Below are 57671 nucleotides of genomic sequence, written 5' to 3'. Positions count from 1 at the left end.
ATCATCTTTGGCCCGACCGCTTACGTGCTGGGTGCTTTCTTTACTAATGTGGGTGATTACCTTTTCCACGCGGTTGAACTAGGTTTATGGGTAGATCCTGATCCAGAAGGTCAATGGCAAGGTTGGTGGACTATCTTCTATTGGGGATGGTGGATTGCTTGGGCGCCTTTCTGTGGTGTCTTCATCGCACGTATCTCTAAAGGCCGTACTATTCGTGAATTCGTACTCGGTGTTCTGGTTGCACCAACTGCACTGGCTGCATTTTGGATCACCATCTTTGGTAATACCGCTATGTTCATCGAGTTGTTTGGCGCAGGTGGTATCACAGAAGCGGTAAACGCAGATACGACTATGGCGTTGTTTACGACGATTGAAGCTATGGGAGCAGGCAGTTTTGTCACCCTAGCGATCTCAGCAATTTGTACCTTGATGCTAATTACTTACTTTGTGACCTCAGCTGACTCTGCCACCTTGGTTATTTGTACTTTGATTTCTATGGGTGATGAACAACCACCGGCTAAATATCGTGTTTTCTGGGGCTTTGCTATCGGTGCAGTTGCAGCCGTTCTACTTTATGCAGGAGGTCTAAAAGCCTTACAAACTGCTTCTATCGTCGCGGCTTTGCCTTTCTCCTTTATTGTGATCTTGGCAACCTATGGCCTGATTAAGTCATTGAGAGCAGAAGCATTACCGGCGAAAGAGCTGAAATATGCGCCTCGTGCTGAAGGTGCTGAATAACTCTGTTTAGCGATACTTAGTGACTTTTAGGTAGCCTGATTTTGATAAAGCGTCAGGTTACCTAACCCTTTAAAAATAAGTTAATCACATTAGTTTTCTATAAGATTTAAATTGTTAAGGAGACGATATGTCTACTCAAATTATTCTTCCGCGCATGTTACAAGTTGGTGAAAATGCTAGTCATGCTACGCCAAATATTTTGGCGAGTTTAGGCTGTCGTCATCCTTTAATCATCACAGATAAGATGATGGTGCAATTAGGCTATGCTGAAAAAATTCAAGCAGTGCTTGCTGAGCAAGATATGCAAGCTGACATCTTCGATGACACTGTACCTGAGCCAACCGTTGCTTCTATTCAAGCTGGGGTAAAGCGCATTCAAGAAGGCGACTACGACAGTATTATTGCGCTAGGTGGCGGTAGTCCAATTGATAGTGCCAAAGCCATGAGCATCTTGGGTAAGTTTGGTGGTGAAATGCGTGACTATAAGTTTCCGCGTGTTGTGACTGAGTCTGGATTACCTATCATAGCGATCCCAACCACAGCCGGTACGGGTTCTGAGGTGACGAAAGTTACCATCATCACAGATGAGAAAACAGACGAAAAAATGCTCTGCATGGGCATAGGTTTTATGCCAATTGCAGCCTTGGTTGATTACACATTAACTTTGTCTCTACCTGCTCGTATCACAGCGGATACAGGCATTGATGCACTGACTCACGCGATGGAAGCTTATGTGAGTAAAAAAGCCAGCTTGTACAGTGATTCGCAAGCACTTGAAGCGATGCGTTTAATCGCACCTAATTTACGTCGCGTTTATCATGACGGTAGTGATCAAAAAGCCCGTGAAGAAATAATGTTAGGTTCAACACTTGCTGGCATTGCTTTCTCTAATGCGTCGGTTGCCCTTGTTCATGGTATGAGCCGTCCTATTGGCGCTGCTTTTCATGTTCCTCATGGTTTATCTAATGCCATGTTACTACCGACTGTGACTGAATATTCTATTCCCGCTGCTGGCGAGCGTTATGCAGATTGTGCCCGTGCTATGGGTGTTGCGACTGAGCAAGATGATGATGTAACCGCAAACAAAAAGCTGCTAGCGGAACTAAGAGCGTTAAATGATGAGCTTAAAGTACCAACACCAGAGCAGTTTGGTATTGATAGAGAAGAGTTTATGGGTCTATTGGAGACTATGGCAGAACAAGCACTTGCTTCTGGCTCACCGAACAATAATCCAAGAGTACCAAGTGCGGATGAAGTGGTTGAGCTTTATAAGCAACTTTGGTGGTAAGCGCTTCTATACATTTTAAAAGTTAATGCTATTGGCCCTATGCCATGCCCTCGGCATAGGGCGTTTTTTATTCTAACAAGGTGTGAAAACAAAAATCACACCGACATTTTGGTTTGAGGAAAAAGCAATGAACACAGTTGGACAATTGATTAATGGTAACCTTTTTGTAGAAGGTACTCGCCAGCAAGCCGTATATAACCCATCTACTGGTGAAGTGAGCAAGCAAGTTGACCTTGCTTCTAAAGCAACAGTAGAAGAAGCAATTGCTACAGCAGAGGCTGCTTTTCCCGCTTGGCGTAATACGCCACCGATTAAACGTGCTCGCATCATGTTTAAATTCAAGGCATTACTAGAAGAGCATGCTGAGACTATCTGTAAAATGATTGGTGAAGAGCATGGCAAAATCAGTCATGACGCAGCGGGTGAATTACAACGTGGTATTGAAAATGTTGAATACGCTTGTGGCGCACCAGAATTATTAAAAGGTGAGCACAGCAAAAACGTTGGGCCTAACATTGATTCTTGGAGTGAATTTCAGCCGCTTGGTGTTGTTGCAGGTATCACCCCATTCAATTTCCCTGCCATGGTGCCATTATGGATGTTCCCTATGGCGCTTGTTTGCGGTAACTGCTTCATCCTTAAGCCTTCAGAACGTGATCCAAGTTCGACTCTATTCATTGCTCAACTGCTACAAGAAGCAGGCTTGCCAGATGGTGTTATGAATGTGATAAATGGTGATAAAGAGGCGGTTGATACTTTATTGCATGATGATCGTATTAAAGCGGTAAGTTTTGTTGGTTCTACCCCCATTGCTGAATACATTTATACGATTGCCAATGCTAATGGTAAGCGTTGCCAGGCCTTAGGCGGCGCTAAAAACCACGCTATCATTATGCCTGATGCAGACATGGATAATGCGGTTAACCAACTGGTTGGTGCTGCGTTTGGTTCTTCTGGCGAGCGTTGTATGGCGCTTTCTGTTGCGGTTGCCGTTGGTGATGCTGCTGCAGATGCCTTGGTTGAGAAGATGCAAGCAGCGATGAAAGGCCTAAAAGTGGGTGCTTTCTCTGATGCTAACAATGACTTTGGTCCTGTGATCACTCAAGCACATAAAGAGAAGGTTGTAGGTTATATCAATAGTGCGCAAGAGCAAGGCGCCAAGCTAGTGGTTGACGGTCGTGACCCTCAAGTATCTGGTTATGAAAATGGCTTCTTTGTGGGTGGTACTTTAATCGACAATGTGACACCTGAAATGCAAAGTTACCAAGAAGAGATTTTTGGACCTGTATTACAAGTTGTGCGTGTGGATAGCATGCAAGCGGCGATGGACTTAATTGATGCACATGAATACGGCAACGGTACTTGTATCTTTACCCGTGACGGTGAAGCGGCACGTTACTTCTCAGATAACATTCAAGTAGGCATGGTAGGTATTAACGTACCACTACCTGTACCTGTTGCTTACCATAGCTTTGGTGGTTGGAAGCGTTCTTTGTTTGGTGATTTACACGCTTATGGTCCAGATGCTGTCCGTTTTTACACTAAGCGTAAAACAGTGACACAGCGTTGGCCTTCAGCAGGTATTCGAGAAGGTGTTGAGTTCTCTATGCCAACAATGAAATAGGCTTTTAGCTAAGTATTGAAGCTAATTTTGATAATTAGCTTCCAAAGCCATGACTCTTAAAACAAGGGTTGTGGCTTTTGTTTTTATGACAAAATAATATCGACAATAAAAATTAAAATATACTAGTATCAATATGATAGGGAGATTTTGACAGACGGACTTGAGACATAAAAGGATGTTTGTCGGATTTTACAATGTGTTACTGGTAACTATGTTGAGTTTAAAAACATGAAAAAGAGATTACCGCCACTTAACTGGCTACGTTCATTCGAAGCATCCGCACGACATCTAAATTTTACTCAGGCTGCCCATGAGTTAAACCTGACCCAAGCTGCCATTAGTCAGCAAGTGAAAGGGCTAGAATCTCAGCTTGGTACCAGTTTATTTAAACGCTTGCCTAGAGGGCTAGCTTTGACTGACGCTGGTCTTGCTTATATGCCAGCGGTACATGAAGCCATTGGCCGTTTAGCTGCCGCAACGGACGAGCTGTTTGGTAAAGGACAGAGTCGACAGCTTAGTGTGCGAGTGAATCTCGTCTTTTTTACAACCTGGTTAGCACCAAGGTTGTCTCGTTTTTATGAACAATACCCAGATATCAAAATTCGATTTACCAGTAATATTTGGCTTGATGAAAAGAATAAAGATACCGATCTAGATATACGTTATGGTCACGGTGTATGGCCTGGACTCAAGTCCGATCGATTGACTTGGGACGAACTATTTCCTGTATGTAGCCCTGAGTTATTAGAAGCAAGTGAAGAACCTATTTCAATCGACCTGTTAGCAGAGAATACCCTGTTGCATGTAATAGGCTATGAAGAAGGTTGGGGCTATTGGCTAAATCAAACCGGTGCTTATTATAGTGACCCTAGTGACGGCATTCAGTTTGATACCTTAATTTCTGCCTTAGAAATGGCGGTATTAGGCCAAGGTATTGCGCTAGGTAGAACCTCTCTCGTAGCGGACATGATTGCCAGTGGCAAATTGGTTGCCCCTTTTGAAGAGCGTATCGAAACGTCAGAAGCTTTCTTTCTGACATCTTCTACTCATCAGTATCTACATCCAAGTGCAGAAATTTTTAGTCAATGGATTTTGCAAGAGTCTCAAGCACAGTTTTATCCTGAACAGTAGAGACAAAGAAGCATAAAAAAACACCTCATGTGTTGCATAGGCACGTGAGGTGTTTTTTGTTGAGTCGCTGATTTTTTGTTAACAGCGTTTTTCAGGAGACGCTGTTAACAAAGCAACGCAAATGGCGATTAGCTAAGTGATGCAAATGCTTCACGACTCAGGTTGCGAGTCGTGGTTTTACCTATCACTAGGTTATCTTCTATGCGAATCCCACCAAAAGGTTTGAGGCTTTCAATTAGCTCAAGATCACAGCCATGTTCTTCGACTTCTGCGACCATTTTATCCAGCAGCATAGGAATGAAGTAGAGACCTGGCTCTATAGTAATCACCATATTTTCTTCGAGTACGCGTGTAAGGCGTAAGAAAGGCGCATGTTTGCTTGGTGATTGAATTTTGCCTGACTCATCAACTTGATGACCGCCTAAATCATGTACTTGTAAACCAAGTAAATGACCTAAACCATGGGGGAAGAAAACTTGCGGAATACGCTTTTCTAACTGTTCTTCCACACTTAGGTTACATAGTTTATGTTCACGTAAAATCTTGGCAACACCCGTGACACATTCTTGGTGTAGATCATTAAAGTCTACCCCAGCAATGGCGTGTTCACACAAGCTTAGTTGTAAGCTTTCCATGCTATCTAACATAGCTTTGAAAAGACCTGTGTCTTGGGTGAAAGTACGAGTGATATCACTGGCATAACCTGATTGGTTTGCGCCTGCATCAATCAATAAGGTGTTACTATTTTCAACGCTTTGATGAGATTTCACATCATAGTGCAGTATGGCTGCATTTTGATTTAGGGCGATAATCCCCGGATAAGGTTCGTTAACTGAGCCTTGCTGACTAGCATTTAAATAGTCGTGATAAATAGCCAGTTCACTTTTACCTTGGGTGAAAGCATTTTCAGCAGCCTTATGGCCTGCTGCTGCAGTTAAATTAGCCTGATAAATGGCCTCTATCTCATAGTCTGTTTTATAGGCTTTTTGATAGTTGATCGCTGCTTCAAGCTCGTTTTGTTGCTTGAAGTCTACCTTTATATGGTCTGGCTTAGGGCCAATCCAAGCGTGTTTTTTACCAAGATGCGCTAGAATGTCGTAATCCACTCTTGCTTCTATGGTTTGCCATAAATCGGACCAGTCACCCTCAGGTAAACTGTTATCAGAATGCCAAAAATCATCCCTTTTTGGCCAAAATAATAACGGCTTATCTTGTTTGTTTATAAGGATGTAAACATCACTACATAAACTAAAGGGTAACCATTGTTGTGCCCCTGAAAAGGCGTGGAAGGTATGACTATAGTCATCCTGGAAATAGTAGGTTTTGTGACCGCTACTGATAATAATGGAGTCAAGGTCGAAGGTTTGCATGACTTTACGATAACGAGTGACAAGTATCTCAAGGTGTTGAGAATAAAGCTTAGGCATGGAATTTCCCTACATAACTGATGTTAACAATAGTTTTGCTATTGCATTGAACAGACTCATTCGTCAATGAGCTGCCAATGTACCTTGTTTGCGGTCACAAACGAAGGGTTGGGAAAAAATTCTTTTGGTCCTTATCTATTCGCGACCTTATTTTTATTTTATCGGTAAGTAAAGCTCAGTAATAAAATGGCTTGGGTCATTATTATTATGTGGACCTGTTTGAAACACTTCAAAATGAGGTCGGCTTTTATCCCATTTATAGTGGTGAATGCGACTGTGTTTGATTGCAACATGCCAAGCATAAGAAAGCTGCTCATAAGAGCCTGTAAAGCGTAGCGAAAAGAAATCCCCATAGTTTCTTACTAATTCAGGGTGACACTCACAAATATCTAAGTTTTGAATAGGAATGCCAATCTTGCCACAAAAGAAATTGTGTTCTGGTTCTGCTTGATCATATTGAGCAAAAATAGCCCCATTAGGGCAGTTGTTAGGGCCGAGCTGAGAGTGAAGTTCGCTATAACCAATTTCCATTTGCTCAAAAATTTCTGGCGTTGAGCCGGAAAAAGGGCGAGTTACCGCTTCAATTGGAGGCAATGGTTGAATCCCTAAAAACTCAAATTTAGGCTCATTCATGTGGCTAAGTTGCCCTGCTAAACGGGCAAGGGCGATATCATAATCCTTGTTAAATTGTGTCTGCCTTTTACCTAAGAAGAAACTAAATAAATAGGGGAGTCTGGTGGTCATGGACCAATGTAATTGAGTGCCTGTTGCCGTTTCTTCTAATTGAAACTCGATACTGGTTAGAGTTGAAATGTAACGTTTTTGTTTGAGTTCAAATATGAGTGAATAAGGACTAACTTGAGAGACTAAGGTGAGGGTGCCATTACCAATATAAGGGCCATGCCATATGAGGCTCGAACCTACCTCTCCCAGCTTTCCTTGATATTTTAAGCTTGGATCTTGGTCGTGGTGTAACCAAGGACTCCATTGATGCCAACTTTTGACACTGCGAATACGATCGTACACTTTATTAATAGGGGCTTTAATAAGAATGGTGCGCTCTACTTGATAATGGCCTTTCACCGTAACCATGTAGATTAAAGTAAGCGCTAGAACAATACCTATTATCCAAATTAGTAACATGCCTGTTTCCTCTAATTGCTAAGGTAATACTTAACTTTCTTTGGTGTACAACTGTTATCTATAAACTTGTCTAAAGTTTAGTATATGACGCCTTATTCTAATGTTGTTTGATAGGGGCAAATTTGTGTCGAAGCGTTACCAGCTAAGGGGTTAACCTAAGTGTAAAACTGGTTTTGTGTGTTTTGAAGTACAGTTCACCTTTCCAAGTTACGCTATTCTGTGAAAAAAGGCGAACTTGATGGCAAGTGGGGAGGCGAGTAATACGCTTTCCCACGTCTGCATTCTGATAAGAAATGTATTTTTAAAGGAGGCTCTCTAGGGAGCCTACGATTAAGTCACCTCATCTCAGTCTTTTAGAAAAAGTGTCAAGCAAGGCGTTACTTTGACGTAATGTAGGTACCTTTCGAGAAGGGACAACGCAGGATGTTACTTTTTCTAAAAGACCCGAAGGGCATGGTATAAAAGCCCTATCTTTACGTTAAGGGCCTTATCAATAGAGTAACTATTAAGTTGCGACCCTCGCCATAAATCTAGGTACTTGTATCCACATGCTGAGGCGGGTGGACTTATTCGTAGGCTCCCTAGCCTAAGAGTGCGACTATGATGACGCTTAAAATAATTAGGCTGCCACCTACCCACTCTTGTTTTGATAAGGCTTCTTTAAAGCGGTATTTAGAATAATAAAGTGTGCCTATTACTTCTATTTGTCCCAAGGTTTTTACGAGGGCGGGATTAATTAAAGAAAATGCGGTAAACCAGCCAATAGAGCCCAGTGCGCTTAAGCACCCTACTTTATTACTGAGTAGAAAAGCTTTCTTAAAAGGCACTAAGATACTTTTAGTTTGATAGATTTGAATCCCCCAAAGCAATATAGACTGAAGAGCAAGCACATAGGCTAGGGTGAAAGCCGCTCGGGTAAATACGGGACCTTCTAATTGGCTACTGGCATAACCTGCACTGACCGAAGTAAGCGCAAAACAAAAACCAGACGCTAATCCTAATAAGCTGGCTTTATCCATAAGCTGCATTTTTTTGTGGGTATGTTTAAAACTTAAAACCCCTATTCCAAGAACCCCTATGGCGATGGCTAACCAAGCGCTCCAAGATAGTTTATCGCCCAAAAATGCTGCTGCGAGTAATGCGGCTAATAAAGCTTCTGTTTTGGCAAACAAGGTGCCACTGGTAAAGCTGGCCTGTTTGAATAGATAGAGCATTAAATAAGTGGCTAATACTTGGGCGATGGCTCCTAACCCTGCAATGATATAAAAGGCGAGATCAGCCTTGGCGGTTAAAGAACCAAAAACGAAATAGCACAAGCCTCCATAAACCAACACAAAAGGAAGTCCGAACAAAGATCGGGCTAAAGTCGCATGTAAGGTGCCTTCTTGTTTCGATAAGGAATTTTGATAGGCAGTTCGCATAGATTGAAACCAAGCAGCTAGCAGTGTGAAAGCGATCCACATAAAGGTGTTTTCCTTAATAGAATTGATTTGAAGCTTGAACTTAAATTGCAGGGCGTGCTCAAATACGCAGCGCCAATGCCTGCTAACTTAATGAGACAGGAAAGAAAAGTAAAAGGAATAAATAGAATAGTTCAGATTCCTTTGAGGAATGAGAAAGGAATAACAAAAAACTGAATTAGTTAATCAAGGTGAGACGATCATAAATTATGAAAGACGTTAAAGTTTGGGACCTTTATATTAGGGTGAATCACTGGCTCATGGTCTTACTGTTTTCCGGTTTGGTGCTGACAGGCAAAGCGGAAGAAGATTATATGCAATGGCATTTTTACATGGGGTATTTGCTTTCAGCGGCTTTAGTTACACGCCTTCTTTATGGTTTTTGGGGCGCAAAGCTGGCTCGATTTTCTGCGTTTATGTCGACGCCAAAGCATGTTTATCAATACGCTAGGTTGCTATTACAAGGTAAGGCGCCACACTATTTAGGCCATAACCCGCTAGGTGGCATTATGGTGCTGGTGCTACTTTTACTATTATTACTTCAACTCGCTTCAGGCTTGGTTAACTCAGATGACGTGTTTTGGTACGGACCCATGTATGAATGGGTAAGTGAAGACCTACAAGAGTGGTTAGCAGATTGGCATGCGGAGTTAGTGGATGTATTACTGGCTTTAGTTGCCTGTCATTTACTTGCAGTAATAGTGCATGAGCTAGCGTTAAAAGAACGTTTAGTGAAGGCCATGTTTAATGGTAAAAAGCCGATGTTATCTGAACCTTACGCTGACCAAGACAATTTTGAAAATGACACTAAAGAGGTTAAAAAAACCGTCAGGAAGCGCCTAGTTATCATGCTAAGCCTCAGCCTTATTTATTTATACTGGCTGTGGCAGCTGCCGATTTAGTTGTATTAAGACAAAGTCAGCCAATTAGGATTTGATTAATTGGCTGATATTTTTGATTGAGACTCTTTGTCTAGATGAGGTTCTTTTTTGTGTAAGCATGGGTTTAAGCGGCATCGATTAGATCTTCAATGCTGTCATCTTGATCCATATCTAGGACAAGTTCATCCACTTGATCGTCGTCTTTTTCAATCACAAGATCTTCTAAGTCTTGATGACTGGCGCTGGTATCAAGAGGGGTCTGATTTTCATTTGCGTGATTCGTTTTAGGGCTGGCTTTAACTTTACGCTTACTGCCAAGCGCCTGCAGTAACAGCTCTTTGTTTTGAGCAAGGTACATGGAAAGTGCATCAAGCTGGCTATCTTCCTCTATTAGGCGGCTGTCTGATAGAAGTTGAGAGATATCATCTGCTGTATCCAACAGTTTATCGTAAGCGTCCGCTTCGGCTTTGGATGCAAAAGTCATTTTTTCTATTCCATCACGTTCAACAACATATTTAATAATTACAGGCATGAGTCACCTCAGATAAATAATACTGTATAAATATACAGTATTATTTTTTGTTTTGTCTAGCTGAAATTGAAAATAAAACCTGTTGCTTCTGGTATTCGAATAAAAGAGAGTCTCTAATCATAGCTTCCCTAGGCAAAAGGAACGATAATAGTGCAACAGAACATAATTGAGGAAAAACAATGTCTATCAAGGATAATACAGTAGTTCAATTTCACTACACACTACGTGAAGGCGATGCGCTAATTGAAACATCTGCAGGTAATGACCCTCTGGCTTACTTGCATGGACAAAGCAACATCATTCCTGGCTTACAAGTCGCTATGGAAGGAAAGTCTGCTGGTGATGAGTTTGAAGTAACTGTTGCTGCTGCGGATGCTTATGGCGAACGTAAAGAAGACCATCAGCAACAAGTGCCAATCAAACACTTACAAGGTGCTAAGCGTTGGAAAGCAGGTATGACTGCGATTGTTCAAACAGATAAAGGTCAACGCCAAGTAACAGTGGTTAAAGCTGGCCTTAAGCACGCAACAGTTGATTTAAACCACCCATTAGCAGGTAAGGATCTAACTTTTTCTGTTGAAGTGGTTGATGTTCGCGATGCGACAGAAGACGAGATTGCCCATGGTCATGCACACGGTGTAGGCGGACATCATCACTAAGTTGATGGATATCCTGACCAAATAAGCCTCTTTTGAGGCTTTATTTATAAATCAAAAGGTGATGTTTTGCTCTTTAATAGTTATGAATTTATACTGTTTTTTTTACCAAGTACCTTTTTAATTTATTTTTATTTTAATAAAAAAGGATTTCATTTCTGCTCAAAAATATTTTTAATTTTTGCCTCACTATTTTTTTACTCATGGTGGAATGTTTTATATTTGCCTATAATTATTGCTTCAATTGTAATAAATTTTTTTACTGGAAGGCTTTTGTGTAAAAAAAAATATAGTAGAGTAAATAAGAAGAGAGTTTTGATTTTAGGGGTTTCTTTCAATATTCTTTTGTTATCATATTTTAAATATATGGATTTTTTTATTTATAATATTAATGTCTTAGCTGAAGCTGATATAGAAGTTTTAAATATAGTATTACCTTTAGCAATATCGTTTTTCACATTTCAACAGATAGCATATTTGGTTGACTCTTATAGAAATAAAGTGAAAAACCATAAGTTCTATGAGTATTTTTTATTTGTTGTCTTTTTTCCTCAGTTAATTGCTGGTCCAATTGTTCATCATAGTGAAATGTTAGAGCAATTCGGGAACGTCAAAAATAGAATTATTAATTATAGAAATGTTTTTTTAGGGTTAATTGTTTTTTCTGTAGGATTGTTTAAGAAAGTTGTTGTAGCTGATAGTTTTTCTGTATGGGCTAATTTAGGTTTTGATAGTAATGAACCTTTAAGTTTAATAGAAGCGTGGAGCACTTCTTTATCCTATACCTTTCAATTATATTTTGATTTTTCAGGGTACTGCGATATGGCAATTGGTTGCGCTTTGTTATTTAATATTAAGTTACCAATTAATTTTAATTCACCATATAAAGCAATTAGTATTCAGGAATTTTGGAGAAGGTGGCATATTACATTGTCAAGTTTTTTAAGAGAGTATGTATATATTCCTTTAGGTGGAAATAGAGGTTCAAGAAATAGAACCTACATTAATCTTATTATTACTTTTTTAATCGGTGGTTTATGGCACGGCGCTGGCTGGAATTTCATTGTATGGGGAGGGCTTCATGGAATAGCTCTTTCTATCAACAAAATGTGGAGTTATAGCGGTGTGAAAATATGGAAATGGCTTTCATGGATAATTACTTTCAACTTTGTAAATGCAGCTTGGGTTTTTTTTCGTGCTGACAGTATAGATGATGCCTTAAAAATTCTTAGCGCTATGATCGGTTTAACTTCCATTGTAAATGAAAGTTCTGGAAGTTATGAATTAAATTTTGAGGTATTGCTTTCAATAGTTTTTTCATTTTCTTTTGTTTTGTTGTTTAGTAATATCAATAGAAAAGCATATGTATTAAAAGATAATAAAATTCCAATTCCGTTTTTTAATTCTTTTCTCTATGGGGTGTTGTTTTTTTATTCTTTTTTAATGTTGTTGCTAACTGATTATACAGAGTTTATATATTTCAATTTTTAGGTTTTTTTATGAAAGAAATAAAGTTGATAAAATTATTTTTTTTAACAGTTTTTGTTTTGTTTTTTATGGTTTTTATGGTTTTTTATATAATTGATCCATTGAAGATTTATCATAAGCCCTTGTTTTATTCTAAATATCTTCATTCTAATATGAGACTTCAGTCTTTAGGTATTATTAATAATTTTAGTTATGATTCATTGATATTAGGCACTAGTATGTTAGAGAACACATCTTCAAATAAAGCTTCTAAAGTTTTGGGAGGAGATTTTGTTAATATTTCAATGTCAGGAAGTGATTTTTATGAAAGATCTATTATATTAAAATATATTTTAAATAAGAAAGAAGTAAAAAAAGTATTATATTCTCTTGATTACAAGGGATTGATTTTTTCTAATAAAGGACATGATAAGTATGGGTTGGAGACATTTGATTACTTATATGATGAAAATCGGCTAAACGATTTCAAAGTATACTTAAATAATAAAGATTTCAAATGTATTTTTTTTAATTTTGAATATGATAAATGTTTTGGTAGAAAGGTTGATTTAGATAGACCAAATTCATGGTTTCAATATAAAAGTAATGCATCAAGGTTTGGAGGCTTAGATTCATGGGTGAAAGCAAAAGATAACCCACAAATTAAAGCTAACTTTAAGACTATTTTTGATTATACTAATAAAATAAAAAATGGTGAAGTTCTTATCGAAGATAACTTTATAGAAAAAACAGAAGAGTCTATAAAATATTTAAATGAAACGTTAATTTATTTTGCTAAAAAAAATCCAAGTGTTGAATTTATATTAATTATTCCTCCTTATTCAAGAGTTCAAAATGCTATTGATGCACAATATAAAAAAACTGTTTTTCTAAGATTGAAAGAAAATATAAAATATTTAGTTTTTAAAAGTAATGAATATAAAAATATTTCTATTTATGCATGGGGAAATAAAGATTTTCCTGATGATATCTCTAATTATAAAGATCTCGGTCATTACTCTCCGGATATAAATTCCAATATGCTATATTGGATAAAAAACAAAGAAGGGTTGTTGACAATAAATAACGTCAATGAATACCTTAAAGATTTTGAAAGAAAATCTTTAGCTTTTGATATGAATGATTTTTCAAATAAAATCAAATTGAAATTAGAAATTCATAAATATAATTGATTTTATTTTCTGACTTATAATTTTTTTATCTCGTACTAATAGAAACAAATTAGAACTATCTTTAAGTTTTTTATTTTAGATTATAAAGGTGACTTATTATTAATAAAGTGAACTCCTTCGAAACAAAAAAAATATTAAGACGAGTCGATGAAATCGACTTCCTTAGAGCTATAGCCGTGATATCTGTTATTTCAAATCATGTTTTTGGATTAAAGGGAGGGTTTATAGGTGTTGATATTTTTTTTGTTATATCTGGATATGTGATATCAATGTTATTATTTAAAAAGCTCTCTACTGATAGCTTTAGTTTAATTGAATTCTACCATCATAGGGTAGTTAGAATAATTCCTCCGTTGTTTTTTGTTTCTATATTTATATATGTCTCAATGAAAACTTTGTTGTGGGATATTGATGATTATGACTTTCTTAAAGAATCTTTTTATTACCAAGCTTTTTTTATGCAAAATTTTTTCTTTTCAGAAAGCTCTGCAAACTACTTTCAAGGATTGATAAGTGCAAAGTTTAATTTGCACTTATGGTCTTTAGCTGTAGAGGAGCAGTTTTATATACTATATCCTTTGGTTTTTGTAATAAGCTATAAGTATTGGGGAACTATATTTGTAAAAATATTATTGTTAATGTTTTTGGTTTCGTCATTGATTTTTATGATAAGTAGCAATCTAGATGCTGTAATCTATGAAAAAATTCTATATAACACTCAAAGATTAGAAGTGATGAATTTTGACGCTATTAGATACTATATGTTACCAAGTAGAATTTTTGAACTTCTGTTAGGTGGCGGAGCGTTTTTGATTACATTGCGAATTAATCAACTTATTGATAATAAAGTACTATATATTAAGTATAATATTATACCTCTTCTATCTTCTTTGTGTTTAATAGCTATAATGGCTTCAGTTTTTAGTATTGATGAAACAATGAAATGGCCAAGTGTAGTTACATTAATACCCATTTTAGCAACATCTGTTTTATTGATATTAATACATTTATTTGGCGGGGATGCGTTACCAATTACATCAAAAAATTTAGTTCTAAGTTTAATTGGAAAAGCAAGTTACTCTCTATATCTATGGCACTGGCCTATTTTAAGTGTTTTGATTTATATTAATAGCGACTTTGGTGAAAGTAAAGAGGACTATCTAATCTATTTTGCTATTGTTGCTGTTTTTACATCTCTTACTTACCTAGTTGTTGAGAAAAATAGAAATTTTATAAATAAAAAATATTCATTTATAATACTTATGGTGTTTATGGTGTTTATGATTTTTATTTCAAATGAAAATAGAAAAGAAGAGGATTTTCCTCATCAAATTAAAACTATTTTAGAAACAGGAAAGTATGCTTCTCCATGCGATGTTTGCGCAAGAGATGACAATAGAAGTAAAAAGTTTTTTGTTCTGTGGGGAGATAGCCATTCACAATCGCTAATTAAAACACTTGAACAAGTTTCAAAAAATCAAAATGTTAATATAATTCAAATACGTGGATCATTAAATGACAATCATGAAAAATTATTTGAAATGTCACATGATAAGAACTATATAGGTGTGATTTTGGCTTCTCGGTGGTCAATGTATGCTGTTGGATTTCCAAATGATGAGCCTGAAGAAACAGGAGAAAGATTTTTGACTTTGAATGGATCTAAAGCCAAAGACACAGTAGAAGCTTTATATTATTATAAAAAACATATGAACAGATTAGTGATGGGGTTATCTCACGCCCCAATTTTAATATTTAAGCAAGTGCCTCGTTACTCGTTTATGCCTGTAAAAGAGACAATTATTGATTTCTTAGGTTATAGGTTACGAGATCTTCCTGTAAAAAATATATCTGATTACAGGAAGGATAATGAAGTTGTAAATTCAATATTTTCAAATATAAAAAATAAAAACGTAGAGTTTATTGATCCTGCTGAAACGTTATGTAATGCAACAGAGTGTTTTTGGAAAGAAGAGTTTGATTTACTATATAAAGATGATGACCACTTATCTGTACTTGGTGCTGAAAAATTTATGTACCAATTAGAAGAATCTATACTTAAATTTAAAAATAGAAATTAATGATTATATTTATTATTCAATGAAAGTACTTATTTTAAAGCGTTATTGATTATATATTTTAATTCGAAGTAACGGTTGCTGCTGCGGATGCGGATGCTTATGGCGAACGTAAAAAGACCATCAGCAACAAGTGCCAATCAAACACTTACAAGGTGCTAAGCGTTGGAAAGCAGGTATGACTGCGATTGTTCAAACAGATAAAGGTCAACGCCAAGTAACAGTGGTTAAAGCTGGCCTTAAGCACGCAACAGTTGATTTAAACCACCCATTAGCAGGTAAGGATCTAACTTTTTCTGTTGAAGTGGTTGATGTTCGCGATGCGACAGAAGACGAGATTGCCCATGGTCATGCACACGGTGTAGGCGGACATCATCATTAAGTTGATGCATATCCTGACCAAATAAGCCTCTTTTGAGGCTTTTTTTATGTCTAAGGAACCTATTAATAAACGCAAAGTGACGCCTAGATTGACGTCTTTCTCCCATATACTTTAAAAGAGCAGACTGAGAAGAGGTGACTTAATCTTAGCTCCTTAAAGCAAAAGGTATGATTAAAAGGCGTTTGTGGATAAAGTGTACACTTACTCACAACCCTTAAAAAAGGCGATATTTATGCAACATGATGAAAATAACCAATGTTTTCGAATCGAACAAGAGGGTGAAATAGCTGTGCTTGAATATGCGTTTTTAGATAATCCTGCAAACTTAAAGCAGGTTATTGATTTTAAAAGCACTTTTGTTCCTCCTGGATTAAGAGGTAAAGGCATTGCTGAACAATTGGTCAGGGCTGGTTTAAGCTGGGCTAAAGAACAAGATTATCAAATTGTGGCGAGCTGTTGGTATGTGGAGAAGTTTTTAAAAAAGAGATGAAATTTAAGGTTTGTTAACACTTACAGCTCAGGCTGCAATAAGTGTGACGACAAAGGATTCAAAGCCTTTAATTTCGATAAGATAATCTTTTTTCTTTTCCTTTTTAGTACGGTAAAAGCCATCAATTTTGGTAAAAGGTTTAGTGATGAGATTAGATTTTTTAAACACTAACGACTCTATGCTTTCATTCGGCATAATAAATTTATCTAACACACGGAAGAAGTGATCACAGAGTAGCGCTCTATCTTGCTGACTATTCAATGCCCCTGGATGAAGGCTGGAAAATACCGTGCTAATTTGTTTTATGGCAGTTTGCTTCAGTATACAAATCGCTTTGACTTGATCTTTACCCATAGGCGTCATCATGCCGAGGAGGTATGGGTACTGTTGAGATTCATATTTTTCAAAGTTCTTTGTGGTTACCCTCACATCCCTAAAAAAGATTTCTGCCAACGCATCTTCTAATTCGGCTTCCCCTGGTAGGTTTAACGTATTTTTAGCAAGATTAACGTTTGCTTTTTGTGGTGGCATTTCAGGGGTGGCAAGTAGCGGCTTATCTGTCGGTAAAAACAACTTAATTTTTTGAAGTAGTTCTGTGTCATTAAAGGGTTTATTGATAATAAACTTAACCCCGCATTGTTTTACCTTTCTTAAGCGTGAGTCATCTGTTTCTGTGGTAATTAAGCCGACATTTAATTTAAGCATTTGCCTATTAATTTCGGTTAATAATTCTATGCCTGACATTTTTGGCATATGTAAATCAGATAACACAAGGTCTGGGTGCCAGTTTTCTAAAATGGCTAATGCTTGGATGCCTGAACTGGCTAACTTAGTTTCTAGGTTTTCTATATCGCCCTTTTCAAGTGCTCTTCGAATGATGAGTTGAACGGCTCTGCTGTCATCAATGATTAGTACTTTCAATATAATTACCTAAGAAAATTAAGAAATTGAATGGCTATATATCTATCTGGAAATCTTATTATAACTTGGTTTTTTCTATCATAAAGTGCATTTCGGGTGGAGTTTAGGCGCTTTATGTCAGCTTAATTGTACTTTCTTCTGTATTTAAGTGTACTCTATTGCTTACATCATTTGGGCATTTTATCCTTATGTTTTCTTTTGTAATACCTTAGACCTTACCGAGGAGAGATTTTTGACAGACACAATTTTAATCTTAATCCTTGAGGCTGCTGTCATATTAAGCTGTGGTCTGGTTTTGTATTGTCTATATATTATTAATGGTTTGAAAAGCGCGAATAAGATATTAGACGTTAATATTGAAGATAATGATAAAGAGATACAGTACCTTCAAGATGCCGCTGATCTTGGTACTAAAAGTGGCGCTAGTTTAGTCGCGACAGAAGAGTCTTTCGCCAAGTATCGTGGCCAGACTAAAATAATGATGCAAAAAATGAAGTCGCAAGATCAAGAAATTACTCAGCTTCAAAACCGCTTGAGTAAAGCTAATACGCAAAATGCGAATATAGTGAAACAGCTTCAAGCTGTGATGAAACAATCCCCTGAACTGGCTAAAAGCATAACGACACCATTAAAAGAGGTGTCTCAACAGCCTAGCGGAGAACAAAAAGTCCTGTCTGAATTGAAAAACCATAAAGTACGCTTAGAAGCAAAAACTAAGGTATTAGAGCAAAGATTGAGACAAACCATAGTGGAGAAGGACTTTATCGAGCAAAGGTTTGTTGAGTTTGCTGAGTCAGAAGATTTACCCCAAACTGACAGCTTAGGGTCTATTGATAAAAACGTGGGTTATCATGGTCGTGCTAACACGATAATGCAGTGAGTTTACTCGCTATCAAAACTTATATTTAGCTGGTGGTTTCTTCTTAGGTGTTTTAGGACCTTCTCTAAGAGGCTCAACTAAAGACTCAAGACCGTTAACTTTTACTTCTAAGGCAAGTTCTAACCAATCACCTAGTTTGCCTTCAGGCCAACCTTTATTCTTAAGCCAAATCAAATACTCTTCTGGTACATCAATAATCAACTTACCTTGATACTTGCCAAAAGGCATGGTCTCGCGTGCGATACGTATCAAATCTGTTTCTGAAATCATTGTTTTTTCTACCTTACTTTATTCAGCACTGTCTAATGGGCTGGATTCTAGCAGATGAAGTAATCTCTCATCCATTTATTGTTATAGGCGATTCGTTAGGTCCTGTGCGAAAAGAATCAATTAAATGATCACATAGTAGCTTTAATTTAGGGGATTGTTGGCGAGCTTTTGGATAAACCAGCCATACTCCCGTGTAGGGGTATTGATACTGACCTAATATAGGGATGAGCTCTCCGCTGGCAATGTATGAAGCCACATAATAATCGGGCAATTGGGCGATACCTAGCCCTTTAAGGGTGGCATCTAGCAATGCTGGGCCTGAGTTGCTGCGCCAGTTAGCATTGATTTTAACTTCTCGTTTTTGTTTGTCTTGCATGAAAGTCCAGACATCTTTAGAGCCCTGTAGGCATTGGTGTTTACTCAGTTCAGATAAGGTGTGTGGCATGCCATAACGAGCGATGTAGTGAGCAGAAGCACATACATGCTCGACTCTGTCACATAAGCGTCTAGCTAATAAACTAGAACTTTTTAATGTGCCCAACCGAATCGCCAAATCGTACCCTTCATCTATGAGGTCGACTTCACGGTTAGTTAGGTGAAGGTCTAATTGAATTTTTGGGTGAGTGAGTAAAAAATCGTTTACTCGAGGAGCAATAAAGCGTTCGCCAAAAGTGGTCGCGCAACTAATACGTAAATGACCGACAGGAGACTGATTTAAGCTGGTCACCATCTCTTCAGCGCTATCAATAGAGTCGAGTAATTGACTGCATTGCTGATAATAAAGAGAGCCTGCTTCACTGAGTCGAATACTTCTTGTCGTACGAAATAAGAGCGTTGAATCAAGGCGCTTCTCTAGTTGAGAGACTAAGCGGCTAATGTGCGACGCAGAGACATGCAATTTTTCGGCGGCCGCTGAAAAGCTACCTTGGCGTACTACCTCGACAAAGGCTTCTATTCCATCCCAATGTTTCATGTTCGTCTCTTTTGATTGTTGCTATATGGCAATAATAACTTACTTCTTGTGTCATTATCTTATTAATTAAATAGGGCTACACTCTGTATTAAGAAGTGACAGAAGTGCTTAGTTTAAAAGCCGCTTTTAGTGACTAATTTATTTAAATAGATAACCTTTTGGAGTTTACATGAAATCTCGTGCTGCAATTGCATGGCAAGCAGGCCAACCACTTGTTATTGATGAAATCGATGTTCAGGGTCCTAAAGCAGGTGAAGTACTTGTTCGTATGGTCGCAACTGGTGTATGCCACACGGATGCTTTTACTCTGTCTGGTGCGGATCCAGAGGGTATTTTTCCAAGTGTTTTAGGTCATGAAGGTGCGGGTGTTGTAGAAGAAGTGGGCGCAGGTGTAACAACACTAAAGCCAGGCGATCATGTTATCCCTCTTTACACAGCCGAATGTGGGAAGTGTAAGTTCTGTTTATCTGGTAAAACTAACTTGTGTCAGGCTGTACGTGCGACTCAAGGTAAAGGTCTTATGCCTGATGGCACTAGCCGTTTCAGTATTGGTGGCAAAACACTTTACCATTACATGGGAACCTCGACTTTCTCTGAGTACAGTGTTGTACCAGAAATCTCTTTGGCAAAAATCCATGTCGATGCGCCACTTGAGAAAGTTTGCCTATTAGGTTGTGGTATCACTACGGGTATTGGTGCTGTGTTAAATACCGCAAAAGTAGAGCCAGGCTCAACTGTTGCTGTATTCGGTCTTGGCGGCATTGGCCTTTCTGTTATCCAAGGTGCGCGCATGGCAAATGCTGGTCGTATCATTGCGATTGACACCAATGAGTCAAAATTTGAAATGGCTAAGCAGTTCGGCGCAACTGATTTTGTTAATCCAAAAGATTCCTCTGATCCTATTCAACAAGTGATTGTTGATATGACTGATGGCGGCGTAGATTACTCTTTTGAGTGTATCGGTAATGTGCAGGTTATGCGTCAAGCACTAGAGTGTTGTCATAAAGGTTGGGGTGAGTCTATTGTTATTGGTGTCGCGGGTGCCGGTGAAGAGATTGCCACACGTCCATTCCAGTTGGTAACAGGGCGAGTTTGGAAAGGGTCTGCTTTTGGTGGCGTTAAAGGCCGTAGCCAATTACCAGGTTATGTTGAGCAATATATGAAAGGCGAGATAGAAATTGATCCTTTCATTACTCACACTATGGGTCTTGAAGACATCAATCATGCGTTTGATTTAATGCATGAAGGTAAGAGTATTCGTTCTGTTATTTTATTTGATAAATAATGTATCTGCCCTGCCAATTTAAAGCAGGGCTTTGCTTTTTGTGGACTATTTTTGCTAAAAGGAAAATAACATGAGTCAACCAGAATTACTCTCTAGTACTAAGTCCTATGGTGGTTGGATAAAACGTTATCGCCATCAAAGTGAGTCGGTAAAAGGGGAAATGATTTTTGCTATTTATTTACCGCCTCAAGCAGAAACAAGTAAGGTGCCAGTACTTTATTGGTTATCTGGCCTGACTTGTAATGATGAGAACTTCATGCAGAAGTCCGGTGCACAGCGACTTGCGGCTAAATTAGGTCTAGCCATAGTGTGTCCAGATACTAGCCCTAGGGGTAGTGATTACCCTGGTGAACACGAAAGTTATGATTTTGGTAGTGCAGCAGGTTTTTACCTTAATGCCACTCAAGCGCCTTACGATCAAACTTATCATATGTATGATTACGTGGTATCTGAGCTACCACAGGTGATTGAATCTAATTTTCCAGTGACGGATAAGAAATCTATCAGTGGTCATTCTATGGGTGGTCATGGTGCTTTGATATGTGCCTTGAAGAACCCAGGTGCTTATCAGTCTGTGTCTGCTTTCGCACCTATTAGCAATCCGACTCAATGTCCTTGGGGTAAAAAAGCCTTTGCTGGTTACCTAGGGCACGATGAGAAGACGTGGGAAGAGTGGGATGCTTGTCTATTGATTAGCCAAGCGGAAGAAAAATTAGCTATCTTGGTTGATCAAGGTGATGCTGATAACTTCCTAGCTGAACAATTAAAGCCAGACGCTTTAGAGTTAGCTTGCGATGTGAATAATCATCCTCTGATGATGCGACATCAAGTGGGTTATGATCACAGCTACTTCTTTATTGCGAGCTTTATTGATGATCACCTTGAGCATCATGCTAAAGCATTAAGCTAGTTTATTTATTTAAACTGGAGTGTATCTAAAAGCCCTATCAGAACCTGATAGGGCTTTTTTATTTTGGCTTTTAGATAAGCTATTCAGGTAAGCTAGGGCCAACTTTTTTACTAAGGCTGGTCATGCAAAAATCAATTTTAATTACGGGTTGCTCTACTGGCATTGGTTTGTGTGCCGCTCAAACTTTGCAAGATAGAGGCTGGTTGGTCATTGCTTCTTGCCGTCGAATAGAAGATATAAGCAAGCTAGAGTCATTAGGCCTGCAACATGTGATTAAGCTGGATTTGTCTGACGATGCTTCAATTGAGTCAGGTTTTGAAAAAGCACTTGAAATAGCGGCTGGTCGACTTGATGCCGTCTTTAATAATGGTGCTTATGGACAACCTGGTGCGGTCGAAGACTTAACAACTCAGGCACTGCGCTTGCAGTTTGAAACGAATGTTTTTGGTACTCATGCACTGACTCGATTGGCCGTAACCCATATGCTCGCGCAAGGGCAGGGTCGTATTGTGCAAAATAGCTCTGTATTAGGTTTGGTCGCTATGCCTTTTAGAGGTGCCTATAACGCTTCTAAATTTGCTTTAGAAGGGTTAACGGATACATTAAGGCTAGAGCTGAAGGACACCCCAGTAAGTATTTCATTAATTGAGCCTGGCCCAATTGAAACGGCTTTTCGAGCCAATGCTTTAATTGCACTTAAAGAGAATGTGAATATCAAGGCAAGTCGACATAAAGAAGGTTATGAAGCGGCTATCAGCCGATTAAGTGCCTCGACATCAAACTCTAGTTTTACTTTGCCATCTGATGCTGTGGTTAAGAAACTGATCCATGCGCTTGAATCTAACAAACCAAAAGCAAGATACTTTGTTACTTTTCCTACCTACTTGATGGCGTTTTTAAAGCGTATTTTCCCCATTGCTTGGTTAGACGCTGTGTTAATAAAGGGTGGCGCTTAACTTATATTAAGCGCGGATGGTCTGGCTGGCCAAGTAAAGAGGATAGAGGTGCCTCTTTCATTGCTTAAAATAATGGTGAGCTTACCTTCATAAAGACGGGTAATCTTTTTCGCCATATTTAAGCCTATGCCGATATTCAACAATTGCGGTGTGTCGTTAAGCATTTCATTTGATTGAATTGCGGCTTGTAATGGGGCTGATATCCCAGGGCCATTGTCTGAAATCTTGAAGTGATAATAGCCTTCTTGCTCTTCTACTTCGATACTTACCTGTGCTTTCGCTGACGGATTATGCTTAAGCGCATTATCAATCAGGTGTCTCATGACTTGCTCAAATGGCGTACGGTAGGTGGTGAAAATTGGGAAGTCACCATTTAATATTAAGTTGTTTTCTTGGTCATGTTGAGCATTAGAAAATATGCTCTGACAAAGCTTCTTACTATCAACGGGTGCTAACTCGTGACCTTTTTTACCCACTTTAGAATAGCCAAGCATGCGTTCTAAAATGGCTTCCATGCTATTTACTCTTTGACTTAATAGCTGGATTTTATCACTGGCCTCAGGACGTAGCTTGTTACCTAATTCATGACTCAGCCATTGTGTTAACAGGCTAATTCCTCTTAGGGGCGACTTTAAATCATGAGAGGCAATGTAGGTAATATTGTCTAGTTCTTTATTGGATTGCTCTAGTTCTTTTATGTTTTGTTTTAGTTGTTTATTTAGATGGTTAAGCTCTTGTTTTTGCGTGCTGGAAGATTCAATTAACTGACTTAATGTGCCGCCTAACTCATCATATTCTTTAATCACACTTGTCTGTGTTTGCATGGCTTCGTTTTTATCTATGGCTTGTCGAGCCGCAGTAATAATTTGCATTAAAGGTCTTATTGCTATGCCGATGACTATCAACGAGGCAAAGATAGCAAAGGTGAAGAGTGCGATTAATAGAAAGCTTGCTTGATACTTGTATTCGGTATTTAAGGTGTCAAAAGAAGAGCTTGATAGCAGGGTAATAAACTCTAATTCTGACTCTAGGTTAGCAATCACAATAGGATAACGGCCAACAAAGTGATTTTTATAGGTGCTAAGTTGTGGTTTTAATTGTGCTAGTTCTTCATCTGTCTGAACGTTAGGTGTTAATAGCGCATTAACATGGTCTCTTATGATCAAGCTTCCCTTGGTACTTTCTGCAAGGATTTCATTATTATACCTTAAAGCTACACTGTCGATATCCACGTAACTTCTGGCTTGGTTAAGCATGGCTATACGCCCACTTAATACAATACCACCTGCTAAATAGCCTAAGATTTTGCCACTTTTAGGAGAAATTAACGTTTCTTTTTTAAATAAAACAACTTGCTGTTTACTTGCCATGTTCATGGGTACGAGACGCCATTTATACATGTTTGTTGGTGTTTGGCTTAGCTCATTTAAACTTTGTTCATCACTAAAAAAAGGTGAACTAGCATCATAAATCACCTGATTAGTGGCGTTCATAATAAAGAGCAACTCCATGCCTAAGTTAGGCTCTGAGTTATAAAGAGAATTAAGGTTTTGCATGATAGCTAATGAATCATTGTCTTCTAATGATTTTAAAAGCTGAAAGTTGACGGCTGAACTTTGTAATAAGAGCTGATTACGCTGTAGAACATTGTCAAAAAAGAGTTGTAAACTGGTATGCGTTTGACGAGTGAAGCTTGATACTTCTTTATCGATTATCGTATCAGCAATACGGGAAACAGAACGGACTTGGATCGCAGCTGCCGCCATAAACAAAATCAACATGATAGTTGAAATGGCAACAAATAAAGGTACTTTATAGAGAGAACGAACCTTGTTCATTAGTTTCTTCCTAATTCGGCTTATTTGTCATTGATACCAGAATAGCGAAACGCTTGTTGCTTTAGTGAATGAATTTTAGCAGGACTAGATTCTTTTGTTACAACGACATAATCACCACTATAAATAACCGGTACTTTTTCTTCTTCACCACCTAAATCTAGCTTAATAGCTTCTGCCATGGCAACGCCGTTGTCGTCATTCATGCGCATGACTGTCACATCTAATTCGCCTTTTTCTATGGCCGCAAGCTCAGCGCTGCCACCACCCCAGCCATTAACCAAAACTTTATTTTGTAAGCCTTTGTCTGAAATAGCATCACTGACACCTAGTGCAATATCGGTAGAACTTGCATAAATGAAACCAAGGTTGTTGTGCTCTTCAAGCAAATTTATCGCATTAGAATAGGCGTTCTTTCTAGTGGAGTCTGTGTAATAGCTGTTGACCAATTTATAATCAGAGTTTGCGCCAGTATATTGTACAAAGCTGTCTCCTCTTACTTGGCTAATATAGCCTTTAGGGAAGTGTAGTAAGCCATATTCATTGCTATTTAATAATTGATCTTGATACCAGTTTGAGAGAAGTTGCGTTCCTTTTACATGATCAAAACCAACATATAAGAAGGGTTGCTGATTATCCCAGTCTTTAATCGGGGTGGTGATATTTTGTAAAATAACTTTTGTTTTTTTATCGGAGATAAGGCGTTCTATGATGGATTTATGTTGCTTATTATACAAAGTGAGTATGAGGTAATCTGCCCCTGAGTTAACCGCAGTTAGAATTTCTTTCGCTTGCTCGTTAAGGGAGTTGTTATTTGTTGTTTGAGTTAAGAATGACTGTATCTCATAAGGAATATCGAGCTCTTTTAGACGAGCTTCAAAAGAACGTATACTTCTTAACCAGTAGTCTGAAATCTGATTGGCAGGGTAAACCACTGCAATTTTTACTGGCTTTAGGGGAGGGACTTTTAAAGGGATTGCTGGTTGACGCACTTGCTTAGAAAAAGACTGGCTAATTGTCTCTTGTCCAGGGTTCATTTCGATAAATTCGTCGACTAGCCAAAAGTCTCGTTCACTTGCCATGCTAAGTTGGCTGACTAACATTAAGCTAGCTAGGGTAAAAAAATACTTAAAGCAGTGCATTATAGGGTCCCTGTAACAATAATGAGTGTTTAGTAACGGCTAGTGAGTAAAATGTAAAACTCATTATGCCTATAAATTTAATAATACAAAACAATCAGATAACGTTAGTTTAACTGGAAATAAATGTGCTTGCTTGAGTTTATTTATAACTAGGCTCATTTTTCAAAATTAATGAAATTGGAAGTTAACCAGTGTTTAATTTTGTCTAAATAGGTTAATCGAACCTCAAGCGGTGATAAGTAAATATCATGAAATCCTTTGTCTATAACGGCAATGTCTAATTCTGTAAAAATAAGTTTTGCCTTAGCTTCCATGTTTTCGACATCGAGTACACCATCACCTTGTCTAATTTCGGTCAAATTTTGGCTTTGATAAGTACTCTTTGAAGATCGGCATAATAAGGTGGGGATGTCACATTGGGTTTGTAAGCAACGTGCTTGTTCTTGAATGATGTTTTTAACCCAATTGAATGATAAAGGAGAACCCTGACTAGGCTTCCAATCTAATCGATAATGCCATTCACCTGCTAGACTTTTATGTAGTGTTTGGGCATAAAGGGTGGCAGTCTTTGCAGGCAAACTTATATGACTGAGCGTCTTACTGATCACTTTATATAAAGGTAAACGCCACTTTTCTTCGCTTAATGGCATAGGTAGGCTTAAAAAAGGGCTATTGAGTATTAAGCCGATAACTTCTACAGGTTGTGAGCCTGACGTGTATTGGCTTGATATATAGCGACTGACAATCAGACCGCCAGTCGAATGGCCAAGAATGATGCAGCGTTTCACGCCTTTAGTAGCCATTGTATTTAGGCAGGCATCTAGGTCGTGGTAATAATTTGAGAATTGATTTCTATTATGATCTGCCTGAAATGGGCGAATGGATCTGCCATAACCATGTAAATCCACAGCATAAAAATCACAGCCTAGTTCGGAGAAAAAACCAGCTAACTCTGCTTGGTAAAAATAATCTGTGTAACCGTGAACATAGAGAATCGCAATGGCTTCGGGCTGGGGTTTAGCCTTGGCTTGATAATGCACTAAGGTACAAATTTGCTGCCCGGTTGAATTAAGGGTGATTGCCTTAAATTCAGCGCCCAAAATATCATCTTTTTCACTGATAATGGGGTTAGCTTTTACTATATCGATATCCATAAATAGCTCACTTATAGACAGAATAATTTTTGTACCTTAGCTTTGTATATTTAGCTGAAAATACGCTCACCCTGTTGGTCTATCATCATTTTTGCCTTACGTAGAGTAATGCTAATGCACTCTTCTCTATTTGGAATCAGATCTGAACGAATGAAGTTGTGAGTTTTAACTTCATCTTCACTAACGGTTTGAGTAATAGTGGCAGCCACTCGAAATTGTCCACCTTCTGACATAGGGGCAGGGATGATGTTAAAGCCTTTATATTCAACCGCTTCTTCTGCTTTCACTTCAGCTGCGTTAGATGCACTAAATAAACTTTTGATGCCAGAAAAAATGCCCATGAGTCTCTCTTATTGATAAGGTAAAATAATGATGATTTAAGCCTAACATACTTTATTGTCATACAAGGAGTTTCCAAGAGGCAATAAAAAGTTAGTAGGATAAAATTTGCTTAATAAAAAAACCCAACCTGCAAAACAGATTGGGTTTTTTAATTCAGATCGAAAAATTAAGCGTTTTCTGCAATCACAGCAGCAACCGCTTTTTCGAATCTTGCTAGACCTTCTTTAATATCTTCTTCAGGGATAATTAGAGAAGGTGCAAAACGTACAACATTAGGGCCAGCTACAAGAATGAAAAGACCTTCTTTCGCTGCTGCCTTGATGAAAAGGGCTGCTTTGCCAGCAAAAGCGTCAACCACTTCAGCTCCAACTAAAAGGCCCATGCCACGTACTTCTTTGAAAAGGTTATACTTTTCGTTGATTGCACTAAGGCCTTCAACGAAAAGCTGACGACGTTTCTCAACACCTTCTAACACTTCAGGTGTATCTACAATATCGATAACCGCTTCTGCAATAGCGCAAGCCATAGGGTTACCGCCATAGGTACTACCGTGAGTACCAAAAGCCAGACTTTTAGCTGCTTTTTCAGTTGCTAGCATAGCGCCAACAGGGAAACCGTTGCCCAATGCTTTAGCTGATGTTAGAACATCTGGTTTAACACCTAGTTGCTCGTAAGCGAAGAAAGTACCTGTACGGCCAACACCTGATTGAACTTCATCAAATACAAGTAGTGCGTTGTGCTCATCACATAGTTCACGTACTTGTTTAGCAAATTCAACGTCAGCTGGGATGATACCGCCTTCACCTTGAATGGGTTCCATTACAACCGCACAAGTGCGATCAGAGATTAGCGCTTTTAGCTGATCAATGTTGTTGTAGTCACAGTGGCTAATGCCGCCTGGAGTAGGTTCGAAACCTTCTTTGTATTTCGCTTGGCCACCCACAGATACAGTGAAAAGGGTACGACCGTGGAAAGACTTGTTAAAAGCAATGATTTCGTGCTTTTGTTCACCATAGTGATCAAATGCATAACGACGTACTAGTTTGAAAGCCGCTTCATTTGCTTCACCGCCACTGTTGCAGAAGAAGACTCTGTCAGCGAAGGTTTTTTCAGTTAATTTTTTAGCTAAACGTAGTGCTGGTTCGTTAGTCATTACGTTTGCAAGGTGCCAAATTTGACCCGCTTGTTGGCGCATAACGTCAACAAGTTTCGGATGCGAATGGCCCAATGCTGTTACTGCAATGCCGCCTGCAAAATCAATGTATTCATTGTTTTCGGTATCCCACACTCGAGAGCCCTCACCACGCACAGGGATGACAGCGGAAGGTGCATAGTTTGGTACCATTACTTCGTCAAATGTTGCTCTCGTTACTTGTTCAGTCACTATATTTACCTCGTAAAATTGGCCACCGGAAGTCCGGTGGCCTAGTCAGTTTTAGATTAAGTTTCTTAACTCCCGGATTGCTACCGATACCATTGCTAGTGTCAGTTCAGTTTCCGCTTTAATTTCGTTAAAGGTTACCTGATAGTGTTTGATATTATCACCGTTCAGCTCATGCCAGTGTTCTAGACGAGCGCCAAGGTCATTGATATCTGTACTAGACTGGATAACTTCTTGAGTTAATGTTCTTAAACTATTATCGATTTCATCACCTAGGCCAGATTTAGCCTTACGTTGCCACACATCATCAGTATTCAGGTTGTGAACACTGTTACGTAGCCAATGTAGGTCTAAGTTCATTTCTAGGGCAAAATAAGTTTGTGCTACATCAATCACTTCTTTCTGCGTATTAGCAGCAACACGGATAATGTCTAGTCCGTAGAAATGGTATTGAAGTCCTGCAACCTGTTGTGCAATAACATCAGGGATGCCTTGCTCAGTTAAGCCGCTGACAACGCTTTGCAAATGATCTTGGCTTGTTTGAGTCAAGATAGAGTCGATTTGCTGGCGTATAATCTCAACACCTGGACGATAAGTATCGGTTAACTTCTGAATCGAAAGTTCTTCACGTGTGTTACGTAGTAACCAAAGCGTCGCTTTTTCAAGCAGAGCTTGAACACTGATTAGAAGCTTAGATTGCAATGCATTATCAATCTCAAAGTCCAGCTCATTGATTGCATCCCATAAAGCAGGGATAGAGAAGATATTCTCTGCTGCCATATAAGCACGAACTAGGTTTAGCGCAGAGGCACTGGTTTCTTCTTGTACATAAGTACTGAATGTTGGGCCCATACGGTTACCAATATTATTGGTAACATGACCCGCTACAATTTCTTGTGCTAGCGGGTGGCTTGCCATGTGCTCGCCAAAACGTTCTGTTAATGGTTTCGGGAAGTAAGCGTGAATTTCTTTTACCAAATCCGCATCTTCACCAATACCATCATCAACCAATTGCTCAGATAGTTTGATTTTTGAGTAAGCCAAAAGTACTGAAATCTCAGGGCGAGTTAAGCCTTGTCCTTGGTTCATACGTTTCTTGATTTTAGACACGCTTGGCAAGAATTCGATTTCACGGTTTAGGCGACCTTCACGGACTAATGACATCATTAGACGTTGATGATCAGCAACTCTTTCTACTGCTTGAGAGTTTGCAAGCGAAAGTACATGGCTTTGACCTTGGTTATGGTGCAGTACAAGTGCGCCAACTTCATCTGTCATTTCAGCCAGTAATTTATTACGTTGCTTCTCTGTCATATCGCCATCTTCGACAATACGGTTAAGTAGAATTTTAATATTTACTTCGTGGTCGGAGCTATCAACGCCTGCTGAGTTATCAATGGCGTCAGTGCTCATTAGTCCGCCACTTTGTGCGAACTCGATACGGCCAAGTTGAGTAAGTCCCAAGTTACCGCCTTCACCAACAACACGACAGCGTAGTTCGTTACCATTAACGCGTAATGCGTTGTTACCGCTATCACCTACTTCTGCATGTGTTTCGCTCTCAGACTTAACATAAGTACCGATACCACCGTTCCAAAGTAGATCTACTTTAGATTTCAAGATGGCAGAGATTAAGTCCATAGGCGCCATGGCTTTTACATTGCCTTCGATGCTTAGGGCTTTGCGAATGTCTGCATTCAATGGGATTGATTTAGCAGAACGGTTGAAGATGCCACCGCCTTTAGAGATCAATTCCTTATTGTAATCTTCCCAAGATGAACGAGGTAGATTAAACATACGCTCACGTTCAACAAAAGAGGTTGCAGAATCTGGTGTTGGGTCAATGAAGATATGCATATGGTTAAAGGCTGCCACTAGGCGAATATGCTTAGATAACAGCATGCCATTACCAAATACATCACCTGCCATGTCACCGATACCAACAACGGTAAAGTCAGTGTTTTGGCAATCTAGACCAGTCTCTTGGAACTGACGTTTAACAGATTCCCAAGCACCGCGAGCAGTGATACCCATTTTCTTATGGTCATAACCGTTAGAACCACCAGAAGCGAAAGCGTCGCCTAACCAGAAACCATATTTCTCAGAAATGCTGTTGGCTAAGTCAGAGAAGGTCGCCGTTCCTTTATCGGCTGCAACAACTAGGTATGGATCATCTTCATCAAAACGTTGTACAGATGTAGGTGGCACAACTTGGTTTTGAACTAGGTTATCTGTGATATCTAAAAGACCACTGATGAAAGTGGTGTAACAGCGAATGACTTCAGCTTGAACTTCATCACGAGAAGCAAACTTCTTAAGCTGTTTGGCAACAAAGCCCCCTTTTGCACCGGCAGGTACAATCACGGCGTTTTTAACCATTTGTGCTTTTACTAGACCGAGTACTTCGGTACGGAAATCTTCCATACGGTCAGACCAGCGTAGACCACCACGAGCGACTTTACCGCCACGCATGTGGACACCTTCAACCCAAGGTGCGTATACAAAGATCTCAAACTTAGGACGAGGTAGTGGAACCGCAGGAATTTGATTAGGATCCAGTTTGAAGGATACATAATCTTTGATCGCGCCATTTTCGTCAGCTTGGTAGAAGTTGGTACGTAACATAGCGTGAATAACAGACAAGAAGTGCTTCAAGATTCTGTCTTCGTCTAGGTTAGCAACCTGATCTAGTGCTTCTTCAATCTTCTCTTGAAGCTTCTCGCACTTAGCGTCGCGGTTAGCATCTAGCGCTGGGTTGAATTTCTGTTCGAACAGTTGAACCAGAAGACGAGCAATACTAGAGTTTTTCTCAAGCGTCTGTTGCATATAAGACAGTGAGAAAGGTACTTGTAATTGAATCAAGTACTTGGTGATTGCACGCAACATGGTGACCTGACGCCAAGTCAGAGAGGCTTCAAGTACCAGTGCGTTAAATCTATCGTTTTCAACACGACGTTTAATAATTTGGTTGAAAGCGTCTTGGAAAGCTTCGCGCTGTGCTTTCTGTTCTAGGTTGATGTTCTCATCAACTGAGATAGCAAACTCAACGACCCAAGTATTGGTTTCTTGTTGGTCAAGTTCGTATGGTCTTGCTTCTAGAACACGCAGACCCATGCATTCCAAGATAGGCAATACGTCAGAAAGAACCAGAGAAGTACCCGTACCGTATACTTTAAAGAAATGAGCGCCTTTTCTTTGACCAACCTGACGATACAGGTGAGTGGCAATTGCGCCTTCCTCTGTCAAAGTGTCTAAGCGTTCGATATCAAGTACCGCTGTGTTGTGAGAGAAATCTTCACGGTAAGCTGCTGGTAAGTGCGGCGCATACTTATGGAATAACTGGTTACCTGCTTCTTCACCATGGTAGGTATGAAGCGCATCAAGCAGTTTGTCATCCCATGAACTCATCGCGTCTTGCATCTTGCGTTGAATTTCATTTTCAATCACAAGGTCAAGGTCGTTATCTTTTGTGGTTTGGATTGTGAAGTTAACACGCGCCAAAACCATTTGAGAGAACTGAACATTGAACTCTGCGCTAGTACCGTCACAAGACTCCATTAGGATCTCTTGTAGTTTGTATCTTAGCTCAGTGTTGTATCTGTCACGAGGAACGTAAACAATGGCGTTGATAAAACGACCATATAAGTCTTTACGTAAGAATAGACGCAATTGACGGCGTTCTTGAATAGCCAAGATATCGATAATTGTTTCTTTTAGCTCTTCAGCAGATGCTTGTAGCATCTCATCACGCGGGTAGCTGTTAAGGATGTGCTTAAGGTTTTTACCCTTGTGGCTATCAGGGTGAAGCTCAGTGCTCTTAACAATTTTCTCTAACTTTTTGCTTAGTAGTGGAATGTCTTGTAAACGAGCAACATACGCAGCAGAGGAATAAAGACCAAAGAAGCGCCACTCACCAATGACTTCACCTTTAGCATTGAAACGTTTGATGCCTAGGTAATCTAAGTGAGCTGGACGGTGAACTGTCGAAAGAGCAGTCGACTTAGTTAGAACCAGAAGATTTGTGTTGTTTACGGCAAGCTTAGTAAGCTTCTCGTTAAGAACGATATGCTTTTTCGATTTTTCTTTTTTATTCTCGCGGAAAGTACCTAAACCTGAGTTAGGAACTAAGCTTAAATGCGCTGCATCACCTTTAACTTCAAGGTCGTATGAGCGAAAACCAATAAAAGTGAAGTGGTTATTGGCAATCCAGCGTAAGAAATCGATATTTTCTTTGTGCTCAGGGTCGTTTTTCAAATGTTTAACTTTTGCCGACTCTGCAATGATTTCTTTCATGCGATCTTGCATGGATGGCCAATCATCAACGGTATTTTTCACATCAGCCAAGGTGTTTAGTAAGGCAGAAGCCGTTGCTTCGAATGTGCTTGAGTCAGATTGACGATCAATTTCAAAACGCATCAAAGATTCGTTTTTAGCGTTTGCTGATTTTTCAAGTAGGCCTGTTACTTCACCGCTTTTGTTACGAGCTAGGTTTAACAAAGGATGTGAAGTTTTGTGAATAGTGTGGCCAAGACGAGCAATTGCCATATTCAAAGAAGAAACAAGGAATGGCATGTCATCAGTTAGAATTTCAATAACTGTATGGGTTGAGTGCCAGCTATGCTCTTCGTAATTTGGGTTGTAAACACGAATTGAAGGTGTGTTCGATTTACGTTGTTTTATAAAGTCCCAAAGGCAAAGAATGGTGCCATATAAATTTTCAATTGGCTCACTGACCATATCTTCAGTGAGTGAATCCTGAAAGTATAATTGAGCGAGATGAACAAGGTTCTCAGCTTCTTTGGCTGAATGATTTTCCTTTAGTTCTAGTTTGACTCGATTAATTAACTCTGTCTTTTGGTTATGCGTCATTTGGAACTCATCCTCGAGAGTGGTGTTCTTTTAATGCTAATTGTAGTTATAAGAATGAAAAAGCGTTGTTTCAGGACTATTATCGATTATTAATAAAACTTTCCTCCTTCGAAAGGTGTTAAATTTCAGATTAGCGACATTTTGTTCTTGAATTGGGACAAGGTTGGTAAATAAGGCTTGAACCCTATTCAAAAACCCTTTGTTATCCATTCTATCGGAAATAAAACACTAATAAACGCACTTATCACAGGATAATAATTTGTACGAGCGCGGTTTTGCATCAAGAGAACTCATGCAGGCAAGTGGCAAGCCTCAAAAGTATGGTTTTTTATTACTACCACACTTTTCAATGCTCGCCTTTTCGTCGGCTATTGAGACCCTTCATATGGCTAATTGGATTAGTGGTAAGGACCTTTATCGCTTCTGTACAATCAGTCCAGATCAAGGGCCATCTCGAGACAAAACGACAGGGCAAAACTTGCCTGACGCAAAATGCAAAGAAGTGGTTTCGAGTGTGGGGGCTGTCACTGTCGCTGATTATGTTTTGTCTGATGCACCATCGGATCTTGATGCGGTATTTATTTGTGGTGCATCACCTGCCATGCCAGAAGAAAATTTAATGCTAGAGGCTTGGCTAAAGCGTCTCTCCAAACGTAAAATAGCCCTAGGTGGTATTTGTACAGGAAGTTACTTACTTGCTCAGGCGGGTCTTTTAGACGGCTATCGAGCGACGATTCATTGGTGGAGTATCACTAATTTAAGAGAAACTTTTCCCAATACCATAGTCTCAAATCATCTTTTTGAAGTAGATAGGGACAGATTTACCTGTAGTGGTGGCACCGCCTCTATGGATATGATGTTATTCCTCATTGGTAAGCAACATGGAATGAAGCTAGCGGGTAGTATCTCTGAGCAGTTTGTGTGTGAACGCATACGTACCAATGAAGATCCTCAACGTATTCCATTACAAATTCGACTAGGTACAAGTCAACCAAAATTGGTTGAAGCTGTGCAATTGATGGAAGCAAATATTCAAGAGCCTTTGTCTCCAGATGATATTGCCTTTCATGTAGGTGTCTCAAGAAGGCATCTAGAGAGGCTCTTTAAAAACAACTTGAATAACGTGCCATCACGATATTATTTAGAATTAAGATTAAATCACGCTAAGCAATTACTCACTCAGACAGATAAGCCAATTGTGCAAGTGGGTACTGAATGTGGTTTTTCATCAGCCCCTCATTTTAGTACAACCTATAAAGGCTTTTTTGACTTAACACCAAGGGAAGAGCGTAAGCAATCTGTGCCGACAGAAAGGGTAAATGAGTCCGCTGACAGGAAAAAGCGCCAATTATGGCAAAAAAAGTTTTGAAATTTGGCCTGAATAGATGATCATGGCGCAATTATTTCAAATTAGAAAAAAGATATATAACTAATAACTATAAATACAAGAAACTTGATACGAGTCTCTTAAGAATAATAACTCATTCGAGAAAAGGGTATAACACATGTCAAAAGTCCCAGCGCTAGAGCTGAATGATATTCATAAAACCTTTGGCGATGCCGAAGTCTTAAAAGGTATTTCATTAAAGGCCTATGATGGCGACGTTATTTCGATTTTGGGCTCTAGTGGATCCGGCAAAAGTACCTTTTTGCGCTGTATCAACCTATTGGAAAACCCGACTAAGGGCGAGATTATTTTCAATGGTGAAAAGCTTGGTTTAGAAAACGGTAAGGGGCCAGATCTGTACCCAACAGATATGGGACAACTTACTCGTATGAGACAGCAAGTCGGCTTTGTTTTCCAAAGTTTTAACCTTTGGCCACACATGACAATTTTAGAAAATGTGATGGAAGGGCCGTTAAATGTCCTTAAACGACCTAAAAAGGAAGTAATGGAATATTGCGACCACTTACTAAATAAAGTGGGTATTGCCGATAAAAAACATATGTATCCAAGCCAATTGTCAGGTGGCCAGCAGCAACGTGTTGCGATTGCTCGTACCTTGGCAATGGACCCTCAGGTAATTCTGTTTGATGAACCAACATCAGCGCTTGATCCTGAGTTAGTGGGAGAGGTTTTGGGTGTTATGCGTGGACTGGCTGATGAAGGCCGTACCATGTTAATTGTGACGCACGAAATGAACTTTGCAAAAGAGGTATCTAGTGAAGTGGTGTTCTTACACCAAGGTCTAGTTGAAGAAAAAGGGACGCCACAAAAAGTATTTGAAGCGCCAGAATCAGAACGTTGTAAGGCGTTTATTTCAAGTACTTTTTAAATTTCAACAGACATACAAATTTGAAGAAGTTATTTCTTTAGAGTTTGATAAAATAAAATAATTACAATCATTAAAAGGGTTAAATCATGAAACTTAAAAAACTTGCTCTAGGCTCAGCACTAGTATTAGGTGCTGCTCTTACTTCTGTATCAAGTGTTGCTGCCGATAAAGTTCGCCTTGCGACAGAAGGTGCTTGGGCGCCATTTAACTTCATTGATTCAGCTGGTAAACCACAGGGTTTTGACGTTGATATTGCTTGGGCACTTTGTGCAAAAATGAAAGCAGATTGTGAAGTAGTTACTCAGGATTGGGATGGTCTTATTCCTGGTCTTAAAGTTCGTAAATTCGATGCTATCATCGCGTCTATGTCTATTACAGAAGAGCGTTTGAAAGTAGTTGATTTTACTAACAAATACTACTCTGGTGGCTTACGCTTCCTAGGCCTTAAAGGTGAAGCATTTAATGTTGCTGATCTTAAGGGCAAAGTAATTGGTGCACAGCGTGCTACTTTGGGTGCTCAGTATCTAGAAGACAACTTTGCTGATCTAGCAACATTGAAATTCTACGATAACCAAGACAATGTTTATCTTGATCTAGTTTCTGGTCGTCTAGATGTTGTTTTGTCTGACGAACTACCTACTTTTGACTGGTTGAAAACATCAGGAAATGGCGACAAGTTTGAATTTAAGGGTGATGCATTCTTGAAAGAAGACAACATTGCGATCGCTGTTCGTAAAGGCGATAAACTGAAAAACAAGCTGAACAAAGCTTTGGATGAAATTTTAGCTGATGGTACTTACCAGAAAATTAATGCTAAATACTTCCCGTTCTCTATCTATTAATTTATCCGTTTAACGTATAAATAAGATGGTGTCAGAAGGCTCAAACCTGCGAGTTTGAGTCTTCGTTTCCTTGTACATCTCGAACATTCAGAGATCGACCTGAGAACAAAATATGATTGATCTATCCGGATTCGGAAACCAGTTACTCATTGGTGCAGCTGTTACGATTGAATTGGCGTTAGCCTCTCTCGCAGTTGGGCTGGTATTGGGCTTACTTGGTGCATCTGCAAAGCTATCTTCGATTAAGACTTTGCAATGGATTGCTAATGGTTATACCACCATAATTCGTGGTATTCCTGAACTGTTAACCGTCCTTATTATTTATTTTGGTGCGACCACAGTACTTATGGCTGTAGCGGGTTTATTTGGCTACGACGAATACATTGAAATTGGTCCTTTTGCAGCAGGTGTTACCGCCTTAGGTTTAACATTTGGTGCTTATGCCACTGAAGTCTTTCGTGGTGCGCTACAGTCTATTCCTAAGGGGCAAAATGAAGCTGCTGTCGCTTTAGGAATGGGGCGAGTTCGTACCTTTTATCGTATTATTTTGCCGCAAGTATGGCGCATGGCGTTGCCTGGTCTTGGTAACCTATTTTTAGTATTGCTCAAAGATACTGCTTTGGTATCTGTGGTTGGACTAGACGATATTATGCGTAAGGCAAATATTGCGGTGAGCAGTACCAAAGAGCCATTTTTATTCTATTCAGCCGCAGCGGTTCTTTATTTGGGCCTAACCATAGTCTCTATGGCTGTTGTTTATTTCTTAGAAAAACGCGCAAACCGCGGTATTAAGAGGGCTTAAGATGGATTTCTCAGTAATTGTTGAGTACTTTCCAAGATTAATGCAGGGTACCTGGGTTAGCTTGCAATTAATTGCTTTGTCAGTGGTGTTAGGTGGAATATTTGCCTTACCGATTGCTTTGGCAAGGATCTCTAAAAACCCACTTATTAGTGGTTTACCGTTCGCCTATATTTTCTTCTTTAGAGGAACGCCGTTACTGGTGCAGATATTTCTGGTGTACTACGGTGCTTCACAGTTTGAAGTGGTGCGAGAGAGCTTTTTATGGCCGATTCTAAGAGAGCCTTTCTGGTGTGCCATTATCGCCTTTACCCTTAATACATCGGCTTATACCGCTGAAATATTCCGTGGTGCGATTCAAGCAATTCCAGTAGGTGAAGTTGAAGCCTGTAAAGTTGTTGGTATGACTAAGGTGCAAATGTACCGTCGTATTCTGTTACCAAGAGCTTTCGGTATTGTGTTACCTGCATACGGTAATGAAATCATTTTGATGCTTAAAGGGAGTGCGCTAGCGAGTACTATCACTATTCTTGATTTGACAGGAATGGCGCGTACTATCATAGCGAGAACCTATACGCCGATCGAAATATTCTTGGCGGCAGGTGTTATCTACTTGGTGATTAGTATGGTGGTGATTGCGATTTTCAAACAAGTTGAAAAACGTCAGAACCGCTATTTAGGGCCAAATCCAGTGAAGTTACCAGACGATGTCTGATAAAACACACTAATTGATAACAGACTGTTATTTAAATAAGGGCTTTAGAGTGATCTGAAGCCCTTTTTTTATGTTAAGAAAAGTGCACTTGGCTTGCTAAATAAGTAAAAGGGAACCAGTATTAATAAAGCAAAGACAATAACTTAGGAAGAGTAAGGAGGACGATCATGCAGTATGAAGATCGTGTTGATGCGCTAGTAGCACCTAAAGGCGCATTGGAAATGTTATCTCAAGATGAAATCGCTCGTATATCTGAAGACTCGAGCCAACTCCATGAGCTATTTCGTCGTTGTTCTTTAGCCATACTTAATTGTGGTAGTGATTCAGATGATCCTCAAGCCGTATTAGAGGAGTTTCATGACTTTCAAATATCAATTGTCCAACAAGAGCGTGGTGTAAAACTTCAGTTGGTCAATGCTCCAAGTAGTGCGTTTGTTGATGGAAAAATGATACAAAGCGTTCGTGAAATGCTTTTTTGTGTTTTAAGAGACATCATTTTCACCCATCATGAATATGACCTTGAGAGCTCGCTCGAGAATGCTTCTTCGGACAAAATTACCAACACAGTATTTAACCTATTACGTAATGCGAATGTGTTTAGACGTTCGCCAGAGCCAGACCTGATTGTTTGTTGGGGCGGTCACTCAATTGCGCGTCACGAATATGATTACACTAAAGTAGTTGGGCATGAGTTGGGTTTGAGAGAGCTTAATATTTGTACTGGTTGTGGACCCGGTGCTATGAAAGGGCCTATGAAGGGTGCGGCCATCGCTCATACTAAACAGCGTATAACGGATGGTGTTTATTTGGGCTTAACTGAGCCAGGTATTATTGCGGCTGAGTCACCTAACCCTATTGTTAACCAATTAGTTATTCTGCCTGATATCGAAAAACGTCTTGAAGCTTTTGTGCGCGCAGGACATGGCATTATCGTGTTTCCAGGTGGTGCGGGTACTGCAGAAGAAATTTTATATTTATTGGGTATTTTATTGCACCCAAATAATAAAGATGTGCCTTTCCCGTTAGTCTTTACTGGGCCAAAAGAAAGTGCGGCTTACTTCGAGCAGATAGATGAGTTTATCGGCACTGTTTTAGGTAAGGAAGCGCAGAATAAATATCAAATCATTATTGACGATCCTGTTGCTGTTGCACGAACGATGAAAGAGCAGATGGAGGATGTAAGGGGGTTCCGTAAGAAGCATCATGATGCGTTTTATTATAACTGGAAGTTGTTTATTCCTGAGGCATTCCAGCACCCATTTGAACCAACCCATGAAAAAGTCGCGGCTTTGAATTTGCACTTTGATCAAGAGTTACATGATCTGGCTTCAAACTTGCGCCGTGCTTTTTCTTCTATTGTGGCTGGTAATGTGAAGGCGCAGGGTGTGGCTTATATTAAAGCTCATGGGCCGTTTGAAATTCATGGCGATAAAGCCTTGTTAGCCAAGTTAGATGCTTTACTTAAAGCCTTTGTTGAGCAACAGCGTATGAAGTTGCCGGGTACTGAGTATATCCCATGTTATAAAGTCATTACTTAAAATGTAAAAAGAGATAAAGAAAGGGCCTCAAGCTTACGCTTGAGGCCCTTTTTAATTGGCGCTCGCTTTTGAAATATTGAGGCGATTAAAAAACAGACCAACCAATTTTTTGCGATAAGGTTTCTAGTGCTGCCATACCGGCTAATGAGTTTCCAGCTTTATTGAGCTCTGGTGACCAAACACAGACAGAGAATTGATCGGGGACAATGGCAACTATGCCACCTCCTACACCACTTTTTCCAGGTAAGCCTACTCTGTAAGCAAAGTTACCTGCTTCGTCATAGAGTCCGCTCGTTGCCATCAATGCATTGACTTGTTTAGTTTCTTGTTCAGTGAGAACTTGTTCGTCACTATGGCGACAATAGCCCTTGTTCGCTAAAAAGCTAAAGGCTTTGGCAAGGTCAACACAGCTCATGCGTATGGCACAGTTACTAAAATAACTCCTGAGTACTTCTTCTACATCATTATCAAAGTTATCGAACGATTTCATCAGATAAGCCATGGCAGCATTACGAGAACGAAACTCATATTCTGAATTCGCAACCTTGTGGTCAGATTGAACTTCTTGGTTACCAGATAAACGCCTTATAAAGGTTTTCATAGCATAATGAGGTGATACAAAGCGAGATTGGTTCATATCACTTACTACAAGTGCACCAGCATTGATAAAAGGGTTTCTTGGTACACCTGCTTCGTACTCAAGTTGGACCAAAGAGTTGAAGGGCTGGCCTGATGGTTCGCGGCCAACCTTGTCCCACATACCAGCACCAAAGTGTTTCATTGATAGCGTTAGGCTAAAAACCTTAGAAATACTTTGTATGGAAAAGTTTGTGGTCGCATCGCCTATGGTAAAAAGCTCACCTTTGTTGCTGTAGATAGCAATACCAAACTGCTTTGCTGAAACTTTAGCGAGAGCGGGAATATAGTCGGCTACTTTGCCTTGGCCAATAAGGGGAAGGGCAAGTGCTTGTATTTCTTTTAATATCTGGTCCATACCTTGTCTCTATAATGCTGTCGAAGTGCGCCAGCATTATAGATGAGCAAGAGTTGAGAATGAAATGCTTCTTTTAACGGTTAGTATTCGATTTCATCTGTTTGATATGATTGACAATGATTTGTCCGGAAATGGTGGCTGTCGGCGGGATCTGAGGCAGTTTATCGATATGAAACCAATCAGCTTCTTCTATCTCTCCAGGCGCTGGGGTGATTTCACCAGAATCATATTCTGCTAAGAACCCTGTCATGAGTTGATGAGGGAAAGACCAAGGCTGGCTTGAATGGTAGGTGACATTTTTCACCTTAATTCCGACTTCTTCTTCTACCTCACGGGCAACCGCCTGCTCTAATGTTTCGCCAGCTTCAACAAAGCCTGCAATGTTAGAGTAACGGCCTGGAGGAGATAGGGTGCCACGGGCTAACAGTATGCTGTCTCCTTTCCTAATTGAAACTATGATGCAGGGTGAAATACGTGGGTAGCTTCTATGATTGCATTTAGGGCAAATTTTGGTGTGCTCTCTATCGTGCTTGCTTTTCAGTGGTGTACTGCAGCGAGAGCAGTATTGGTGATCTTTGTCCCAAGTAGCGAGTTGTCTAGCGCGGCTAATGAGTAAGTAGCTGGCTTCATCTTGATTAAATAGCAACTCTCTCAAATCTATTTCTATAAACCCTTTAGGTACTTTAGTTAAAATACAAACAAACAGGTCTTGCTGCTGCCATTGGCCACAATATACGGCGTTAGTCCCGGCATCTGGTTGAAAGTCATAGAGGCTGTGTTGGTATTTTTCTTTACCTGGCGTTTGCTCTGCATGATGGATGAGAACGTTACCTTTGTGCAGTAATAAAAAGATGGCATCTTGGTGTGGGCTAGGGTGAGTCTGGGTACCAATCTCTAACATTAAATCTTCCTTAGCGTGCATTATCCGAAACAGTTGCTGTAAGGTTTACAGCAACTGTTTTTGGTTATAATTACTGCCAGTCTAAGATTATTTTTCCCGACTTACCAGATGCCATAGCATCAAAGCCAGCTTGGAAATCATTAATGCTATAGTGGTGAGTAATGATAGGGCTAATATCAAGACCTGATTGCAACATGGCAACCATTTTGTACCAGGTTTCAAACATTTCTCGGCCGTAAATGCCTTTAATGTTGAGGCCTTTAAATATCACTTGATTCCAATCTATCACCGTATCCTTACTCGGAATACCTAGCATAGCGATATTGCCGCCATGATTTAGTACTTCAAGCATGTTATTAAGTGCCTGACCATTGCCTGACATTTCTAAACCAACATCAAACCCTTCTGTCATACCTAAATCTAGCATGACATCGCTTAAGGCTTCTTTGCTGACATTAACTGTGCGAGTGGCGCCTAGCTCTTTAGCGAGGGAGAGTCTGTAGTCATTGATATCTGTGATCACAACATTGCGAGCACCTACATGACGGCAAATTGCCGCTGCCATAGCGCCAATTGGACCTGCACCTGTAATCAGAACATCTTCACCGACGAGATCAAAAGATAGGGCTGTGTGCACCGCATTACCAAAAGGGTCTAAAATGGAGGCCATATCATCAGATACGCCATCTGGAATTTTGAAAGCATTGCTAGCTGGAATGACTAGGTACTCAGCAAAGGCGCCAGTACGATTAACGCCAACGCCTACCGTCTCACGACATAGGTGGCGGCGGCCTGCTCGACAATTACGGCAATGTCCACAGGTAATATGGCCTTCGCCAGATACTCTATCGCCAATATTAAAGCCAGATACTTCAGGACCTATCTCTGCTATTTCACCAACAAACTCATGGCCAACTGTCATAGGCACTGGGATGGTGTTTTGAGCCCAGTCATCCCAGTGATAAATGTGCATATCTGTGCCACAAATCGCCGTTTTTTTGATTTTAATGAGAACATCATTGTGTCCACATTGAGGTCTTTCGGATTCAGTCATCCAAATACCTGGTTTGTTTTGTGTTTTGGCTAAGGTTTTCATCTTTATTTTTATCCTAAAATTTTGAGTTCTCGGCCAACTTGCTCAAAAGCATCTATGGCAATATCTAGCTCTGCTATTGTCATTTTAGCAGACATCTGAGTACGGATTCTGGCTTGTTCCATAGGAACAACTGGGTAAGAGAAGCCTGTAACATAGACGCCACGTTTAAACATTTCTGTGGCCATATCTTGGGCTAATTTAGCGTCACCAAGCATAATGGGAATAATAGGGTGGTCACCTGGTGTCAGTGTGAAGCCTATTTCAGTCATCCGTTGACGAAAGTGTTGGCTGTTTGCTGCGAGTTGTTGACGAGCTTGATCACTTTTCTCAATTGTTTCTAGAATGTGTAAGCTGGTGGAAACAATCACTGGCGCAAGCGAGTTGGAAAATAAATAAGGACGAGAGCGTTGACGCAACCAAGCGACAATATCTTTAGAGGCACTAGTGTAACCACCAGATGCGCCACCTAGGGCTTTACCTAGTGTGCCAGTTATAATGTCGACACGACCCATAACGTCACAATATTCGTGGCTACCTTTGCCGTTCTTTCCTAAGAAGCCAACGGCGTGGGAGTCATCGACCATCACTAAAGCGTCATACTTGTCTGCAAGGTCGCATACTGCTTTTAAGTTGGCAATTATGCCATCCATAGAAAATACGCCATCTGTGACGATGAGTTTGGTTTTAACCCCAGCCTGATCTGCACTAATGAGCTGCTGTTCTAAGTCTGCCATATCATTATTCTTATAACGATAGCGTTTGGCTTTACAAAGTCGAACGCCATCGATAATGCTTGCATGGTTGAGAGCGTCACTGATAACGGCATCTTCTGCTGACAGCAAAGTCTCAAATAAACCACCATTAGCATCAAAGCAGGATGAATAAAGTATGGTGTCTTCCATACCTAAAAAGTCACTTAGTTTATTCTCAAGTGTTTTGTGGATGTTTTGAGTGCCACAAATAAAACGAACAGACGCCATGCCGTAGCCATGCTCATCCAATGCTTTGTGTGCAGCTTCGACTACGCTGCTATCACTGGCAAGGCCGAGATAATTGTTGGCGCACAGGTTAATAAGTTGTTGCTTTTCTTGTCCTAAAATTTGGCTAGCCTGAGGTGACATTAACATTCGCTCTTCTTTATAGAGGCCTTGTTCTTTAAGTTGCTCTAATTGATCGGCTAAGTTTTTGAAAAAGTCCTGTTTTTTCATCTTGTGTCTCCTCATCTATTGAAAGTATTTAATTAGTGTAAGCTGCTTTATTCGGTTCAAACAGATGCAGTGGCATAGCAAAACGGGCATAACAGTTGTGGGCTAAATAGCAGAATTATTAGGTAAGCTCATTCTCAATAGCCTAAGTGGATAGATAGCAGGACTGGTGAAACTCTGCACAGTTACGTAGTATGTGGCCCAAGTTATATTAAGGTGTCTCTATTATGAAAAAATCTATTTCTCTCGCTTTATCCTCTTTAGCATTAGATTTGGGTTCTGGTGGGCTTGCAGCTCAAGATCATTTACCAATCTTGCAATATCATCATGTGGGAGAAAAGACACCGTTTTCTACTTCAGTGACACCGGCGCAGTTTCAAGAGCATATGGATTATCTTGATGATGCTGGTTTTCAGGTGGTCGATTTAGCTAAAGCTTTGTCAGATATTAAGCAGGGTATTGCTTTACCTGAAAAGTCAGTGGCTATTACTTTTGATGATGCCTATTTAAATATTTACCAGTCAGGTTTTCCTATCCTAAAAGAGAAGGGCTTCCCTTTTACTATCTTTATCAACACCCAGCCTGTAAGGCAGAAAAATAAAAACTTCTTAAGTTGGGATAATATGCGAGAAATGCAGCGCTCAGGTGCAAGTTTTGCTAACCATACTGACAGCCATCCATATATGTTGCGTCTTGTGAAAAAAGAAAACCCTGAGGCTTGGCAAAAAAGAATGCGCAAAGAAATTGATTATGTCGAAACCAGGTTAATTGCAGAACTGGGTGAAAGTCCAAATATGTTGGCTTATCCCTATGGTGAGTCTAATGCTTGGCTAAGGCAGTATTTAAAACAAATCGACATGATAGGATTTGGGCAGCAGTCTGGTGTAGTTAATGGTGATTCTGACTTTTCAAACTTGCCTAGATTTCCCGCTTCTGGCCCTTATGCCAAGCTAGGTGGACTAAAAACTAAACTAGCTTCCTTACCAATGCCGTTAGTCTCATTTCAAAATGGTGGTGATTTTGCAAATGAAGACGCTGTGTCATTGGATATGGAATTTAAAACGGGCAAATATCGTCTTAAAGAGTTGGCTTGCTATGTTTCTGGGCAAGGACAAGCAAAACTGCAATGGTCGTCGGCTACAAAAGTAAAGGTTGTTGCAGAACAAGCGTTTAAATATGGTCGAGGTCGTATAAATTGCACCATGCCGAGTACAAAAAGTGGTCAATATCACTGGTTTTCTAATGTTTGGATACGTGCAAAGGCAAAACAGGCCTATTTAAACTAAAAAAATCACTTTTTTTAAAAAAAACAGTTGCACGAGCGTTTGAAATCCGTAATATACACCTCGCTCCACAACGGAGGGGTGGCAGAGCGGTTTAATGCACCAGTCTTGAAAACTGGCGTAGGTTTATAGCCTACCGAGAGTTCGAATCTCTCCTCCTCCGCCATTTATCTCTTAGAGATAAAATGTTGTGAAGCAAGATAAATTATTAGTTCCTCGATAGCTCAGTTGGTAGAGCAAATGACTGTTAATCATTGGGTCACTGGTTCGAGTCCAGTTCGAGGAGCCATTCGGAGTATAGCGCAGTCTGGTAGCGCGCCTGCTTTGGGAGCAGGATGTCGGGGGTTCGAATCCCTCTACTCCGACCATTAATTTATCGTCATCACCTTGTAATGGTGGGCGTAGCTCAGTTGGTAGAGCTCCGGATTGTGATTCCGGCGGTCGTGGGTTCAAGCCCCATCGTCCACCCCATTACAGATGATAGTTGGGTCGTTAGCTCAGTTGGTAGAGCAGTTGACTTTTAATCAATTGGTCACTGGTTCGAATCCAGTACGACCCACCAACTATCTCATTTAGAAATGCGCAACAAAATCAGTTAGCTACATTTCATCCAGAATTCGGTAATTCCTCGATAGCTCAGTTGGTAGAGCAAATGACTGTTAATCATTGGGTCACTGGTTCGAGTCCAGTTCGAGGAGCCATTCGGAGTATAGCGCAGTCTGGTAGCGCGCCTGCTTTGGGAGCAGGATGTCGGGGGTTCGAATCCCTCTACTCCGACCATCGGATTCCAAAAAAGTAAGTTTGAGCGGGTCGTTAGCTCAGTTGGTAGAGCAGTTGACTTTTAATCAATTGGTCACTGGTTCGAATCCAGTACGACCCACCACTTTCTGACTTATTTCTAATTCTTTCCTAGATATTCTTTCTTCATATTGTATTTTAAAATTCCTAATTCCTAATTCCTAATTCCTAATTCCTAATTCCTAATTCCTAATTCCTAATTCCTAATTCCTAATTCCTAATTCCTAATTCCTAATTCCTAATTCCTAATTCCTAATTCCTAATTCCTAATTCCTAATTCCTAATTCCTAATTCCTAATTCCTAATTCCTAATTCCTAATTCCTAATTCCTAATTCCTAATTCCTAATTCCTAATTCCTAATTCCTAATTCCTAATTCCTAATTCCTAATTCCTAATTCCTAATTTGCTGAGTGCTGGGTTGTCTTGTGTTTTTGTGAGTTACCCTCGCTTTCTTAGGTGTACATTACTTTATCTATAAAGTGTATTTAAATAGGAGTGCAGTATGGCTGGCGAACGATGTAACGAAGAGTTTAAGATTGAATTTTGGTAGGGTATTTCTGGTATGGTTTGGGTGTGTTTACTTTGAGTGTTGGTGGTTTTTTTTGTTGGTTTTTTGGTGTGAGAGTGGTGTGGAGTTATTTAAAGAGAGAGTTTGTGTTTTACTTTTTTGTGTGTGTTCTGGAGGAATGTGTTTGCTAAGGAATTAGCTAAGATATTAAAGTAAGACTTTAAAAAGAAATGGTGGAGGGAGGTGGATTCGAACCACCGAAACTTTCGTGGCAGATTTACAGTCTGCTCCCTTTGGCCACTCGGGAACCCCTCCACAAGTGCGGAGTGAATAATATAGATCCACACCAGCCTTGTAAACAAAAAAAACAACTATTTTTAAAATTTATTGCCCATCAATTTTGCGAGCTTAAGCTTCATACGTTCTTCTGGGTTAAGGTCTTGATATTCATCACTATCATTGGTTGTTTGAGGTGATGTGTTGGTGATTTTTTTAGGTTTGTTTTGGTTGTTTTTCGCTTGTTTCTCATTGCTTTGTGTTGGGTTAATTGTTTCTCCGTCGAGATTGATGCGTTCTGAGGTCTTTTTCAGGCATTTCTTGTATCTGTTGGAGCGGGTGTAGGCAGCAAGGGCGCGTTTTAGTTTGCTCTTGGTTAGTTCATCATCCAAGGTGATATCTTGGTCTATGCCTATTTTTAAAGGCTTAGGGTTGCTCCAATTAAATGCTTTTGGATAGCGACTTTCTAATAGTTTGACTAGGCGTAAATTATTTTTTTGATTCTTGTTGCGTTGCTGATTATTCGTACCAGATGATCTGTCGGCATCGGCATCGGCATCGGCATCGGCATCGGCATCGGCATCGGCATCGGCATCGGCATCGGCATCGGCATCGGCATCGGCATCGGCATCGGCATCGGCATCGGCATCGGCATCGGCATCGGCATCGGCAAATAGATCGTGAATCAGGTTTTTGCTGCCTAAGTCGAAGTTGAGTTGCTCTTCATTGTCTAGTGTTGGTTTGCTTTGGCTTGGTTCAGAAAGGTCAAGTGAGTCTGCAATGTAAAGCTGAAGTTGGTCTGCTGCAGGAAGGCCTTCCATGCTTGTGATGAGAGGGTCTGCAGCGTGTATTGGCTGTGACTCTTGCGCTAATTGAGAGCGTAATTGACTAATCTCTTGTTTGGCTGAGTTTAGTTGATTAACAAGGGAGCTAATTTTTTGCTCTAGTTGCGTGATTAGTTGATCCATACATGAAAGCCTGATTATTGCAAAGGGGGCAAGGGAGTTGCCTTAACTCCCGTTAAACCATACATCTGTTTTAGTTGTTCTGGTGTTGGCTCGACTATTTCTATCGTCGGGTTGTTTTGTATCTGTATATAAAGATAAAAACCAAGACAGCTAAGGGTTAGAAATATTAGTTTTTTCATCTAAAAGCTAAGTGCTAAGCCAAATGTAACGTGATCGCCATAAGTGCCACCTGATCCTGTGTAGGCTCTAAGGTAAATGTCTAGACGAGTATTGTCTGAAGGTAGTAATCGAACGCCAACTTCAGGGTAAAGGCTAGTTTCACCTAGTAGCATTATGCCTGCACCGCCGTAAGCGTAAACAGGAGCGCCATCAAACATGACAATTGCGCCTTGGCTGTATGCGCGAGCACCCGCATTAAGGGATAAATCAAAGCTATCTCGCATAACAAGACTTAGGCCGCCATAAAAAGAGAAGTTGCTAGGAGTTACCATCTCTTGGCCGATATTGATGATGATGTTGGTTTGAGAGTTGCTGGGGCCTGTGATTCTAGATTCATAAGCCACAAGGCTAGACATGGTGCCAGCTTGATCTAATTCGCCTTCAGTTGCGCCAAACTGATTGGTTGCTTGGTCTTGTGTGTATATTGGCTGAGTGTAGGGTTGTGTTTGTAGTGGCTGCCCCTGAGTTGGCTGAGCTAAAGGCTGCATGACAGGAGGATTGGTATCTACAATAGGATTGTTGATACCTGGAATTTCTTCTGTGCTTTCTTCTTGAAGTACTTCATCACCGGTAAATACTATTCCTTCAGCTTGGGCTGATAAGGCTGCGAATACTAATGCGCTAGTAATTAGGTATTTAATCATTCTGTGCCGTCCAACTGATTGAGGTTATTGAGCATCTTGTTAATAGAGGTTTCCCAATTGTTCTGCTGTTCTTGGTTGCTATAGACCTTTTGTTCTAGCTCGTTGTTTTCTTCGCTTAGTTGGGTGTTTTGTGCTTCTAATTGAGTGATTTTTTGGCGCAATACGCTGATTTCATCTACCGCTTGGTTAATGCGTTGTTCAAGATGATGTAGTAGTTCGTTGTTCATGTGTTTTCCCTTGCGAATTTTTAATGGTTGTGAGTTTGATTGTATTGATTTACCAAGCAATAACAATGTCTTGCTGCTGAACATTTAAAATTCGAGCATCAATATTGAGTTCACCAATGGAAAAGTTCGGTTGAACTTGCTTGATGGTGATATTTATATTGGCGTTGTTAAGCTGGGTAAGAGGGTTTTGTAGTTGGTTGAATACTTCGTAGCGGCGATAAATGCCAAAAGTATCGTTCAACTTAACACCAGCAATTGAGCCGGCGTTTATATGGACCCGATTTCCTTCTGTGCGAAAAATGTTTGCCATAAATGGTTGGCAGCGTAAGCGGGAACTAGTATCTAAAGCGGCTTGCCACAATACTTGTTGTGCAATTTTACCAAAATTTGTGTTTTTAAACCTTGGGCTGCCATAACCTGTGCGAATCGATTTATCTAAATTCCATTCGCCTGTTTCAAAGTAGCTTTTTTCAAAAAGTAGGGCGCCGCTAAAGCCATCATAAAGATAAAGGTCGATAGCGAGATTGCGAGGGCCGCTGGTTTTGTTTTCTTCGTGTTTAAAGTTTTTAAACACATTAGCCTTATTCGGCTCCAGTTCATTTGCTGGCCCGATATCACGGATTACACCGGTCACAACATATTGAACGCCAAGATCTTCTCCAATACGTGCAACATCTGTTAAAGAGCCATCTGGATTGGTGGATGTGGGAGCATTAATAAGGTCAGGGTAAATTTGTATATTTGTTGCGGCTAACGCGTGCAAGAAGCCTTGTTTATTTATTTCATTAACTAGGTCTCTAGGCATGAGTCTAGGGACATTATGAATTGAGCCTAGATTGGCCTGTTGCGGAGTTTGTAGTGCAAAGCTGGTGATACCCACTGATTTTCTATAAAGATTGGTCGCGCCATTGCTGCAAATGTGTTCAGGGGTGACTTCGGCTGCAACAACGACAGTGAGTATGTCATTTTTGCGCTCTTCTTTAAGGATGTTTGTGCTTTGGGTTATCCCTGTTCCTCGTACTGAGCTTGCGGACTCAACTTCGCCGTTTGCGAAAGTGTCTTCACTAATAACACGGGCATTTGCTTGTAAAACCGCTTGTTTTAATGCCTGCTCTGTTGCTCTGTATCTGGCATCGGCTAAATCTTCGTTATATATAATTGCTTGTCCCGTTGCTTCAATCATTTGTGATGAAGCAAGCTGGGAGCAGAGTAAAAAGCTAGTCGCGATAATCTTTTTAAGCATGGAGTCGACTACTCAACAGAATAAAAATTAGTCGTCGTTGATCTCACTTGAGGGCTTGTTTGGCTTTGATATTGGCTAATGCCATTATTTAAGTTGCTATAGCCCATTTGACATGCGGGATTATTAGAGATTGTTGCTGGGTTTTGAACACACTGTTGAAAGTTTTCTTGCAAAGCCATTTCAACAATAGTTTCAAAGCTGCCGTCTTCTAGTTCTCTTTGAGAAACAACTTTAGCTCCCATCAAATAGGCATCAACAAATGTTTGTAGCTCATCGTGGGCTGTCATCATGCTTCTTAGGGAGCTCGAACCTCTTAATTTAAGGCCGTAAACACGTTCGGATAGGTTTCTGTAGGCGTCTAATTTTGAACCACGCAAAGTCAGTAATCTGATTTGTGGTCGAGATAGTTTCTTACTCACCATAGGGGCGGCGTAACCTGTTGCACTGATGACAATTGGTTGAGGTGCTTGTTGTACCACAAGTTGTTGCGCAGGAGCGGCTGCTAAGCCTTTAGTTGCATAAGTCGGTTGAGCGAAGCTATTTGTTGTTGGGGTTGGATTGCTGGCATTACATGGAGCTATGCCTGAACATGAGCCAGCGCTCGATACTCGACAGCCTGCCAAAATAACACAGGTACCGATTAATGCCGCATAGAGCAGACTAGATCTCATTCTCTTCTCCTAATTAGTGCTTTTGATCTGAGTGACTTTATTTTTCAGTCACAACACTGATGTTTGAATTTGCTATAACTCTAATGCATTAATTATGCCTAATTAATTTTGAATGGTGAACTCTTGATCCTATCTTGCTTATTCTAAGCTTCGCTTAATAGCGAGATGGTTGGGTGGTGATTGATTTTTTCGATGCTTGAGTTTTTGTTAATGCTCTTTCATAATGCTGTATAAATATACAGTTAAACGGTGTTTCTATGCGTAAAATTATACATATAGATGCAGATTGCTTCTTTGCAGCGGTAGAAATGCGTGATGACCCTGCATTGAGGGAAGTGCCTTTAGCCATAGGTGGGCAGGCAAATGCGAGAGGTGTCATTGCTACTGCAAATTATGCGGCAAGGGAATACGGGGTGCGTTCGGCTATGTCTTCCGCTAAGGCGGTAAGTTTATGTCCCAATTTAGTTTTAATAAGGGGCAATATGGAAAAATATCGCCTAGCGTCGCGGCAGATGCATGCCATCTTTCAAGATTATACTTTAAAAATTGAACCGCTATCTTTAGATGAAGCCTATTTGGATGTGACAGATTGCTCTCTATGTTATGGCAGTGCGACTTTAATTGCAGAAGAGATTCGCCAGCGAATATTTGAGGCGGTAGGAATAACTGTTTCTGCGGGTATTGCTGTGAATAAATTTCTAGCCAAAGTGGCCAGTGATTGGAATAAACCCAATGGTCAGTTCGTGGTAGATCCAAGTCAGCAGGAAGATTTTGTTCGGTCGATTCCAGTAAAGTGTATTCATGGGGTTGGGAGAGTGGCTCAAGAAAAGTTAGCCAAACTAAATGTAGAAACTTGTGAAGAGTTGCAAAAGGTAGATTATTTTTTATTGTCGCAGCAGTTTGGTAGTTGGGCGTATCGTTTGCAGCAGCTGTCTTATGGTGTTGATAATAGATCTGTTAAGAGTCACTCTGTGCGTAAAAGCATTTCTGTTGAGACGACTTTTGCTGAAGATCTAAAAGGGGTTGCGGCTTGTGAGGCAAAATTACCTGATTTGTTGCGAGAGTTGGGGCGACGGATTAAAAGCAAAAAAGGCTTGGCGCAACTGGGTAAATATTATTTGAAACTTAAGTTTTCTGATTTTCAACAAACCACGATTGAAACCGCTTATGTAGCAGGTGATGAACTTGCTTTTTTCACTGATTTGCTGAGAGAGGCTTATGCTAGGCGTCAGATGCCAGTTAGGCTAATTGGTGTTGGCTATAGGTTAAAAGCAGTGTCTGAAAAGCAGTTGACCTTGTTTTAGGTGGAAGCTTTAAGTGAAAAACTGAGTATTTAGCTTAAATGAGTAGGTCTCAAAAAAACTGGGAAAAAAGAGGAGAGCGACTATAGTTTATCAAGGATGATGCGAACATGCCTAGAAGCACAGCTGTCTTTATCATAAAATTTAATAGCGAGCCTTAGCGAAACCTAAAGAGTTAAGTTATTGACTGTGAATTACTTTTTAAATTTTAGTGTTTAGCTATCTACTGACAGTTCTCAAAGCTTGGTATTGGGTTAGTTGCACCATCCCTAATTTTTTGGAGGTGGTTAATGATGAATATACAGGCCTTAACCTGGAACCAGTTGCAGCAAAGTGTTTTTACCACTGATCAAGCTTCTCTCATTCCTAGATTACGCTTTGATGTTGAACAGACCTTAAAGTCTTTATATGCGGATGTCTCTCTAAGTGATCACTTAGAGGATCTTTATTTGCCTTTTGCCCATTGGATAGCGCAACTAGCGCAACCAAGGTCCCATCCTTTAGTTATAGGTATGGGTGGGGTACAAGGTTGCGGAAAAACTGTGTTTACCACAGTGTTAAGTCATGTTTTATACAAGGCATACGATAAAAAAACCATAGTATTAAGTATCGATGATTTCTACAAAACACGAGTTGAGCGAGAACATATGGCGCGAGATGTCCATCCTATGTTTATGACTCGTGGTGTACCTGGGACACACGATCTTGCCTTGATAAATAATATATTAGATAGGTTGGCAGATCTTAAGGCTGGAGAGGTGATGCGCTTGCCTTGCTTTGATAAGTCCACTGATGAAAGGCGGCATGTTAAAGATTGGCAAGAGGTTGAAGGGCCGATTGATGTCATATTATTTGAAGGCTGGTGTGTTGGTATGCCTGAACAAAAGCAATCTTTAGTTGATCCTATTAATCAGCTTGAAAAAGATTTGGATATAGAAGGTGTTTGGCGGCAGCAAGTTAACCAGTACTTAGAAGAAGATTATAAACAATTGTTTGCGCGTATTGAGTTGATGTTATGGATGCAGGCGCCAAATTATGATGTTGTTTATGACTGGCGTAATAAGCAAGAAAGGTTATTAGAGGAACATTTATTAGATATACATGGTGATGGTTTAAATAAAATAGATCTTACTGTTATGTCTGATGATGAGCTTAAGTCCTTTATGCAGTATTACGAACGACTTACTAAGCATATGATGTCTGTTATGCCGGATAAGGTAGATGTATTACTGAAGCTTGACGAACAACAAACTGTTACTAAGGTGCAGTTCCCAACACATCATTAAAACTTTTTATTGATTAGAGGGTTTTAAAGTAAATTATGCTAGGCTATCGAGCTTTGTTCGATAGCCTTTTTTATTGTTTTATGGAGATTTGCCTTGTCTAAAACGCTTGAATTTTTAACGTTAGAAACGACTCATCAAGTAGATGCTGCCGTGATCTGGTTACACGGGTTAGGGGCAGATGGTAATGATTTTAAAGCAATTGTACCTTCTTTAAATTTACCACAAAGTGCCGCTATTCGTTTTATCTTCCCGCATGCGCCAATGCGTCCTGTTACTATCAATGGTGGTATGCCGATGCGAGCTTGGTACGACATTCTAGAAATGTCACTAGAGCGTAAAGTTGATATGGCTAATATTGATGAGTCTGTGGATCAGATTACTCAATTGATAGAGTTTCAAATTGAAAAGGGTGTTCCTGCAGAGCGTATTTTGGTTGCTGGTTTTTCGCAGGGTGGCGTGATTGCCTACCAAGTAGGGTTGTTAGGTAAGTATAAATTAGCTGGTATCATGGCTTTGTCGACTTACTTGGCTGATGCTAATTTAATCCCGGAGGCGACAGATTCGGTGAATGGGCAAACCCCTTTACTTATTCATCATGGTACACAGGATCCGGTTGTACCTTATGAATTGGCGGTTCGCGCTCATGGTGAACTGGAGAATAAGGGTTACCAAATAGAGAAGGCCTCTTATTCAATGCCTCATTCTGTATGCCCTGAACAGGTTGTTGATATTTCTCGATGGATACAGAAGGTATTTTCAATAAATTAAGTTTGAATTTCACGTTAGGGGTTTTCTGATTTAAATCAAGAAAGTGCTCAGATGCTGGTCTGGTCAAAAAAACAATTGATTTATGTCATTAACTGTTTAGGGGATAGGCACATAATTGCTCTTAATTATAAAGGAGAGCAGTTATGTTTTTAGACTCTGTTGTTGTTTCAGGTTTGATTATTGTTGGGCTAATGGTGGCATTTTTTGTTGGTTTTGGTTATGTCGGTTATAGAAAGTATAAGAAAGAAGTTAAGTAATCAAATCTTAACGTCTTATTTCAAAAATTAGAATTCAATTGATGATTGAATGAGTTTTCTGTTGGCATAGTTGAATTCTAATTCCCTTCCTTCTGTTTTAATTCCGTTTTTATTGTTTGGCAGTTAATTCTTATCTTCTTGATTGTCGGATTCACTTGATTCCCTCATAATATCGCCTTTAAAAAGGTGCTTAGCGCCTGTATCCACGCTTTATCGAGGCTAATATGTCTACTACTAGTGTTATTCTTGCCATCATTTTTGGCGTTCTTGTTATTGCGGCTCTTGCTTGGGTCATTTCTCGTCAGCTTAAGCTAGATAATAAGCGGAAAGTAGAAATGAAAGAGGCTGAGAAAAACATACTAGAGGGTCGTAAAAAACGCATTGAAAGCATTCATGTACTGCTTAAAGTGGTTGGATCTGAAGACTTAGGTTGGATGGAAGCTAGTATAAGAGTGAAAACCTTGTTAGATCAGTTAAGCTTGGATTTGTCAGAGCATGAAACAATTGGTGTGTTTTATAAGGTATATGCTGAAACTGAGCATATCCCAACTCATGAAGGTTGGAATGATTTACCCAAAGATGCTCGTAGAAAATTCAGAATGGAAATGATGAAGTGTGAAGCACGATATCAAGATGACTTAGAGCAAGCTAAGGTCGCTCTGCTTGAGTATCCTTTGAAATAGTTTTTGGAGGTTGGGGAGTGTAAATGCTGGCCTTCGTTGGACTTGTTCTTATTGTCTTTAGTTTGTTTGCTTTGGTTTTTTACTTCTTTTATAAGTTTAGATCCAGTATGCCCTATTATCGGGTTGATCGCAGTTATTGTTGTTTTTTGCTTCAGCATGCCATTACTGGGGATCTTCCTTGCACTGATTGGTACTTGTTTATTGGTGCCGTTAACCTTACCTCAGAAGAGTTAGAGCTGCTTCGTTTAGCTTGCATTGAAATAGATGAGGATTACTCAAAGGAAAGTGTGATGGTGAATGGTAAGATGTGTATGAGGTTTAGTGCTGAGGGTAAACGTGAGTTAGGGGTTCTCTTGAAAGGGATCAGTGCCTAAAGCTTTTTGTTTAAGTTAGTGTTTACTTGAATTGATGTTTGTCTAAGTTTTGGAAGTTTTCATGTCTCGTTATCGTCCACCTATGCCGCCTAAATCCGCTTATATCACAAAAGAAGGGGCGCAAAAGCTGACTGCAGAATTAAAGTATCTGTGGAAGGAAAAGCGACCTCAAGTGACAGAAAGTGTTCGAGAAGCTGCTGCTCAAGGAGATAGGTCAGAAAATGCTGAATATATATATGGAAAAAAGCAGCTAAGAGAAATTGACCGAAGAGTGCGCTATTTAGAAAAACGTCTCGAAGCCTTTACTGTGGTTGATCGTTTGCCAGAGGATCAATCTAGTGTTTATTTTGGTGCCTGGGTGACTTTGGAGGATGATGAAGAAAATATCAAACATTTTCGAATCGTTGGTCCTGATGAGCTAGATCATGACGCCCGCTATATTAGTATCGACTCTCCTATGGCGAAGGTGCTACTTAAAAAGCATGAAGGGGATGAAATAGAGCTTAAACTTGCTTCAGGATTGATGAACTATACTGTTGAGGAAATTGAGTATAAGGCAATTCCATAATGCAATTACGCTTTGGTATGGCGCAATGGCAGCATCCTGCTTGGGTGGCTTGGCTGTACTCACATCAAGGTGCAAATAATCGGCGTTTGAGTGAATATGCAAAGTTCTTTGATACGGTTGAGGTCGGGAGTAGTTTTTATGCTGACTTAACGCAAGATCAACTGCAGGTGTGGTTTGAACAGGTGCCTGATGACTTTCGTTTTGCATTTAAATTACCTCAATCTATTACGCATCGACTTGGCGTTTCTGATGAGGGCCAAGTGGTTAATAGTCTCACTAACTTCTGTGAATTACTGAGGCCGTTTTCTACTAAGCTGGGTCCTTGTATGATGCAGTTTCCTGAGGATGTCTCTCCTTTGTATTTTTCTAAAATTGAAACTTTATGTCATGCTTGGGATTTGCCAACGTCTTTGTCGGTAGAAGTGCGCAATCAGGCTTTTTTTAACAAAGAGGAGGAAGAGTCTGAGTTTCTAAGGTTGTTAGCAGGTAATCGGCATAATCGTGTGATAATGGATTCTCGCCCTGTATTCTCGACAGAAGCTTATTGTGAGAGCCTGTTAGATGCTCAGAAGAAAAAGACAAGGGTGCCATGTCATCCAATTGCAACTGGCCATAGTCCAGTAGTGAGGTTTATTGGGCATCCGGATTTACCTTTAAATGATATCTATCTTGATCAATGGGCAAAAAAATTAGTGCAGTGGTTGCTTGAAGGGCGTGAGCCTTATGTATTTGTTCACTCGTCTGATAATGTTGCTGCGCCTTTGTTGGCGGTGACGCTTGAGCAAAAAATAGCGGCGTTATTGCCTGCTTATATCCCAATACTTAACTTACCTAGTAAACCTGAGCAGTCTTTATTGCTTTGATTTAATAAATGAATGACCCTGGGGAAATAACCTATGTACTCTCTTGTGTTTTATGTGCCTGAATCTCATCTTGAAGAAGTAAAAGAGGCTTTGTTTTATGTGGGGGCAGGGGCAATTGGTGATTATGAGGCTTGTTGTTGGCAGGTGAAAGGGCAGGGGCAGTTTCGTCCTAATGCAAGTGCAAACCCTTTTGTTGGAACAATAGGGGAGTTGGAGAGGTTAGTGGAGTATCGAGTAGAGATGATATTGAAATCATCTCTTAAAGAGGTTGTGATACAAGCATTAAAGGCTGCTCATCCTTTTGAGGAGGTGGCGTACCACCTAATCAAAGTTGAGTCTTAAAAGGTTTTGAGTGGCGGCAAGAAGTCTATCATGAGGGTTTCTTCATGAAAGCCGAAGCTCCCGTTTTTTACATCTTCAAGGTAGAGCTTTAAAGTACGAGTGATACTATTAAAGGCGAGTTCTGACCAGGGAATATCGTTAAGTTCGAATAGCTCGACTTCTGAGCTTTCTTCAGTGGTGTGAAAGTCTGCTTTTGGTAAATCAGCAAGATAGAAAAGATGTACCTGATCTATTTGAGGAATGCTTATCATGCTAAAGGCTTGTCTGCATATAGCATGAGAGCCACACTCTTCTAGCGTTTCTCTTAGTGCACCGCTACTAGTAGATTCTTGGTTTTCCATAAAGCCTGCTGGAAGGGTCCAGTAACCACGTCTCGGCTCTATGTTGCGACGGCAAAGTAGGATTTTTCCTTGGTAGATAGGGATGGTGCCGGTAATTAATCTCGGATTATCATAATCAATATGATGGCATGCAGGGCAAACTGCTCTTGGTCTATTGTCGCCAGCAGGGATAGAGAAGTTAACCTGGGTGCCACATTGAGGGCAAAAACGCTTTTTCTGTGTCATAGTATTAAACTTCTCTAGCTATATTTGTCTGCTATTTAAATGTGTTTGAGT

Annotated in this window: 54 protein-coding genes, 9 tRNA genes and 1 pseudogene (2 of these 64 cut by a window edge); 39 read left to right on the top strand and 25 right to left on the bottom strand. The window is 39.9% G+C overall.

All coding sequences use genetic code 11. The features are described 5' to 3' along the window. From Q0A08_RS13830 to Q0A08_RS13815, 4 genes are all read left to right on the top strand, one after another. Positions 1-738, top strand: the 3' portion of a protein-coding gene (locus Q0A08_RS13830; protein WP_438462107.1) for a BCCT family transporter. The gene continues 846 nt to the left of window position 1, outside the view; the window shows 738 of its 1584 coding nt (coding positions 847-1584); its start codon lies beyond the left edge, outside the window; it ends in the stop codon at positions 736-738. A 127-nt stretch (positions 739-865) separates the two neighbouring features. Further along, complete coding sequence (locus tag Q0A08_RS13825) at positions 866-2026, top strand: iron-containing alcohol dehydrogenase (protein ID WP_438462106.1); 1161 nt, start codon at positions 866-868, stop codon at positions 2024-2026. Between the two features lie 127 nt (positions 2027-2153). Next, positions 2154-3650 (top strand): CoA-acylating methylmalonate-semialdehyde dehydrogenase, encoded by a 1497-nt coding sequence (locus tag Q0A08_RS13820; protein ID WP_438462105.1) that lies wholly within the window; start codon positions 2154-2156, stop codon positions 3648-3650. Positions 3651-3878: 228 nt separating this feature from the next. Then, positions 3879-4781: a LysR substrate-binding domain-containing protein gene (locus Q0A08_RS13815; RefSeq protein WP_438462104.1), complete on the top strand. Its 903-nt coding sequence runs from the start codon at positions 3879-3881 to the stop codon at positions 4779-4781. Between the two features lie 128 nt (positions 4782-4909). On the opposite strand, the gene pepQ is transcribed toward Q0A08_RS13815, so the two are convergent. The 3 genes from pepQ to Q0A08_RS13800 all read right to left on the bottom strand — a co-directional run bounded on the left by pepQ (position 4910) and on the right by Q0A08_RS13800 (position 8814). Beyond that, positions 4910-6208: a Xaa-Pro dipeptidase gene (pepQ, locus tag Q0A08_RS13810; protein WP_438462103.1), complete on the bottom strand. Its 1299-nt coding sequence runs from the start codon at positions 6206-6208 to the stop codon at positions 4910-4912. A 153-nt stretch (positions 6209-6361) separates the two neighbouring features. Further along, positions 6362-7351, bottom strand: coding sequence for an SRPBCC family protein (locus Q0A08_RS13805; RefSeq protein WP_438462102.1), 990 nt, complete (start codon positions 7349-7351; stop codon positions 6362-6364). Between the two features lie 581 nt (positions 7352-7932). Then, the gene (locus tag Q0A08_RS13800; RefSeq protein WP_438462101.1) at positions 7933-8814 is read right to left on the bottom strand and encodes an EamA family transporter; all 882 of its coding nucleotides are present in this window, start codon (positions 8812-8814) and stop codon (positions 7933-7935) included. A gap of 206 nt (positions 8815-9020) precedes the next feature. On the opposite strand from Q0A08_RS13800, the gene Q0A08_RS13795 reads away from it, so the two are divergent. Then, positions 9021-9713 (top strand): cytochrome b/b6 domain-containing protein, encoded by a 693-nt coding sequence (locus Q0A08_RS13795; protein ID WP_438462100.1) that lies wholly within the window; start codon positions 9021-9023, stop codon positions 9711-9713. Between the two features lie 103 nt (positions 9714-9816). Here Q0A08_RS13795 and Q0A08_RS13790 read toward each other — a convergent pair whose 3' ends face one another. Further along, positions 9817-10224 (bottom strand): YebG family protein, encoded by a 408-nt coding sequence (locus tag Q0A08_RS13790; RefSeq protein ID WP_438462099.1) that lies wholly within the window; start codon positions 10222-10224, stop codon positions 9817-9819. A gap of 179 nt (positions 10225-10403) precedes the next feature. Between Q0A08_RS13790 and Q0A08_RS13785 the strand changes: the two genes are divergently transcribed. The 6 genes and pseudogenes from Q0A08_RS13785 (at position 10404) to Q0A08_RS13760 (ending at position 16490) form a co-directional block, all read left to right on the top strand. Further along, positions 10404-10883: an FKBP-type peptidyl-prolyl cis-trans isomerase gene (locus Q0A08_RS13785; RefSeq protein WP_438462098.1), complete on the top strand. Its 480-nt coding sequence runs from the start codon at positions 10404-10406 to the stop codon at positions 10881-10883. 66 nt (positions 10884-10949) lie between these two features. After that, positions 10950-12371: an MBOAT family O-acyltransferase gene (locus Q0A08_RS13780; protein WP_438462097.1), complete on the top strand. Its 1422-nt coding sequence runs from the start codon at positions 10950-10952 to the stop codon at positions 12369-12371. Between the two features lie 8 nt (positions 12372-12379). Beyond that, entirely contained in the window at positions 12380-13540 is a 1161-nt protein-coding gene (locus Q0A08_RS13775; RefSeq protein ID WP_438462096.1) for a hypothetical protein, read from the top strand. Between the two features lie 176 nt (positions 13541-13716). Next, on the top strand, positions 13717-15621 hold the full coding sequence (locus Q0A08_RS13770; protein ID WP_438462095.1) for an acyltransferase family protein: 1905 nt from the start codon (positions 13717-13719) through the stop codon (positions 15619-15621). 62 nt (positions 15622-15683) lie between these two features. After that, positions 15684-16000: pseudogene (locus tag Q0A08_RS13765) on the top strand (FKBP-type peptidyl-prolyl cis-trans isomerase); the annotation flags it as partial. 232 nt (positions 16001-16232) lie between these two features. Continuing rightward, positions 16233-16490 carry a GNAT family N-acetyltransferase gene (locus Q0A08_RS13760; RefSeq protein WP_438462094.1) on the top strand — a complete coding sequence of 86 codons (258 nt, stop codon included), beginning with the start codon at positions 16233-16235 and terminating at the stop codon, positions 16488-16490. Positions 16491-16517: 27 nt separating this feature from the next. Here Q0A08_RS13760 and Q0A08_RS13755 read toward each other — a convergent pair whose 3' ends face one another. After that, positions 16518-17411, bottom strand: a complete 894-nt coding sequence (locus Q0A08_RS13755) for a response regulator (RefSeq protein ID WP_438462093.1) — start codon at positions 17409-17411, stop codon at positions 16518-16520. Between the two features lie 232 nt (positions 17412-17643). Here Q0A08_RS13755 and Q0A08_RS13750 point away from each other — a divergent pair, with 232 nt between their 5' ends. After that, a complete protein-coding gene (locus tag Q0A08_RS13750) occupies positions 17644-18291 on the top strand; it encodes a hypothetical protein (RefSeq protein WP_438462092.1) in 648 nt (215 codons plus the stop codon). Positions 18292-18303: 12 nt separating this feature from the next. Here the strand turns inward: Q0A08_RS13750 and Q0A08_RS13745 are convergent, their stop codons facing one another. Further along, complete coding sequence (locus Q0A08_RS13745; RefSeq protein WP_438462091.1) at positions 18304-18561, bottom strand: DUF3820 family protein; 258 nt, start codon at positions 18559-18561, stop codon at positions 18304-18306. Positions 18562-18628: 67 nt separating this feature from the next. Continuing rightward, complete coding sequence (locus Q0A08_RS13740; protein WP_438462090.1) at positions 18629-19534, bottom strand: LysR family transcriptional regulator; 906 nt, start codon at positions 19532-19534, stop codon at positions 18629-18631. A gap of 169 nt (positions 19535-19703) precedes the next feature. On the opposite strand from Q0A08_RS13740, the gene Q0A08_RS13735 reads away from it, so the two are divergent. From Q0A08_RS13735 to Q0A08_RS13725, 3 genes are all read left to right on the top strand, one after another. After that, positions 19704-20819 carry an S-(hydroxymethyl)glutathione dehydrogenase/class III alcohol dehydrogenase gene (locus Q0A08_RS13735; RefSeq protein WP_438462089.1) on the top strand — a complete coding sequence of 372 codons (1116 nt, stop codon included), beginning with the start codon at positions 19704-19706 and terminating at the stop codon, positions 20817-20819. A 70-nt stretch (positions 20820-20889) separates the two neighbouring features. Beyond that, positions 20890-21729 carry an S-formylglutathione hydrolase gene (gene fghA, locus Q0A08_RS13730; protein ID WP_438462088.1) on the top strand — a complete coding sequence of 280 codons (840 nt, stop codon included), beginning with the start codon at positions 20890-20892 and terminating at the stop codon, positions 21727-21729. Between the two features lie 122 nt (positions 21730-21851). Beyond that, positions 21852-22685, top strand: coding sequence for an SDR family NAD(P)-dependent oxidoreductase (locus tag Q0A08_RS13725; protein WP_438462087.1), 834 nt, complete (start codon positions 21852-21854; stop codon positions 22683-22685). On the opposite strand, the gene Q0A08_RS13720 is transcribed toward Q0A08_RS13725, so the two are convergent. The 6 genes from Q0A08_RS13720 to Q0A08_RS13695 form a co-directional block, all read right to left on the bottom strand. Then, entirely contained in the window at positions 22682-24523 is a 1842-nt protein-coding gene (locus Q0A08_RS13720; RefSeq protein WP_438462086.1) for a LuxQ periplasmic sensor domain-containing protein, read from the bottom strand. The two genes, Q0A08_RS13725 and Q0A08_RS13720, sit on opposite strands and share 4 nt — an antisense overlap. Before the next feature lie 20 nt (positions 24524-24543). Beyond that, the gene (locus Q0A08_RS13715) at positions 24544-25662 is read right to left on the bottom strand and encodes a substrate-binding domain-containing protein (RefSeq protein ID WP_438462085.1); all 1119 of its coding nucleotides are present in this window, start codon (positions 25660-25662) and stop codon (positions 24544-24546) included. A gap of 155 nt (positions 25663-25817) precedes the next feature. Next, on the bottom strand, positions 25818-26816 hold the full coding sequence (locus Q0A08_RS13710) for an alpha/beta hydrolase (RefSeq protein WP_438462084.1): 999 nt from the start codon (positions 26814-26816) through the stop codon (positions 25818-25820). A gap of 50 nt (positions 26817-26866) precedes the next feature. Then, on the bottom strand, positions 26867-27157 hold the full coding sequence (locus Q0A08_RS13705) for an HlyU family transcriptional regulator (RefSeq protein WP_438462083.1): 291 nt from the start codon (positions 27155-27157) through the stop codon (positions 26867-26869). A gap of 167 nt (positions 27158-27324) precedes the next feature. Beyond that, a complete protein-coding gene (locus Q0A08_RS13700) occupies positions 27325-28542 on the bottom strand; it encodes an aspartate aminotransferase family protein (RefSeq protein WP_438462082.1) in 1218 nt (405 codons plus the stop codon). 51 nt (positions 28543-28593) lie between these two features. Next, complete coding sequence (locus Q0A08_RS13695) at positions 28594-33408, bottom strand: NAD-glutamate dehydrogenase (protein WP_438462081.1); 4815 nt, start codon at positions 33406-33408, stop codon at positions 28594-28596. A gap of 292 nt (positions 33409-33700) precedes the next feature. Here Q0A08_RS13695 and Q0A08_RS13690 point away from each other — a divergent pair, with 292 nt between their 5' ends. From Q0A08_RS13690 to ppnN, 6 genes are all read left to right on the top strand, one after another. Next, the gene (locus tag Q0A08_RS13690) at positions 33701-34777 is read left to right on the top strand and encodes a GlxA family transcriptional regulator (protein WP_438467643.1); all 1077 of its coding nucleotides are present in this window, start codon (positions 33701-33703) and stop codon (positions 34775-34777) included. A 136-nt stretch (positions 34778-34913) separates the two neighbouring features. After that, positions 34914-35684 carry an ABC transporter ATP-binding protein gene (locus tag Q0A08_RS13685; RefSeq protein WP_438462080.1) on the top strand — a complete coding sequence of 257 codons (771 nt, stop codon included), beginning with the start codon at positions 34914-34916 and terminating at the stop codon, positions 35682-35684. An 86-nt stretch (positions 35685-35770) separates the two neighbouring features. Continuing rightward, a complete protein-coding gene (locus tag Q0A08_RS13680; protein ID WP_438462079.1) occupies positions 35771-36526 on the top strand; it encodes a transporter substrate-binding domain-containing protein in 756 nt (251 codons plus the stop codon). 112 nt (positions 36527-36638) lie between these two features. Further along, positions 36639-37328: an ABC transporter permease gene (locus Q0A08_RS13675; protein WP_438462078.1), complete on the top strand. Its 690-nt coding sequence runs from the start codon at positions 36639-36641 to the stop codon at positions 37326-37328. Position 37329: 1 nt separating this feature from the next. Beyond that, entirely contained in the window at positions 37330-38040 is a 711-nt protein-coding gene (locus Q0A08_RS13670; protein ID WP_438462077.1) for an ABC transporter permease, read from the top strand. Between the two features lie 167 nt (positions 38041-38207). Continuing rightward, entirely contained in the window at positions 38208-39578 is a 1371-nt protein-coding gene (gene ppnN, locus Q0A08_RS13665; protein ID WP_438462076.1) for a nucleotide 5'-monophosphate nucleosidase PpnN, read from the top strand. 85 nt (positions 39579-39663) lie between these two features. On the opposite strand, the gene glsB is transcribed toward ppnN, so the two are convergent. The 4 genes from glsB to Q0A08_RS13645 all read right to left on the bottom strand — a co-directional run bounded on the left by glsB (position 39664) and on the right by Q0A08_RS13645 (position 43777). Then, positions 39664-40572, bottom strand: a complete 909-nt coding sequence (gene glsB, locus Q0A08_RS13660) for a glutaminase B (protein WP_438462075.1) — start codon at positions 40570-40572, stop codon at positions 39664-39666. Between the two features lie 73 nt (positions 40573-40645). Continuing rightward, entirely contained in the window at positions 40646-41473 is an 828-nt protein-coding gene (nudC, locus tag Q0A08_RS13655) for an NAD(+) diphosphatase (RefSeq protein ID WP_438462074.1), read from the bottom strand. Between the two features lie 70 nt (positions 41474-41543). Next, a complete protein-coding gene (gene tdh, locus Q0A08_RS13650; protein ID WP_438462073.1) occupies positions 41544-42569 on the bottom strand; it encodes an L-threonine 3-dehydrogenase in 1026 nt (341 codons plus the stop codon). 8 nt (positions 42570-42577) lie between these two features. Continuing rightward, positions 42578-43777, bottom strand: a complete 1200-nt coding sequence (locus Q0A08_RS13645; protein ID WP_438462072.1) for a glycine C-acetyltransferase — start codon at positions 43775-43777, stop codon at positions 42578-42580. A gap of 224 nt (positions 43778-44001) precedes the next feature. Here Q0A08_RS13645 and Q0A08_RS13640 point away from each other — a divergent pair, with 224 nt between their 5' ends. The 9 genes from Q0A08_RS13640 to Q0A08_RS13600 all read left to right on the top strand — a co-directional run bounded on the left by Q0A08_RS13640 (position 44002) and on the right by Q0A08_RS13600 (position 45940). After that, positions 44002-45060 carry a polysaccharide deacetylase family protein gene (locus tag Q0A08_RS13640; RefSeq protein WP_438462071.1) on the top strand — a complete coding sequence of 353 codons (1059 nt, stop codon included), beginning with the start codon at positions 44002-44004 and terminating at the stop codon, positions 45058-45060. Positions 45061-45132: 72 nt separating this feature from the next. Beyond that, positions 45133-45223, top strand: a tRNA-Ser gene (locus tag Q0A08_RS13635). A gap of 47 nt (positions 45224-45270) precedes the next feature. Then, a tRNA-Asn gene (locus tag Q0A08_RS13630) sits at positions 45271-45346 on the top strand. Between the two features lie 2 nt (positions 45347-45348). Beyond that, positions 45349-45425: transfer RNA gene (locus Q0A08_RS13625), tRNA-Pro, on the top strand. Positions 45426-45452: 27 nt separating this feature from the next. Continuing rightward, positions 45453-45528, top strand: a tRNA-His gene (locus tag Q0A08_RS13620). Between the two features lie 15 nt (positions 45529-45543). Continuing rightward, positions 45544-45619, top strand: a tRNA-Lys gene (locus tag Q0A08_RS13615). Positions 45620-45682: 63 nt separating this feature from the next. Further along, positions 45683-45758, top strand: a tRNA-Asn gene (locus tag Q0A08_RS13610). A gap of 2 nt (positions 45759-45760) precedes the next feature. Next, positions 45761-45837, top strand: a tRNA-Pro gene (locus tag Q0A08_RS13605). A gap of 27 nt (positions 45838-45864) precedes the next feature. Then, positions 45865-45940, top strand: a tRNA-Lys gene (locus tag Q0A08_RS13600). Positions 45941-46595: 655 nt separating this feature from the next. Here Q0A08_RS13600 and Q0A08_RS13595 read toward each other — a convergent pair. The 6 genes from Q0A08_RS13595 to Q0A08_RS13570 all read right to left on the bottom strand — a co-directional run bounded on the left by Q0A08_RS13595 (position 46596) and on the right by Q0A08_RS13570 (position 50612). After that, positions 46596-46679: transfer RNA gene (locus tag Q0A08_RS13595), tRNA-Tyr, on the bottom strand. A gap of 62 nt (positions 46680-46741) precedes the next feature. After that, positions 46742-47608, bottom strand: a complete 867-nt coding sequence (locus tag Q0A08_RS13590; protein WP_438462070.1) for a ProQ/FINO family protein — start codon at positions 47606-47608, stop codon at positions 46742-46744. 179 nt (positions 47609-47787) lie between these two features. Beyond that, the gene (locus Q0A08_RS13585) at positions 47788-48471 is read right to left on the bottom strand and encodes a hypothetical protein (RefSeq protein WP_438462069.1); all 684 of its coding nucleotides are present in this window, start codon (positions 48469-48471) and stop codon (positions 47788-47790) included. Next, positions 48468-48698: a cell division protein ZapB gene (locus Q0A08_RS13580; RefSeq protein WP_438462068.1), complete on the bottom strand. Its 231-nt coding sequence runs from the start codon at positions 48696-48698 to the stop codon at positions 48468-48470. Before Q0A08_RS13580 ends, Q0A08_RS13585 begins: the two co-directional genes overlap by 4 nt. 49 nt (positions 48699-48747) lie before the next feature. After that, positions 48748-49941 carry a flagellar assembly protein T N-terminal domain-containing protein gene (locus Q0A08_RS13575; RefSeq protein ID WP_438462067.1) on the bottom strand — a complete coding sequence of 398 codons (1194 nt, stop codon included), beginning with the start codon at positions 49939-49941 and terminating at the stop codon, positions 48748-48750. An 8-nt stretch (positions 49942-49949) separates the two neighbouring features. Continuing rightward, positions 49950-50612 (bottom strand): LPP20 family lipoprotein, encoded by a 663-nt coding sequence (locus Q0A08_RS13570; RefSeq protein ID WP_438462066.1) that lies wholly within the window; start codon positions 50610-50612, stop codon positions 49950-49952. Between the two features lie 257 nt (positions 50613-50869). Here Q0A08_RS13570 and dinB point away from each other — a divergent pair, with 257 nt between their 5' ends. From dinB to Q0A08_RS13525, 9 genes are all read left to right on the top strand, one after another. Continuing rightward, entirely contained in the window at positions 50870-51916 is a 1047-nt protein-coding gene (dinB, locus tag Q0A08_RS13565; RefSeq protein WP_438462065.1) for a DNA polymerase IV, read from the top strand. A 287-nt stretch (positions 51917-52203) separates the two neighbouring features. Next, complete coding sequence (locus Q0A08_RS13560) at positions 52204-53199, top strand: hypothetical protein (RefSeq protein ID WP_438462064.1); 996 nt, start codon at positions 52204-52206, stop codon at positions 53197-53199. A gap of 93 nt (positions 53200-53292) precedes the next feature. Then, positions 53293-53967: an alpha/beta hydrolase gene (locus Q0A08_RS13555; protein WP_438462063.1), complete on the top strand. Its 675-nt coding sequence runs from the start codon at positions 53293-53295 to the stop codon at positions 53965-53967. 143 nt (positions 53968-54110) lie between these two features. Next, a complete protein-coding gene (gene ccoM, locus Q0A08_RS13550) occupies positions 54111-54224 on the top strand; it encodes a cytochrome c oxidase subunit CcoM (RefSeq protein ID WP_438462062.1) in 114 nt (37 codons plus the stop codon). A gap of 224 nt (positions 54225-54448) precedes the next feature. Further along, on the top strand, positions 54449-54907 hold the full coding sequence (locus Q0A08_RS13545) for a DUF2489 domain-containing protein (RefSeq protein WP_438462061.1): 459 nt from the start codon (positions 54449-54451) through the stop codon (positions 54905-54907). 23 nt (positions 54908-54930) lie between these two features. Continuing rightward, a complete protein-coding gene (locus tag Q0A08_RS13540; protein ID WP_438462060.1) occupies positions 54931-55281 on the top strand; it encodes a hypothetical protein in 351 nt (116 codons plus the stop codon). Positions 55282-55342: 61 nt separating this feature from the next. Then, complete coding sequence (gene greB / locus Q0A08_RS13535) at positions 55343-55849, top strand: transcription elongation factor GreB (protein WP_438462059.1); 507 nt, start codon at positions 55343-55345, stop codon at positions 55847-55849. Further along, positions 55849-56712, top strand: a complete 864-nt coding sequence (locus Q0A08_RS13530; RefSeq protein ID WP_438462058.1) for a DUF72 domain-containing protein — start codon at positions 55849-55851, stop codon at positions 56710-56712. Before greB ends, Q0A08_RS13530 begins: the two co-directional genes overlap by 1 nt. 33 nt (positions 56713-56745) lie before the next feature. Continuing rightward, positions 56746-57054, top strand: coding sequence for an NGG1p interacting factor NIF3 (locus Q0A08_RS13525; RefSeq protein ID WP_438462057.1), 309 nt, complete (start codon positions 56746-56748; stop codon positions 57052-57054). On the opposite strand, the gene Q0A08_RS13520 is transcribed toward Q0A08_RS13525, so the two are convergent. Next, positions 57051-57620, bottom strand: a complete 570-nt coding sequence (locus Q0A08_RS13520; protein WP_438462056.1) for an NUDIX hydrolase — start codon at positions 57618-57620, stop codon at positions 57051-57053. The genes Q0A08_RS13525 and Q0A08_RS13520 overlap by 4 nt on opposite strands. Positions 57621-57655: 35 nt before the next feature. After that, a protein-coding gene (locus tag Q0A08_RS13515; protein ID WP_438462055.1) for an HlyC/CorC family transporter crosses the window boundary here: on the bottom strand, positions 57656-57671 show its 3' end. The gene runs 1241 nt beyond the window's last position; 16 of the gene's 1257 nt are visible here — the last part of the coding sequence; the start codon falls outside the window, past its right edge; its stop codon occupies positions 57656-57658.

Origin of the sequence: Marinomonas sp. PE14-40, assembly GCF_051623805.1 — a bacterium.
Classification (GTDB): domain Bacteria; phylum Pseudomonadota; class Gammaproteobacteria; order Pseudomonadales; family Marinomonadaceae; genus Marinomonas.
This window is presented reverse-complemented; position numbering and strand designations above follow the sequence as displayed.

Excerpts from the sequence above, each read along its gene's own strand:
- fghA (WP_438462088.1), top strand. The coding sequence starts at position 20,890 with ATGAGTCAACCAGAATTACTCTCTAGTACTAAGTCCTATGGTGGTTGG.
- Q0A08_RS13745 (WP_438462091.1), bottom strand. The coding sequence starts at position 18,561 with ATGATTTCAGAAACAGATTTGATACGTATCGCACGCGAGACCATGCCT.
- Q0A08_RS13675 (WP_438462078.1), top strand. The coding sequence starts at position 36,639 with ATGATTGATCTATCCGGATTCGGAAACCAGTTACTCATTGGTGCAGCT.
- Q0A08_RS13740 (WP_438462090.1), bottom strand. The coding sequence starts at position 19,534 with ATGAAACATTGGGATGGAATAGAAGCCTTTGTCGAGGTAGTACGCCAA.
- Q0A08_RS13540 (WP_438462060.1), top strand. The coding sequence starts at position 54,931 with ATGCTGGCCTTCGTTGGACTTGTTCTTATTGTCTTTAGTTTGTTTGCT.
- Q0A08_RS13680 (WP_438462079.1), top strand. The coding sequence starts at position 35,771 with ATGAAACTTAAAAAACTTGCTCTAGGCTCAGCACTAGTATTAGGTGCT.
- Q0A08_RS13545 (WP_438462061.1), top strand. The coding sequence starts at position 54,449 with ATGTCTACTACTAGTGTTATTCTTGCCATCATTTTTGGCGTTCTTGTT.
- Q0A08_RS13805 (WP_438462102.1), bottom strand. The coding sequence starts at position 7,351 with ATGTTACTAATTTGGATAATAGGTATTGTTCTAGCGCTTACTTTAATC.
- Q0A08_RS13525 (WP_438462057.1), top strand. The coding sequence starts at position 56,746 with ATGTACTCTCTTGTGTTTTATGTGCCTGAATCTCATCTTGAAGAAGTA.
- Q0A08_RS13695 (WP_438462081.1), bottom strand. The coding sequence starts at position 33,408 with ATGACGCATAACCAAAAGACAGAGTTAATTAATCGAGTCAAACTAGAA.
- Q0A08_RS13725 (WP_438462087.1), top strand. The coding sequence starts at position 21,852 with ATGCAAAAATCAATTTTAATTACGGGTTGCTCTACTGGCATTGGTTTG.
- glsB (WP_438462075.1), bottom strand. The coding sequence starts at position 40,572 with ATGGACCAGATATTAAAAGAAATACAAGCACTTGCCCTTCCCCTTATT.
- Q0A08_RS13530 (WP_438462058.1), top strand. The coding sequence starts at position 55,849 with ATGCAATTACGCTTTGGTATGGCGCAATGGCAGCATCCTGCTTGGGTG.
- ccoM (WP_438462062.1), top strand. The coding sequence starts at position 54,111 with ATGTTTTTAGACTCTGTTGTTGTTTCAGGTTTGATTATTGTTGGGCTA.
- Q0A08_RS13705 (WP_438462083.1), bottom strand. The coding sequence starts at position 27,157 with ATGGGCATTTTTTCTGGCATCAAAAGTTTATTTAGTGCATCTAACGCA.
- Q0A08_RS13560 (WP_438462064.1), top strand. The coding sequence starts at position 52,204 with ATGATGAATATACAGGCCTTAACCTGGAACCAGTTGCAGCAAAGTGTT.
- Q0A08_RS13710 (WP_438462084.1), bottom strand. The coding sequence starts at position 26,816 with ATGGATATCGATATAGTAAAAGCTAACCCCATTATCAGTGAAAAAGAT.
- Q0A08_RS13795 (WP_438462100.1), top strand. The coding sequence starts at position 9,021 with ATGAAAGACGTTAAAGTTTGGGACCTTTATATTAGGGTGAATCACTGG.
- Q0A08_RS13735 (WP_438462089.1), top strand. The coding sequence starts at position 19,704 with ATGAAATCTCGTGCTGCAATTGCATGGCAAGCAGGCCAACCACTTGTT.
- Q0A08_RS13520 (WP_438462056.1), bottom strand. The coding sequence starts at position 57,620 with ATGACACAGAAAAAGCGTTTTTGCCCTCAATGTGGCACCCAGGTTAAC.
- ppnN (WP_438462076.1), top strand. The coding sequence starts at position 38,208 with ATGCAGTATGAAGATCGTGTTGATGCGCTAGTAGCACCTAAAGGCGCA.
- Q0A08_RS13570 (WP_438462066.1), bottom strand. The coding sequence starts at position 50,612 with ATGAGATCTAGTCTGCTCTATGCGGCATTAATCGGTACCTGTGTTATT.
- Q0A08_RS13575 (WP_438462067.1), bottom strand. The coding sequence starts at position 49,941 with ATGCTTAAAAAGATTATCGCGACTAGCTTTTTACTCTGCTCCCAGCTT.
- Q0A08_RS13715 (WP_438462085.1), bottom strand. The coding sequence starts at position 25,662 with ATGCACTGCTTTAAGTATTTTTTTACCCTAGCTAGCTTAATGTTAGTC.
- pepQ (WP_438462103.1), bottom strand. The coding sequence starts at position 6,208 with ATGCCTAAGCTTTATTCTCAACACCTTGAGATACTTGTCACTCGTTAT.
- Q0A08_RS13580 (WP_438462068.1), bottom strand. The coding sequence starts at position 48,698 with ATGAACAACGAACTACTACATCATCTTGAACAACGCATTAACCAAGCG.
- Q0A08_RS13790 (WP_438462099.1), bottom strand. The coding sequence starts at position 10,224 with ATGCCTGTAATTATTAAATATGTTGTTGAACGTGATGGAATAGAAAAA.
- Q0A08_RS13640 (WP_438462071.1), top strand. The coding sequence starts at position 44,002 with ATGAAAAAATCTATTTCTCTCGCTTTATCCTCTTTAGCATTAGATTTG.
- Q0A08_RS13815 (WP_438462104.1), top strand. The coding sequence starts at position 3,879 with ATGAAAAAGAGATTACCGCCACTTAACTGGCTACGTTCATTCGAAGCA.
- Q0A08_RS13685 (WP_438462080.1), top strand. The coding sequence starts at position 34,914 with ATGTCAAAAGTCCCAGCGCTAGAGCTGAATGATATTCATAAAACCTTT.
- Q0A08_RS13800 (WP_438462101.1), bottom strand. The coding sequence starts at position 8,814 with ATGTGGATCGCTTTCACACTGCTAGCTGCTTGGTTTCAATCTATGCGA.
- Q0A08_RS13645 (WP_438462072.1), bottom strand. The coding sequence starts at position 43,777 with ATGAAAAAACAGGACTTTTTCAAAAACTTAGCCGATCAATTAGAGCAA.
- Q0A08_RS13690 (WP_438467643.1), top strand. The coding sequence starts at position 33,701 with ATGCAGGCAAGTGGCAAGCCTCAAAAGTATGGTTTTTTATTACTACCA.
- dinB (WP_438462065.1), top strand. The coding sequence starts at position 50,870 with ATGCGTAAAATTATACATATAGATGCAGATTGCTTCTTTGCAGCGGTA.
- Q0A08_RS13760 (WP_438462094.1), top strand. The coding sequence starts at position 16,233 with ATGCAACATGATGAAAATAACCAATGTTTTCGAATCGAACAAGAGGGT.
- Q0A08_RS13585 (WP_438462069.1), bottom strand. The coding sequence starts at position 48,471 with ATGATTAAATACCTAATTACTAGCGCATTAGTATTCGCAGCCTTATCA.
- Q0A08_RS13825 (WP_438462106.1), top strand. The coding sequence starts at position 866 with ATGTCTACTCAAATTATTCTTCCGCGCATGTTACAAGTTGGTGAAAAT.
- Q0A08_RS13820 (WP_438462105.1), top strand. The coding sequence starts at position 2,154 with ATGAACACAGTTGGACAATTGATTAATGGTAACCTTTTTGTAGAAGGT.
- Q0A08_RS13670 (WP_438462077.1), top strand. The coding sequence starts at position 37,330 with ATGGATTTCTCAGTAATTGTTGAGTACTTTCCAAGATTAATGCAGGGT.
- Q0A08_RS13785 (WP_438462098.1), top strand. The coding sequence starts at position 10,404 with ATGTCTATCAAGGATAATACAGTAGTTCAATTTCACTACACACTACGT.
- tdh (WP_438462073.1), bottom strand. The coding sequence starts at position 42,569 with ATGAAAACCTTAGCCAAAACACAAAACAAACCAGGTATTTGGATGACT.
- Q0A08_RS13720 (WP_438462086.1), bottom strand. The coding sequence starts at position 24,523 with ATGAACAAGGTTCGTTCTCTCTATAAAGTACCTTTATTTGTTGCCATT.
- Q0A08_RS13775 (WP_438462096.1), top strand. The coding sequence starts at position 12,380 with ATGAAAGAAATAAAGTTGATAAAATTATTTTTTTTAACAGTTTTTGTT.
- Q0A08_RS13590 (WP_438462070.1), bottom strand. The coding sequence starts at position 47,608 with ATGGATCAACTAATCACGCAACTAGAGCAAAAAATTAGCTCCCTTGTT.
- greB (WP_438462059.1), top strand. The coding sequence starts at position 55,343 with ATGTCTCGTTATCGTCCACCTATGCCGCCTAAATCCGCTTATATCACA.
- nudC (WP_438462074.1), bottom strand. The coding sequence starts at position 41,473 with ATGTTAGAGATTGGTACCCAGACTCACCCTAGCCCACACCAAGATGCC.